At 60.7% G+C, this 54,944-nt stretch carries 60 protein-coding genes (2 of these 60 running past the window's edge); 25 read left to right on the forward strand and 35 right to left on the reverse strand.

All coding sequences use genetic code 11. From position 1 onward, the window contains the following. Together FW789_RS05080 and FW789_RS05085 are read left to right on the forward strand one after the other, a co-directional pair. Window positions 1-107: the 3' end of a short-chain fatty acid transporter gene (locus FW789_RS05080; protein WP_103437103.1), read on the forward strand. It extends 1,312 nt beyond the left edge of the window; 107 of the gene's 1,419 nt are visible here — the last part of the coding sequence; the start codon falls outside the window, past its left edge; it ends in the stop codon at window positions 105-107. 66 nt (window positions 108-173) lie between these two features. Then, the gene (locus FW789_RS05085) at window positions 174-524 is read left to right on the forward strand and encodes a hypothetical protein (protein WP_101318843.1); all 351 of its coding nucleotides are present in this window, start codon (window positions 174-176) and stop codon (window positions 522-524) included. A 101-nt stretch (window positions 525-625) separates the two neighbouring features. On the opposite strand, the gene FW789_RS05090 is transcribed toward FW789_RS05085, so the two are convergent. Continuing rightward, window positions 626-1,510, reverse strand: coding sequence for a dihydrodipicolinate synthase family protein (locus tag FW789_RS05090; protein ID WP_411561788.1), 885 nt, complete (start codon window positions 1,508-1,510; stop codon window positions 626-628). 32 nt (window positions 1,511-1,542) lie between these two features. Continuing rightward, on the reverse strand, window positions 1,543-2,325 hold the full coding sequence (locus FW789_RS05095) for an aldolase (RefSeq protein WP_411563347.1): 783 nt from the start codon (window positions 2,323-2,325) through the stop codon (window positions 1,543-1,545). A 154-nt stretch (window positions 2,326-2,479) separates the two neighbouring features. Here FW789_RS05095 and FW789_RS05100 point away from each other — a divergent pair, with 154 nt between their 5' ends. Together FW789_RS05100 and FW789_RS05105 are read left to right on the forward strand one after the other, a co-directional pair. Further along, window positions 2,480-3,019 carry a helix-turn-helix domain-containing protein gene (locus tag FW789_RS05100; protein ID WP_186698444.1) on the forward strand — a complete coding sequence of 180 codons (540 nt, stop codon included), beginning with the start codon at window positions 2,480-2,482 and terminating at the stop codon, window positions 3,017-3,019. Between the two features lie 11 nt (window positions 3,020-3,030). Next, the gene (locus FW789_RS05105; RefSeq protein WP_446431079.1) at window positions 3,031-3,843 is read left to right on the forward strand and encodes an AraC family transcriptional regulator; all 813 of its coding nucleotides are present in this window, start codon (window positions 3,031-3,033) and stop codon (window positions 3,841-3,843) included. Here the strand turns inward: FW789_RS05105 and FW789_RS05110 are convergent. Further along, entirely contained in the window at window positions 3,805-4,389 is a 585-nt protein-coding gene (locus tag FW789_RS05110; RefSeq protein WP_446431080.1) for a LysE family translocator, read from the reverse strand. The two genes, FW789_RS05105 and FW789_RS05110, sit on opposite strands and share 39 nt — an antisense overlap. Window positions 4,390-4,659: 270 nt before the next feature. On the opposite strand from FW789_RS05110, the gene FW789_RS05115 reads away from it, so the two are divergent. Then, window positions 4,660-6,231 carry a TerC family protein gene (locus FW789_RS05115; protein ID WP_103437109.1) on the forward strand — a complete coding sequence of 524 codons (1,572 nt, stop codon included), beginning with the start codon at window positions 4,660-4,662 and terminating at the stop codon, window positions 6,229-6,231. On the opposite strand, the gene rarD is transcribed toward FW789_RS05115, so the two are convergent. After that, window positions 6,194-7,081: an EamA family transporter RarD gene (rarD, locus tag FW789_RS05120; protein ID WP_411561784.1), complete on the reverse strand. Its 888-nt coding sequence runs from the start codon at window positions 7,079-7,081 to the stop codon at window positions 6,194-6,196. The genes FW789_RS05115 and rarD overlap by 38 nt on opposite strands. Before the next feature lie 63 nt (window positions 7,082-7,144). Further along, entirely contained in the window at window positions 7,145-8,692 is a 1,548-nt protein-coding gene (locus FW789_RS05125; protein ID WP_446431081.1) for an EAL domain-containing protein, read from the reverse strand. Window positions 8,693-8,993: 301 nt separating this feature from the next. On the opposite strand from FW789_RS05125, the gene hppD reads away from it, so the two are divergent. After that, window positions 8,994-10,070, forward strand: coding sequence for a 4-hydroxyphenylpyruvate dioxygenase (gene hppD / locus FW789_RS05130; RefSeq protein ID WP_101318855.1), 1,077 nt, complete (start codon window positions 8,994-8,996; stop codon window positions 10,068-10,070). 24 nt (window positions 10,071-10,094) lie between these two features. Here hppD and FW789_RS05135 read toward each other — a convergent pair whose 3' ends face one another. Continuing rightward, window positions 10,095-10,889: a CSS-motif domain-containing protein gene (locus FW789_RS05135; RefSeq protein ID WP_411565068.1), complete on the reverse strand. Its 795-nt coding sequence runs from the start codon at window positions 10,887-10,889 to the stop codon at window positions 10,095-10,097. Between the two features lie 253 nt (window positions 10,890-11,142). Between FW789_RS05135 and FW789_RS05140 the strand changes: the two genes are divergently transcribed. Continuing rightward, window positions 11,143-13,218, forward strand: coding sequence for a hybrid sensor histidine kinase/response regulator (locus FW789_RS05140; RefSeq protein WP_367615278.1), 2,076 nt, complete (start codon window positions 11,143-11,145; stop codon window positions 13,216-13,218). An 88-nt stretch (window positions 13,219-13,306) separates the two neighbouring features. Here the strand turns inward: FW789_RS05140 and FW789_RS05145 are convergent, their stop codons facing one another. From FW789_RS05145 to FW789_RS05190, 10 genes are all read right to left on the reverse strand, one after another. Beyond that, window positions 13,307-14,362, reverse strand: a complete 1,056-nt coding sequence (locus FW789_RS05145) for a tetratricopeptide repeat protein (protein ID WP_446431082.1) — start codon at window positions 14,360-14,362, stop codon at window positions 13,307-13,309. A gap of 96 nt (window positions 14,363-14,458) precedes the next feature. Next, a complete protein-coding gene (locus FW789_RS05150; RefSeq protein ID WP_103437115.1) occupies window positions 14,459-15,022 on the reverse strand; it encodes an NUDIX hydrolase in 564 nt (187 codons plus the stop codon). 2 nt (window positions 15,023-15,024) lie between these two features. Further along, window positions 15,025-15,777 carry a GntR family transcriptional regulator gene (locus FW789_RS05155; protein WP_103437116.1) on the reverse strand — a complete coding sequence of 251 codons (753 nt, stop codon included), beginning with the start codon at window positions 15,775-15,777 and terminating at the stop codon, window positions 15,025-15,027. Between the two features lie 88 nt (window positions 15,778-15,865). Further along, entirely contained in the window at window positions 15,866-16,255 is a 390-nt protein-coding gene (locus tag FW789_RS05160) for a carboxymuconolactone decarboxylase family protein (protein WP_101318865.1), read from the reverse strand. Window positions 16,256-16,355: 100 nt separating this feature from the next. Beyond that, window positions 16,356-16,841 (reverse strand): flavin reductase family protein, encoded by a 486-nt coding sequence (locus FW789_RS05165; RefSeq protein ID WP_103437117.1) that lies wholly within the window; start codon window positions 16,839-16,841, stop codon window positions 16,356-16,358. Window positions 16,842-16,855: 14 nt separating this feature from the next. Beyond that, window positions 16,856-18,337 carry an aldehyde dehydrogenase gene (locus FW789_RS05170; protein ID WP_446431083.1) on the reverse strand — a complete coding sequence of 494 codons (1,482 nt, stop codon included), beginning with the start codon at window positions 18,335-18,337 and terminating at the stop codon, window positions 16,856-16,858. Beyond that, window positions 18,334-19,167, reverse strand: coding sequence for an alpha/beta fold hydrolase (locus tag FW789_RS05175; RefSeq protein WP_101318871.1), 834 nt, complete (start codon window positions 19,165-19,167; stop codon window positions 18,334-18,336). The genes FW789_RS05170 and FW789_RS05175 overlap by 4 nt, the downstream gene beginning before the upstream one ends. Window positions 19,168-19,231: 64 nt before the next feature. Beyond that, window positions 19,232-19,822 carry an amino acid synthesis family protein gene (locus tag FW789_RS05180; RefSeq protein WP_101318873.1) on the reverse strand — a complete coding sequence of 197 codons (591 nt, stop codon included), beginning with the start codon at window positions 19,820-19,822 and terminating at the stop codon, window positions 19,232-19,234. Between the two features lie 224 nt (window positions 19,823-20,046). Continuing rightward, window positions 20,047-21,090, reverse strand: a complete 1,044-nt coding sequence (locus tag FW789_RS05185; protein WP_103437119.1) for an LLM class flavin-dependent oxidoreductase — start codon at window positions 21,088-21,090, stop codon at window positions 20,047-20,049. 96 nt (window positions 21,091-21,186) lie between these two features. Then, complete coding sequence (locus FW789_RS05190) at window positions 21,187-21,672, reverse strand: flavin reductase family protein (protein ID WP_101318877.1); 486 nt, start codon at window positions 21,670-21,672, stop codon at window positions 21,187-21,189. A 317-nt stretch (window positions 21,673-21,989) separates the two neighbouring features. Here FW789_RS05190 and FW789_RS05195 point away from each other — a divergent pair, with 317 nt between their 5' ends. Then, on the forward strand, window positions 21,990-23,393 hold the full coding sequence (locus FW789_RS05195; protein WP_101318879.1) for a purine-cytosine permease family protein: 1,404 nt from the start codon (window positions 21,990-21,992) through the stop codon (window positions 23,391-23,393). 37 nt (window positions 23,394-23,430) lie between these two features. Here FW789_RS05195 and FW789_RS05200 read toward each other — a convergent pair whose 3' ends face one another. Both FW789_RS05200 and FW789_RS05205 read right to left on the reverse strand, forming a co-directional pair. Next, window positions 23,431-25,056: a methyl-accepting chemotaxis protein gene (locus FW789_RS05200; protein ID WP_103437121.1), complete on the reverse strand. Its 1,626-nt coding sequence runs from the start codon at window positions 25,054-25,056 to the stop codon at window positions 23,431-23,433. A gap of 233 nt (window positions 25,057-25,289) precedes the next feature. Then, the gene (locus tag FW789_RS05205) at window positions 25,290-26,492 is read right to left on the reverse strand and encodes an NAD(P)/FAD-dependent oxidoreductase (RefSeq protein WP_446431084.1); all 1,203 of its coding nucleotides are present in this window, start codon (window positions 26,490-26,492) and stop codon (window positions 25,290-25,292) included. Window positions 26,493-26,689: 197 nt separating this feature from the next. On the opposite strand from FW789_RS05205, the gene FW789_RS05210 reads away from it, so the two are divergent. Then, the gene (locus tag FW789_RS05210; protein ID WP_446431085.1) at window positions 26,690-27,232 is read left to right on the forward strand and encodes an RrF2 family transcriptional regulator; all 543 of its coding nucleotides are present in this window, start codon (window positions 26,690-26,692) and stop codon (window positions 27,230-27,232) included. Window positions 27,233-27,241: 9 nt separating this feature from the next. Here FW789_RS05210 and FW789_RS05215 read toward each other — a convergent pair whose 3' ends face one another. After that, window positions 27,242-27,928 carry a GNAT family N-acetyltransferase gene (locus FW789_RS05215; protein WP_446431086.1) on the reverse strand — a complete coding sequence of 229 codons (687 nt, stop codon included), beginning with the start codon at window positions 27,926-27,928 and terminating at the stop codon, window positions 27,242-27,244. 78 nt (window positions 27,929-28,006) lie between these two features. Continuing rightward, window positions 28,007-28,948 (reverse strand): N-acetyl-gamma-glutamyl-phosphate reductase, encoded by a 942-nt coding sequence (gene argC, locus FW789_RS05220; RefSeq protein WP_446431087.1) that lies wholly within the window; start codon window positions 28,946-28,948, stop codon window positions 28,007-28,009. A gap of 139 nt (window positions 28,949-29,087) precedes the next feature. Between argC and FW789_RS05225 the strand changes: the two genes are divergently transcribed. Continuing rightward, window positions 29,088-29,969: a LysR family transcriptional regulator gene (locus FW789_RS05225; protein ID WP_103437126.1), complete on the forward strand. Its 882-nt coding sequence runs from the start codon at window positions 29,088-29,090 to the stop codon at window positions 29,967-29,969. Between the two features lie 410 nt (window positions 29,970-30,379). Here FW789_RS05225 and FW789_RS05230 read toward each other — a convergent pair whose 3' ends face one another. From FW789_RS05230 to pmrG, 3 genes are read right to left on the reverse strand one after another with little or no spacing between them, the layout of a single operon-like run. Beyond that, window positions 30,380-31,054, reverse strand: coding sequence for a response regulator transcription factor (locus tag FW789_RS05230; protein ID WP_101318893.1), 675 nt, complete (start codon window positions 31,052-31,054; stop codon window positions 30,380-30,382). After that, window positions 31,051-31,932 carry a phosphatase PAP2 family protein gene (locus tag FW789_RS05235; RefSeq protein ID WP_411561777.1) on the reverse strand — a complete coding sequence of 294 codons (882 nt, stop codon included), beginning with the start codon at window positions 31,930-31,932 and terminating at the stop codon, window positions 31,051-31,053. Before FW789_RS05235 ends, FW789_RS05230 begins: the two co-directional genes overlap by 4 nt. Window positions 31,933-31,935: 3 nt before the next feature. Next, a complete protein-coding gene (gene pmrG / locus FW789_RS05240; RefSeq protein WP_446431088.1) occupies window positions 31,936-32,559 on the reverse strand; it encodes a lipopolysaccharide core heptose(II)-phosphate phosphatase PmrG in 624 nt (207 codons plus the stop codon). Between the two features lie 43 nt (window positions 32,560-32,602). Between pmrG and FW789_RS05245 the strand changes: the two genes are divergently transcribed. Beyond that, window positions 32,603-32,809: a hypothetical protein gene (locus FW789_RS05245; RefSeq protein WP_446431089.1), complete on the forward strand. Its 207-nt coding sequence runs from the start codon at window positions 32,603-32,605 to the stop codon at window positions 32,807-32,809. Beyond that, a complete protein-coding gene (locus FW789_RS05250; protein ID WP_186698414.1) occupies window positions 32,799-33,734 on the forward strand; it encodes a 5'-nucleotidase in 936 nt (311 codons plus the stop codon). The genes FW789_RS05245 and FW789_RS05250 overlap by 11 nt, the downstream gene beginning before the upstream one ends. Window positions 33,735-33,737: 3 nt before the next feature. Here the strand turns inward: FW789_RS05250 and FW789_RS05255 are convergent, their stop codons facing one another. From FW789_RS05255 to FW789_RS05265, 3 genes are all read right to left on the reverse strand, one after another. Then, window positions 33,738-34,388: a TIGR04211 family SH3 domain-containing protein gene (locus FW789_RS05255; protein WP_340610858.1), complete on the reverse strand. Its 651-nt coding sequence runs from the start codon at window positions 34,386-34,388 to the stop codon at window positions 33,738-33,740. 223 nt (window positions 34,389-34,611) lie between these two features. After that, entirely contained in the window at window positions 34,612-35,985 is a 1,374-nt protein-coding gene (gene ppnN, locus FW789_RS05260; protein ID WP_446431090.1) for a nucleotide 5'-monophosphate nucleosidase PpnN, read from the reverse strand. A gap of 100 nt (window positions 35,986-36,085) precedes the next feature. Next, window positions 36,086-37,147 (reverse strand): YeiH family protein, encoded by a 1,062-nt coding sequence (locus FW789_RS05265; protein WP_446431091.1) that lies wholly within the window; start codon window positions 37,145-37,147, stop codon window positions 36,086-36,088. 115 nt (window positions 37,148-37,262) lie between these two features. On the opposite strand from FW789_RS05265, the gene FW789_RS05270 reads away from it, so the two are divergent. After that, the gene (locus FW789_RS05270; protein ID WP_207074172.1) at window positions 37,263-38,180 is read left to right on the forward strand and encodes a LysR substrate-binding domain-containing protein; all 918 of its coding nucleotides are present in this window, start codon (window positions 37,263-37,265) and stop codon (window positions 38,178-38,180) included. On the opposite strand, the gene FW789_RS05275 is transcribed toward FW789_RS05270, so the two are convergent. From FW789_RS05275 to FW789_RS05285, 3 genes are all read right to left on the reverse strand, one after another. Beyond that, window positions 38,174-42,010, reverse strand: coding sequence for a molybdopterin-dependent oxidoreductase (locus tag FW789_RS05275; protein WP_446431092.1), 3,837 nt, complete (start codon window positions 42,008-42,010; stop codon window positions 38,174-38,176). The two genes, FW789_RS05270 and FW789_RS05275, sit on opposite strands and share 7 nt — an antisense overlap. 283 nt (window positions 42,011-42,293) lie before the next feature. After that, window positions 42,294-42,614 (reverse strand): response regulator, encoded by a 321-nt coding sequence (locus tag FW789_RS05280; protein ID WP_446431093.1) that lies wholly within the window; start codon window positions 42,612-42,614, stop codon window positions 42,294-42,296. A 61-nt stretch (window positions 42,615-42,675) separates the two neighbouring features. Beyond that, window positions 42,676-44,298: a PAS domain-containing sensor histidine kinase gene (locus FW789_RS05285; protein ID WP_446431094.1), complete on the reverse strand. Its 1,623-nt coding sequence runs from the start codon at window positions 44,296-44,298 to the stop codon at window positions 42,676-42,678. Window positions 44,299-44,580: 282 nt separating this feature from the next. Here FW789_RS05285 and FW789_RS05290 point away from each other — a divergent pair, with 282 nt between their 5' ends. The 8 genes from FW789_RS05290 (at window position 44,581) to FW789_RS05325 (ending at window position 48,683) form a co-directional block, all read left to right on the forward strand. Next, window positions 44,581-44,805, forward strand: a complete 225-nt coding sequence (locus FW789_RS05290) for a DUF2188 domain-containing protein (protein WP_103437135.1) — start codon at window positions 44,581-44,583, stop codon at window positions 44,803-44,805. Next, window positions 44,805-45,221, forward strand: coding sequence for a DNA methylase (locus tag FW789_RS05295; RefSeq protein WP_207074169.1), 417 nt, complete (start codon window positions 44,805-44,807; stop codon window positions 45,219-45,221). Before FW789_RS05290 ends, FW789_RS05295 begins: the two co-directional genes overlap by 1 nt. Next, the gene (locus FW789_RS05300) at window positions 45,143-45,382 is read left to right on the forward strand and encodes a hypothetical protein (RefSeq protein WP_411561772.1); all 240 of its coding nucleotides are present in this window, start codon (window positions 45,143-45,145) and stop codon (window positions 45,380-45,382) included. The genes FW789_RS05295 and FW789_RS05300 overlap by 79 nt, the downstream gene beginning before the upstream one ends. A gap of 65 nt (window positions 45,383-45,447) precedes the next feature. Then, window positions 45,448-46,029: a TetR/AcrR family transcriptional regulator gene (locus FW789_RS05305; RefSeq protein ID WP_411561771.1), complete on the forward strand. Its 582-nt coding sequence runs from the start codon at window positions 45,448-45,450 to the stop codon at window positions 46,027-46,029. Window positions 46,030-46,252: 223 nt separating this feature from the next. After that, window positions 46,253-47,356, forward strand: a complete 1,104-nt coding sequence (locus FW789_RS05310; protein WP_207074167.1) for an alkene reductase — start codon at window positions 46,253-46,255, stop codon at window positions 47,354-47,356. A 139-nt stretch (window positions 47,357-47,495) separates the two neighbouring features. Then, window positions 47,496-47,882, forward strand: coding sequence for a nuclear transport factor 2 family protein (locus tag FW789_RS05315; RefSeq protein WP_181087767.1), 387 nt, complete (start codon window positions 47,496-47,498; stop codon window positions 47,880-47,882). A gap of 28 nt (window positions 47,883-47,910) precedes the next feature. Continuing rightward, window positions 47,911-48,033 carry a hypothetical protein gene (locus FW789_RS05320; protein ID WP_411561769.1) on the forward strand — a complete coding sequence of 41 codons (123 nt, stop codon included), beginning with the start codon at window positions 47,911-47,913 and terminating at the stop codon, window positions 48,031-48,033. Window positions 48,034-48,098: 65 nt separating this feature from the next. Further along, window positions 48,099-48,683 (forward strand): flavin reductase family protein, encoded by a 585-nt coding sequence (locus FW789_RS05325; protein WP_446431095.1) that lies wholly within the window; start codon window positions 48,099-48,101, stop codon window positions 48,681-48,683. Between the two features lie 80 nt (window positions 48,684-48,763). On the opposite strand, the gene FW789_RS05330 is transcribed toward FW789_RS05325, so the two are convergent. Together FW789_RS05330 and FW789_RS05335 are read right to left on the reverse strand one after the other, a co-directional pair. Further along, entirely contained in the window at window positions 48,764-50,011 is a 1,248-nt protein-coding gene (locus tag FW789_RS05330; RefSeq protein WP_207074165.1) for a cation:dicarboxylate symporter family transporter, read from the reverse strand. Between the two features lie 111 nt (window positions 50,012-50,122). Then, window positions 50,123-50,548 carry a VOC family protein gene (locus FW789_RS05335; protein ID WP_207074164.1) on the reverse strand — a complete coding sequence of 142 codons (426 nt, stop codon included), beginning with the start codon at window positions 50,546-50,548 and terminating at the stop codon, window positions 50,123-50,125. A gap of 184 nt (window positions 50,549-50,732) precedes the next feature. Between FW789_RS05335 and FW789_RS05340 the strand changes: the two genes are divergently transcribed. Both FW789_RS05340 and FW789_RS05345 read left to right on the forward strand, forming a co-directional pair. Continuing rightward, window positions 50,733-51,605, forward strand: a complete 873-nt coding sequence (locus FW789_RS05340) for a LysR substrate-binding domain-containing protein (protein WP_181087771.1) — start codon at window positions 50,733-50,735, stop codon at window positions 51,603-51,605. 60 nt (window positions 51,606-51,665) lie between these two features. Continuing rightward, window positions 51,666-51,983 carry an ATP-binding protein gene (locus tag FW789_RS05345; RefSeq protein ID WP_446431096.1) on the forward strand — a complete coding sequence of 106 codons (318 nt, stop codon included), beginning with the start codon at window positions 51,666-51,668 and terminating at the stop codon, window positions 51,981-51,983. Here the strand turns inward: FW789_RS05345 and FW789_RS05350 are convergent. Then, on the reverse strand, window positions 51,951-52,643 hold the full coding sequence (locus FW789_RS05350) for a DUF421 domain-containing protein (RefSeq protein WP_446431097.1): 693 nt from the start codon (window positions 52,641-52,643) through the stop codon (window positions 51,951-51,953). The two genes, FW789_RS05345 and FW789_RS05350, sit on opposite strands and share 33 nt — an antisense overlap. Window positions 52,644-52,872: 229 nt before the next feature. Here FW789_RS05350 and FW789_RS05355 point away from each other — a divergent pair, with 229 nt between their 5' ends. Together FW789_RS05355 and FW789_RS05360 are read left to right on the forward strand one after the other, a co-directional pair. Continuing rightward, on the forward strand, window positions 52,873-53,160 hold the full coding sequence (locus tag FW789_RS05355; protein WP_207074160.1) for a DUF6555 family protein: 288 nt from the start codon (window positions 52,873-52,875) through the stop codon (window positions 53,158-53,160). Next, window positions 53,157-53,549 (forward strand): response regulator, encoded by a 393-nt coding sequence (locus FW789_RS05360; protein WP_103437140.1) that lies wholly within the window; start codon window positions 53,157-53,159, stop codon window positions 53,547-53,549. Before FW789_RS05355 ends, FW789_RS05360 begins: the two co-directional genes overlap by 4 nt. A 51-nt stretch (window positions 53,550-53,600) precedes the next feature. On the opposite strand, the gene FW789_RS05365 is transcribed toward FW789_RS05360, so the two are convergent. The 3 genes from FW789_RS05365 to FW789_RS05375 form a co-directional block, all read right to left on the reverse strand. Further along, window positions 53,601-54,395, reverse strand: a complete 795-nt coding sequence (locus FW789_RS05365) for an OBAP family protein (RefSeq protein ID WP_446431098.1) — start codon at window positions 54,393-54,395, stop codon at window positions 53,601-53,603. A 75-nt stretch (window positions 54,396-54,470) separates the two neighbouring features. Further along, the gene (locus FW789_RS05370) at window positions 54,471-54,650 is read right to left on the reverse strand and encodes a hypothetical protein (protein ID WP_411561763.1); all 180 of its coding nucleotides are present in this window, start codon (window positions 54,648-54,650) and stop codon (window positions 54,471-54,473) included. 68 nt (window positions 54,651-54,718) lie between these two features. Continuing rightward, window positions 54,719-54,944: the 3' portion of an LLM class flavin-dependent oxidoreductase gene (locus FW789_RS05375; RefSeq protein WP_411563327.1), read on the reverse strand. Its footprint extends 1,169 nt past the window's final position; the window shows 226 of its 1,395 coding nt (coding positions 1,170-1,395); its start codon lies off the right edge, out of view; the stop codon is at window positions 54,719-54,721.

A 54,944-nucleotide genomic window follows, 5' to 3' on the forward strand; every position in this document is an offset into this window, starting at 1 on the left:
TGATCGGCTTCTCGTTCGTGCAGCTGCTGGTGCATGCGCCGTTGGTGCTGGTGCTGCTGTGGGCACTCGGCTCGACCTTGCAGTACACGCCACCGGTGATGCCGTGAGCGGGTGCGGGCACTTAAACGGTTAAACGCGGTCACAGCCGGGCACACATTTACTCAGGAGCTGTAATGAAGAAGATTTCTCTGTGTCTCGGCGCCGCACTGTTGGCCGGGCTGGCGGGCTGCGCCGGCAATGACCACCTCGACACCAGCCGACTGACCAAAGTCGATGAAAACCACGCCAACCTCGAAGCGAACGGCGCGCGTTATATCCTCGACAGCTACATCATCCCGTTCAACCAGCCATACTTCATCAGCGTCCAGCGCGATGACGGCAAACCGCTGACCATCGCCGAGGCGGCAGCTGTCGCACAGCCGTACATCGAAACACGTGGCTGCACCCAGCCCGTGGCGCGTCGCCCGGATCTGGACAAGAGCAACGCTGCGAAAACCCAGTGGATCGTCGGCATCGAGTGCTGATGACTGGCTGTTTGCTGTTGCGTTGAATCGACAACGTCTGCCTGACCTTGGTTGAGGTTCAGGCAGGCGCTTGTACAGGGTGTGGCTACCCGCTCAACCGCTCAGCGCAGTTGCGCCAACAGTTCCTGCAGTTTCTCGATGTTCTGTTGATCCAGAGCGAATACCGGCCGGCGTGGTTCACCCGCATCCAGCCCGGTCAGGGTCAGGCCGGCCTTGACGGTAGCCGGTAAGCCGCCCTTGAGGATGAACTCAAGCAATGGCAACTGCCGGTAGAACAGCGTTTTGGCCTGTTCCAGGTCGCCCGCCAGTACCGCGTGGTACAGCTCCAGGTTGAGTTCCGGGATCAGGTTGCAGGCCGCCGTGCACCAGCCCTTGGCACCCGCTGCGAAGGCTTCCAGCGCCAACGGGTTGCAGCCGTTGTAGAACGGCACCTGACCCTCACCGAGTACATGCAGCTTGTGCATCCGCTGAATATCACCGGTACTTTCCTTGACCATGGTGACGTTGTCGATCTCGCGCACGATGCGCAGGATCAGTTCGACCGGCATGTCGGTGCCGCTGGTGGCCGGGTTGTTGTAGAGCATGATCGGCAGGTCTACCGAGGCTGCGATGGCGCGGTAGTGCTGGACAATCTCGCGCTCGCTGAGCTTCCAGTACGCAGTTGGTAACACCATCAGCGCATCGGCGCCATGTGCCTGGGCAAAACGGGCACGGCGGATCGCCCCGGTAGTGGTCAGGTCAGAGACGCTGACGATGCTCGGCACGCGCTTGGCAATGCTGCCCAGGCTGTACTCGGCGACCTGTTGCCATTCACTGTCGCTCAGGTAGGCGCCTTCACCGGTGCTGCCCAGCGGCGCGATCACGTGGACGCCACTGTCGATCAGGCGCTCGATGCACTGGCCGAGTGCAGGCAGGTCAAGCTGTTCGCCGGCATGGCTGAACGGGGTAACGGTGTAGCCGATGATGCCGTGGAATTGTGTAGTCATGGTGCAAGGCTCCGCAAACAAGGCAGGGTTGATCAGTTCAGGCAGTCTTCATGCTTACGCAGGCACTGGCGGGCGTAATAGTTGAAGGCAGCAGTGTGGCGTTTGGGCCGGTCGATCCAGTCGTGTGCCTCGCGGCCCAACGCGGGAGTGATCGGTTTGATGGTGCCGGCAGCCATCGCCAGCAATTGCAGGCGGGCGGCGCGTTCGATCAATTGGGCGTAGACGCAGGCTTGCTCGACGCTGGCACCGGTCGACAGCTGGCCGTGATGCGAGAGCAGAATGGCGCGCTTGTCGCCCAGCGCGTTGCTGATCAGTTCGCCTTCTTCGTTGCCCACCGGGACACCAGGCCAGCTTTCGAGAAACGCGCAGTCCTCAAAAAGCGGGCACAGGTCCATGTGCGAGACCTGCAGCGGCACTTCAAGCATCGACAGCGCTGCGACATGGGTCGGATGCGTGTGAATGATGCAGTTGACGTCTGGACGGGCGCGATAGACCCAGCTGTGAAAACGGTTGGCCGGGTTTGGCATGCCTTGTCCTTCGAGCACTTCCAGGTCCTCGTTGACCAGCAGCAGGTTGCTGGCGCTGATCTCGTCGAAACCCAGGCCCAATTGTTGGGTGTAGAAGGTACCGGGTTGTGGCCCGCGGGCGCTGATTTGCCCAGCCAGGCCGGAGTCATGGCCGTGGTCGTACAGAATTCGGCAGGTCAGTGCCAGCTTTTCGCGCACGGTCCACGTATTATCGGCGAGCGAACTTTGCATCTGGGTCAGCGCCTGGCGCACCAGTTGCTCTTTGCTGTGTGACAGGGTTGTGGCCATGGGCGACTATCCTCTGTGGCGAATGATGAAGGTCAGCGGTCTGTGTTCGGCTGTGTGGTGTGGTCCGAGCTCGATGATGCAATTAATGACACTAGATATCCTATATGACACAAAGTGTCATAAGCAACAGTGTTTCTTGGGAATACCGAAATTCATGTCTATCCGATTGAAATTGCTGAGAAAAAAACTCGGTATCACGCTTGAGGTACTGGCTGACAAGGCCGGGATGACTAAAAGCTACCTGTCCAAAGTCGAGCGCGGGCTGAACACACCGTCGATTGCCAGCGCGCTGAAATTGGCGCGGGCGTTGAACGTCAACGTTGAGGAGCTGTTCTCTGAAGACGCCAGCGACCAGGCGCGCTACAGCCTGGTCCGCCAGGGCGAACGGCAGGCCTTGGTCGGCAGCGGCGAGGGTCCCGGCTATGCCGTGCTGACCTCGCAGGTCGGCCAGCGCAGCCTGCTGCCGTTTCTGATCCAGCCGCCCACCGAGTTCAGCGATCCGACCTTCAAGGAGCACCAGGGCGAGGAGTTTCTGTTCGTCCATAGTGGCCAGGTTGAGGTCGATTTCATGACTGAGCGGGTGCTCCTGGGGAAGGGCGATGCCTTGCATTTCAACGCCCAGACTCCCCACCGGCTGCGCTCGATTGGCCCGCAGCAGGCGCAGTTGCTGGTGGTCGTGCAGGGCAGCGAGTAAGGGGCAGGGCGATGATCGAGACCTCACGGTTCTGGCGCGATCCGGCATTGCCTTTCGTTGAAGCGCGCCGCGTGGGTGACGGTCGCCAGGTGTGTTACGCGGCGCACTCCCATGAGAGCTTCTCGCTTGGAGTGATTACGGGTGGGCGCAGCAGCTACATGACCGGTGCGGTCAGTCATGAGGTGACTGCGGGCAGCACGGTGTTGATCAAACCGAGCGTGGTGCACAGTTGCAACCCAGTTGCTGGCGAGGCGTGGTCTTACCTGATGCTGTTTGTCGATATGCCGTGGCTGAGTGCGCAAGGCGTGCAGTTGCCAGAGGCAACCCTGAGCCATTCCTCAGCGCTGTACAGCCGGGTACTGCAGTTGTTCGCGAACTTGTTCGATGAAGCGACGGCCGAGCGCGAAGCCTTGCTGGCAGCTTTTTTTCGGGACTTGCCCGGCTATCTGCAACCTGCGGCAGCGACGCCCAGTGATGAGCATGCGCAATTGGAAGCTGGCGCAGCGTTCATCCGCACGCACCGGCAGGACCCGTTGACCCTCGCCGATATCTGCGCCGCTGCCGGATTGTCGCGGGCCTACCTGATTCGCGCCTTTCGCCAGCGCTTTGGGTTGACCCCGCATGGTTATCTGCTGGACCAGCGCGTGCAATATGCGCGCAGCCAACTGCGCCTGGGCCGGCCCATCGCCGAGGTGGCGGTGGACGCAGGCTTCGCTGATCAGGCGCATTTGCAGCGCGCGTTCAAGCGGCACCTGGCGGCAACCCCCGGGCACTACCGTAACGCCTCAGGCGCGCAGCAGCACCACAGCGCTGGCCACGATTAATGCCGCCAGCAGGCGATTGAACAGGCGCAAGCGCTTCGGGTTGTCCAGATAGTGGCTGATCACACTGCCGGCCCACGCCCAGCTGGCGATCGAGACAAAGCAGATCGGCGCGTAGATTGCGCTGAACAGCCACAGCAGTGGCTGATCCCCGCCGGTATAGACGCCCACGCCGGCAACGGCCGCCAGCCACGCCTTCGGGCTCACCCACTGCATGGCCGCGCCTTGCCAGGCTGAGGGTGCCTGCTGCTGTTGTTCAGCCGCTAGTTCGCCGTCGTCGCGGGCCAGTTGCCAAGCCATATACAGCAGGAACAACACACCGCCCCCCAGCAGCAACTGGCCCAGCGCTGGCCAGCGCAGCAACAGCTGGTGCACACCCAAACCGCACAACAGCAGTAGCAAACAGAAACCCAGCGTCGCGCCCGCGACATGGCCAAGGCTCGCCCGCAGGCCGTGGCGGGCGCCGCTGGCCAGGGCTACGATATTGACGGGGCCGGGTGAAATCGAGGCTGCCAGGGCAAAGGCAGCCATGGACAAGGACAGGCTCATGAGCAGGATTCCAGAGTTGAGGTGCGCTGATGGTGCGCGCCCACCCGGCCTGTGTATTGAACCAAAGTCCCCTGCGGTTTGCCTCAGAAACACCTGTTACAGGTTTTGTAATAGTTTCCCGCTGTCAGAAAATACGACTGTAATTGTAGGATCTGCATCCCAATTTCCCATTCAGGTATCTATGAACACCTTCTCGGAGCCCCCCAGTTCCTGGTCGTCCCGGCCATCTTGCACCCCCTCCCGTAACACATCCCTTGTGAGTACCCGCTAATGGAATGGCTTGCCGACCCCACGGCCTGGCTAGGCCTGTTGACGCTTATCGTCCTCGAGCTGGTGCTGGGTATCGATAACCTGGTGTTCATCGCCATCCTGGCTGACAAGCTGCCCCCGCATCAGCGCGACCGCGCGCGGGTGATCGGCTTGAGCCTGGCGCTGATCATGCGCCTGGGCCTGCTGGCGAGTATCTCGTGGATGGTCACCCTGACCGAGCCGCTGGTCGAACTCTTCGGCAAGACGTTCTCGGGCCGTGACCTGATCATGCTGTTTGGTGGTGTGTTCCTGCTGTTCAAGGCCACCATGGAGCTGCACGAACGACTGGAAGGGCACGTTGCGCAGTCCAGCGGCAGCGTCCGCCATTCGGCGTTCTGGCCGATCGTTGCGCAGATCGTGGTGCTTGATGCGGTGTTCTCGCTGGACGCGGTGATTACTGCAGTGGGGATGGTCGAACACCTGTCGATCATGATGATCGCGGTGATCTTCTCGATCGGTATCATGATTGTTGCCAGCAAGCCGCTGACCCGCTTCGTCAACGCCCACCCGACCGTGATCATGCTGTGTCTGGGCTTCTTGATGATGATCGGCTTCAGCCTGACCGCAGAGGGTCTGGGCTTCCATATCCCGAAAGGCTACCTGTACGCGGCGATTGGTTTCTCGATCCTGATCGAGCTGTTCAACCAGCTCGCCCGGGCTCGTCGCAAGCGCAGCCTGCAAGAACATCGCCCACTGCGTGAGCGCACTGCGCATGCGGTATTGCGCCTGATGGGCGGTCGCCGGGTAGAAGCGGACGAAGTTGGTGAAGAGATTGCCGATCTGGTTGAGGGTGGTCAGGAGCAGGTGCTGTTCGATCGCCGCGAGCGGGTCATGATCAGCGGTGTGCTGAACCTTGCCGAACGGCCTATCCGCACGGTGATGACGGTGCGTACCGAAGTCGATGCGCTGGACCTGGCACTGCCTGCCGAGAGCATTACCTTGGCCTTGGCCAACTCGCCATACTCGCGCCTACCGCTGATTCGTAACGGGCGTATCGAGGAGCCGCTTGGTTTCGTGCACAAGAAGGAGTTGCTCAAGGAGTACCTCGAGGGCAACAGACCTGACCTTGAGGCGATGGTGCGGGCGCCCCTGAATCTGCTGGAGAGCTTCAGCATCCTCAATGCGCTGGAGCAGATGCGCGGCCAGTCGACTCATATCGCCTTTGTGGTCAACGAATTCGGTGACTTCACCGGTTTGCTGACCATGACCGATATTCTTGAGTCGATTGCCGGTGAGTTGCCAGACGCCAGTGAGGTCGAAGGCCCGGCCATTGTCGAGGAGGCTGACGGCTTTGTGGTCAGCGGTGCCTTGAACCTTAGCCAGGTGCAGGCGCGGACCGGCTTCAGTGCCCGCGCTACCGAGGACTACCAGACCCTCGCGGGTCTGGTGATGAGCTTGCTGGACCGCTTGCCGCGGGTCGGTGACTGTCTGGCCTGGAACGGCTGGACCATGACCGTGATTGCGGTGGAGGAGCGGCGCGTGCGCCAGGTGCGCCTTACACAGAGCGGCGGCGTTGACGGAGCAGGTGCTTGATGCCCTCGAGCACCAGCACCAGTACCGCCGCCCAGATAGGCAGGTAGGTCAACCACTGGTCACGACCAATGGTTTCGCCCAGCAGCAGGGCGACGCCGACCAGTAGCACCGGCTCGACATAGCTGAGCAGGCCAAACAGGCCGAACGGCAACAGCCGACTGGCGAGTACATAGGCAATCAGTGCACCGGCGCTGATTGCCCCGAGCAGCGGAATCAAGCCGTAGAGTCCGGGGTGTGCACGCAGGTCGGCGGCCGACAGTGGGCCGTGGAACACGAAGTACAGCGCCCACGGCAACAGCAGGAACATGTCGCACCACAGACCGCCCAGGTGATCGGTGCGGCAGCGCCTGCGCAGCACGAAGTAGATCGGGTAGCCGATCATCACCACCAGGGTCTCCCAGGCGAAGCTGCCATGCTGGTATAGCTCGTGGCCTACCCCCAGCGCTGCGCACGCCACTGCCACTTTTTGCAGGCGTGAAAGCCGTTCGCCGTAGACCAGCCGTCCGGTCATGACCATCGCCAGCGGCAACAGGAAATAGCCCATCGACACCTCTAGGCTACGCCCGTGCAACGGTGCCCAGAGGAACAGCCACAGCTGCACGCCCATCAACCAGGAAGTGCCGAGCATGCCCAGTAGCAGCGCCGGGCTCCGGCGCACCCGGGCAAACAGCTCGGCGACACGCTGCCAGTCCTTGCTCAGCAGCATGAACAAGGTCAGACAGGGTAGGGTCAGCAGGGTCCGCCAGCCAAAAATCTCTTCGCCGTCGAGCGGCGCCAGCAGCGAGCTGTAGAAGTACATCACGGCGAACAGGCAGGACGCCGTGACCGATGTAACAATTCCTTTTGACACGAATGCCTCAATTACAGTGAATGGACGGTTTGGTCAGCTGCGCATGATCTCAGGGCGAACCTCCTAGAGCAACCGCGGACGAGCCGCCAACGCCTGCAGAAAGTCCTCCAGCGGCATCGGTCGGGCAAACAGGTAACCTTGCTGAAAGTCCACGCCGTGACCTTGCAGATAATCGCGCTGCGTGGCTGTTTCGACACCTTCGGCGACAATGCCCAGACCCAGCTTGGCCGACAGTTCGATGATGCTCTCGAGGATGTGCTGCGACAGCGCGTCACCGCCGATCATGGCGACAAAGCTCTGATCGATCTTGAGGTAATCGACCTTGAACTGGCGCAGGTAATTAAGGCTTGACTGGCCGGTGCCAAAGTCGTCGAGGGCGATCATCACGCCCATGTCATGCAGTTTGGCAAACAGCTCGAGCGCAACCGGGGTGGCCTCAAGCAACTTGCGTTCGGTGAGCTCCAGGGTCAAGGCAACTCGCCCAGGAGGAAAATGCTGCAGGAAACTCCGGCAATCTTCCAGCAAGCTAAGATCCTGACAGTGGTCGGCAGTGATGTTGATGCCGATATGAAAGCCGTCTTCCAACAGGGCGGCGTAGGGCGCGAGGCTTTGAGCGGTGTGCAGCATGAGGGCGCGGGTCATCGCGACGATCTGCCCGCTGTGTTCTGCATAGGGGATGAACAGGTCAGGGCGCACCAGACCTTCGCGCGGATGGTTCCAGCGCATCAACACCTCGGCCCCGGCCCAGTGGTAATCACCCTTGCGTACTACAGGTTGGAAGTATGGTACGAATTCGTTGGCCTGTAGCGCCCGATCCAGCTCCGCGCGTGGGGACGATGCACGGCGCAGTTGCCAGTGGCAGACACCTGCGGCCGCGACGCCCAGCAGGAGTAACAGGGCCATCACCGCAGGGTACTGATGACTGATCAGTTCGGCCTGCTTGCCTGTGGCGAAACCGCCATGGACACTGAACGGATAACGCGCCGAGGCCTGCTCTACTGCGGCGCTGGGCGATGCAGGTGGAGTGCCTTGATGAACTATGCCATCTTGGCCCATCCAATTGCCGCCGACGCGCAGGTACAGTTGCTGACCGCTGCCAATGAGCCGCAAGGCAGTGAGCAGATGATCACTGTCGACAGTGGTGAGCGCCGCGCGTTGTGCGTTGCCTGCACGATAGACCAGCAAGGCATGCCCTGGTGTGACAGAGTTGCCATCCATCAGCCACAGACGGTCGTCAGTGTAATGAATGGGGCTGACAGCCTCCTGGTGCTCGCCAAACAATGACGTACAGTAGAGGATGTTGTCGCTGACCAGATTGGCTGAGCGCACAAAAGCATTGCGTGTGACCTCACTGCGCAGCGCGACCTCAAGCTGCGCGCACGGCTGCCCCGCCAGTGGCAGCAGGGCCTGGGCCGCCGTTGCCAGGCTGTCAAGAATGTGCTCGACATGGGCAACGACCAGACGGCTGGTTTTCTCGCTGGCCTGATACATGTCACGCTGGCTTTGCCAAGCCATCACACCAACCCCGCATAACACAGGCAGAAGGCCCATCAGCCACGGGAGCAGGGCATGCCAACGGCGGCGGCCGGGATGTTTGTTTGAAAGGGGCATGTGGACCTGAAAGTGACGATGACCTGCCAAGGATAGCCGTTGGTCGGGTTGAGCGGACAACTAAAAGCGCGACAAACTCATTTACGCCCTATAGAATCCAATTACGAATAAAACAATAAAGTCCTCTCATGCTGAGGGCCAAGCCGCCGAGAATGTGCCCCTATGCCACACCATGGGTTCAAATTGATCATTGGTACTTTCCTCGCCCGCAGCGTGCGTGGCATCCCCTGCTCGCCACCCGGCTGTCCGCCATCGAACGCAACTGAATAATCGTTATTACGCAGTAGATGAGGACACGAACATGGCTGATATCTTCGAAAACCCGATGGGCCTGATGGGCTTTGAGTTCATTGAACTGGCATCGCCGACGCCGGGCGTGCTGGAACCTGTATTTCAGATACTGGGCTTCACCAAGGTCGCTTCGCACCGCTCCAAAGATGTGCACCTGTACCGCCAGGGCGACATCAACCTGATCCTCAACAACGAGCCCAAAAGCATTGCCTCGTACTTTGCTGCCGAGCATGGTCCGTCGGTGTGTGGCATGGCCTTCAAGGTGCGCAACGCCCATGAAGCCTATGCGCGTGCACTCGAGCTTGGCGCTCAGCCGGTGGAGATCGAAACCGGCCCGATGGAGCTGCGACTGCCCGCCATCAAGGGCATTGGTGGTGCGCCGCTGTACCTGATCGACCGTCACGAAGAAGGCAGTTCGATCTACGACATCGACTTCAAGTTCATCGAAGGCGTCGAGCGCAATCCGGTCGGTGCGGGGCTGAAGATCATCGACCACTTGACCCACAACGTCTACCGTGGACGCATGTCGTATTGGGCCAACTTCTACGAGAAGCTGTTCAACTTCCGCGAAATTCGCTATTTCGACATCAAGGGTGAGTATACCGGCCTCACCTCCAAGGCCATGACTGCGCCGGATGGCATGATCCGCATTCCGCTGAATGAAGAATCGTCCAAGGGCGCCGGCCAGATCGAAGAGTTCCTGATGCAGTTCAATGGCGAGGGCATCCAGCACGTCGCCTTCCTTACCGATGATCTGCTCAAGACCTGGGACGCGCTCAAAGCTCTGGGGATGCGCTTCATGACTCCGCCACCGCAGACCTACTACGAGATGCTTGAAGAGCGGCTGCCAGGCCACGGCGAGCCGGTGGACCAGCTGCAGCCGCGCGGTATCCTCCTCGACGGCGCGGCTGAATCAGGTGACAAGCGCCTGCTTCTGCAGATCTTCTCGGAGACCTTATTGGGTCCAGTGTTCTTTGAATTCATCCAGCGCAAGGGTGATGACGGTTTCGGTGAAGGCAACTTCAAGGCCTTGTTCGAATCGATCGAGCGGGATCAGGTGCGTCGCGGCGTTCTCGACGTGCAATGACGGCTGGCGCACCCTGCTTGTGGTTCAGGCAGTGGTGCGCTCTCGCTTGCGCCGAGCGCGGAGTATGCCCCAGTAGGTAATGGCGGCAGTCAGAAGACCTACCAGCGTCAGCGAGGGCAAGACCTGAACCATCAGCGTACGCGCCTCTGCCAGCGTGTACCCCGCTGGATAACCCACGTTCACCCGATAGTCATGCCGAGTCGACGGCGCACTGCGGAAGAATTCGCTCTGTGAAGGTTGTTGCTGATCGCGGCTATCGCCTTGACTCCAGAGATAAGCGTCCTCGAACTCCAGTACCAACACAAGCCCATCCTGAAAACCCTGCAGTTCTCTGCGCAGCTCAATACCATAGCTCGTCGCAATGATGCCTGGACCATCGTCGCTCAGCCGATATTCGACCATTACACCATTGGGCGTTGTCGGCGAGTCGAAATTCAGCCTGACCGTGCGTCCGGCGGTGATGTCGATGTGATGCGGAATGATCGTTGGCAAGGTGCTGCAGTACGCCAGATCATCTTTGGTCAGCTCCAGTGAGTGGATTCGCGGGTCGCTGGCGGTCATCGCTCGCAGTTGTTCGATCACATTGTCACACGCCTGGCCGCTGAACTGGCTGGCGGTACTGGCCGTGAGCAACAGACTGTCCAAGCGTCGATCAATCGCGAACAAAGCCTCTTGGGCCGATATGCGCGCGTTTTCGTCTAGCTTGCGCTCTAGCTGATAGAACATCACGGTCAGCCCGGAAACAATCGGTATCAGCCCGACCGCCGAGACTAACAGCAGCTCCAGCAAACTACGCCCTGTGTGCATGAGTTTTGACATCGGCAACATCCTTCCCTCTGGTGCTGTCCGCGTTTGGACAACTGGCAGATCAGATTACGTAGGGCGCGACACCGCAGATGTAGGCTTATGTCGATTCAGCTTTGGGGAAACTCCAGCTGCGCTGTGGGAGCTCGGAGCAAAGCGGGGTCAGAGGTCTCCTGCTCGCCTCGCAAATCCGGCGTTGCAGTGGATCAAGTTCCAGCAGATCATGCGCACTAAATAGTCAGCCAGTCGACGTCAAGGAATCCAGACAGTGGTCGCCAAGGGCAAGTCGTCCGATACCGATTTTCAAGTGATCCATCTTGAACCCAGTTGGAAGCAGGTCGACCCGATTGCGCAGGCCATTCGCATGTTCGATTGGGGCGCCACCCCCCTGGGTGTACTGGCGCAATGGCCGCCCTCGCTGCGGCACGCCGTGGATATCATGCTCGCGTCGCCGTTCCCGGCAGCGCTGATATGGGGCGACAGACTTACGGTAATCCATAACACCGCGTACTCGGACGTGATCGGCAAGGGCGCCCCTGGTTTGGGCGGCAGTTTCGAGCAGTTATGGCTCAAGCATTGGGAGCACGTTGGGCCGTCTGTATTCAAAGCGCTCGAGGGGCAAGCAAGCTTCGTTGGCGATGCCCCCATTCTGGTCGCAGATGGCACCGAGGCCGGCAATGTCTGGTGCGCCCTGGGTTATACGCCGATCAGAGACGAGCAGGCACGCGTCGCGGGTTTTCTGCATACCGCCATCAACGCCACAGCCAGCGTCGAAACGCTGGGCGAGTGGCGTGAGCTGACTGAGCGATTCGAGCAGCAGATCGCGCAGTACCAGGCCGATCGCGAAGGGATCTGGGCGTTATCTGGACAAGCCATGATCATGGTCACGCTTGATCTGCGCCTGCATGCTGTAAACCCCGCGTTTGAACGCATGATGGGATGGACGTTGTCGCAAATGGCCGAGATGCCTATCATCGACCTGATACACCCATCCGATCGACGTGACGTGTCGGAAGTTGCGCTGGACGTGCTGCACGGCAATGGCGTGAGCGAGCTTGAGAGCCGAGTGCGTCACCGTGCCGGACATTATCGCTGGATCCGATGGAGTGCTCGGCGCGACGGTGAGTTTCTGACCGTGGTGGGCAGTGACATCAACCAGGAGCGTGAAAACGCTATGCGACGCTCTGAGGCGCTGCTGCGCAATAATCAGCGCGTCACTGTGGTGAGTCAGTTGGCAGGTGGCATGGCCCATGAAATGAACAATTTGCTGTCTGGCATTGGCGGCAGCCTGGAATTGTTGCAACGGCGTATCGACCAGGGTCAACCCGACCGAATTGCCAGTTACGTAGAGCTGGCACGCGACTCGGTTGAGCGCGCAATGATCCTTACGCATCAGCTGCTGGCTTTTTCCAGAACTCAACGTCTGTCGCCGCGACCGCTGAACAGCACGCAGGTGATGACAGCCTCGCAGCCTTTGTTTTTGCAGGCCCTGGGCCCAGAGATTCTCCTTGAGTGTCATCTGGATAGTGATGCCTGGCCGATCCTGGTCGACTCGGGGCAGCTGGAAATCGCTCTGGTCAACCTGTGCACCAATGCCCGTGAGGCCTGCAACCTTGCGGGCACAGTGACCATTCGCAGTTTCAACCAGCGGCTAGAGGATGATGAACGAGCCCATGGAGGGCTACCGGGAGGTGATTATCTTGCCATTCAGGTGGAAGACAATGGCCATGGCATGGCCAGCGAAGACATTCCTCGCGCGTTTGAGCCGTTTTTCACCAGCAAGCCTGCAGGGCGCGGCGCGGGGCTGGGTCTGTCCATGGTCTACGGCTTTGTTCACCAGTCAGGGGGCTATGTCTGGCTCGAGTCCACGTTGGAGCAAGGCACCCGGGTGACCATGATCTTCCCGCGCTGTCTGCAAGCTGTCGAACCGGAGGCTACGCCTCAGTTACCGGTGCTGATGGAGCCTGTCCATGATCGGCGCCTGTTGCTTATCGATGACGAAAGCGGCCTGCGCGCGCTGATGAAGGAAGCGTTGGTAGAACAGGGCTTTGAGGTAATCGATGTCGCAGATGCTGCAGGTGCGATGAGCAAGTTTCGCCACGAGGGAAGTTTCGATCTTGTCATAACCGACATTGGCCTGCCTGGCGGCTCCAGTGGTCGCCAGGTAGCGCAGGCGATGCGGCTGCTGCAACCGCAGCAGAAGATCTTGTTCATAACCGGCTACAGCGAGCACCCGATCGAGCAGGCCTTGCTCGACCAACCCGGTACGGGCTTGATGCTCAAGCCATTCTCGCTGGCACTGCTGGTTGCTCGGGTACAGAGTATGTTGACCGAGGCAAAGTGATAGAGCGCTGGCTAGCAATTTGTACAGCCCGCGTCGCGTCTAACCCCAGTCCTGAAGCCTCGAACAGAGTGCAATTGGTTGCCAAGTGCTACAAGCCTTGTTGCAGAATCGGATCGTCCGGGTTCTGGCGCTCTAGCTCGGCCAGCAGCACTTGCACATTCTGCAGTTGCCCGGTCTCCTTCCAGTACTGGATTAACAAAAGCCGCGCGTTGCGACTGGCAGGTTGCCGGTCGAGGATGGTTTGTAGCTGCTTCTGCGCGGCTTCAACCTGCTCGAGCTGATGCAAGGTGACCGCCAGCATGTAGCGGTAATCAGTGTTTTCCGGCTCCAGTTCAACCGCGCGGGCAAACGCCAGCAAGGCATATTCGGTTTGCTGATGGCGATTGAGCCACAGACCGAGATCGTGCTGCAGAAAGGCCGAGTCTGGCTGCAGTGCCAGCGCCTTGGCCAAAACCTGGCGAGATTCGTCGTGCAAGCCTTGGCGTTCGAGCAGGCGTACCTGGACGGCGAGGGCATCCAGGTTCTGCGGGGTCAGCTGCAAACTGCGCTGCAGGGCCAAAGCGGCATGTGCGTAATCATCCTCATGCAGGTATAACCGGGCCAGATGCACTTGCGCGGCGCTGTCTTCCGGTTGCTCCAGGAGGGCTTGTTGGTAGGCTTCGAGGGCTTGTTGCAGCGGCCCGAAATACAAGCCAATGGCGTCCGCGTCGAGACCGAGCAGGGCATCTACTGCCGCGAAGCGCACACTTTGCTCGTCATCATCAAGCATAGGCCCAAGCACCAGGCTGCGTTGGCCGGCAGGCAACAGGCGGCGAATACTCTCGATGGCTGCGCGACGTACCATCGGGTCATCGTGTTGCAGGTCAAGCCTGGCCAGCTCCAGCGCTTTTGGCGAGGGATAGTTGGGCAACTCGGCATACAGTGCTGCGCGCCGGATGGGCGTCAGGTCGCCACGCTGCAACTGTTGATAGAGCACCCGCGCAGCTCCTGGCAGGCCGTCGTGGGCCTGGCGCAGCGCTTTGCCATAACTGTGCGGCGCGACTGCCGGGACGCTAATTTCGACATCTCGCGAGCAGTAGCCGAGGGTGGCCGATACCAGGATCAGAGCGAGCACGGCGATCAGGTACAGGCGGTGTCTGGGCATTGGCAGGTCCGGTGGTCAGGAACCACTGAGCTTGGGCCAGGCGCCGCCTAAATGCAATGCGGGAGGGCGCGTTGGCGTCGCTAGACAACACCGCAGTCAGCGAATGAAATGCACCTTGCCGGTGTCATCATTGCCCATGTAGATCCCGTACACACCCGCCTGACGCTCCAGGATATAGCGCTCGAGAATCTGTCGGATGGCCGGGTAGTAGATCTCGTCCCAGGGGATCTGGTCAGGCTCGAAAAACTTGTAGGCGAGGGTCTCTGCACCGAACACGCCGGTTTCAGCGGTGGCGATGGCGCGGAAGACGATATACACCTCGCTGATTTTGGCCACGCTGAAGATCGAGTACGGCGAGACGATTTCGGCCCGTACTCCGGTTTCTTCCCAGACTTCACGCAGCGCCGCCTGCTCGGTGGTTTCGCCGGCTTCCATGAAGCCTGCCGGCAGCGTCCAGGTGCCAGGGCGCGGGGGGATCGCGCGCTGGCACAACAGGTACTTGCCATCGCGCTCGATGATGCAGCCGGCGATGATTTTCGGGTTGATATAATGGATGTAGCCACAAGCGGCGCAGTACAGGCGCTCATGGGTATCACCGGAAGGAACGCCCCGGGCAAGCTCGGTAGTGCAGTACGGGCAATAGCGCGGGGAGTTGGGCATGGTCAGCGGCCTATGCGAGGGTCCTTCAGGGCCACGGGCGCGACGATCTCGCGCACCTTGGTATTGTCATCCTGCTTCTGGCGCAGGTAGTCCAGCGCCACTGCAGCGGCAGCGCGTACATGGTCGACCGAGGCCTGATGTGCGGCCAGCGGGTCGCCACTCTTGATCGCCGCAACGATCTTTTCCATTTCCTTGTTGCTGGCGCCACGGCGGTTCTGTTGCGACACCGAGGTCGCTCGCAGGTAGCTGATACGTGCCTGCAACTGGCGCAACTGGGTGGCCGCGACGTGGTTGCCGGACCCTTCCAGGAGTACGTCGTAGAAGCCTTGCACCGAGTCGATCACCTGCTGCAACTCGCCATCTTCGAGCGCTTCGCGGTTGACTTCGAGCGCACGCTCGAGCGCGCGGATGTCCTTGGCCTTGGCGTTGAGGGTGAACAGCTGGACGATCAGGCCCTCGAGTACGCAGCGCAGCTCGTAGATGTCACGGGCATCTTCCAGGGTGATGATCGCGACCCGCGGGCCCTTGGCGTCGGCAAATTCGACCAGGCCTTCGGATTCGAGGTGGCGTAGCGCTTCGCGGACCGAGGTACGGCTGACGCCGAGGCGGTCGCACAAGTCGCGCTCGACCAGGCGGTCACCCGGTAACAGGTGAAAGTTCATGATCGCGTTGCGCAGTTTGTCGAGCACGATCTCGCGCAGGGTGACGGGGTTGCGGTTGACCTTGAAGCTGTCGTCGAGTGGCTGGCGTTTCATCAGGTGCGCTCTTTATGAGGCTGTTGCGCCAACCTCGCGAAGCACCACGAACCGGGGCGCTCCTTGCAGTGGTTCGAACAGCCCGCTGTTAACGGGTTGACTCCGCGTCGGCTTCGGCAAAGGCCTCGCGGGCCAGCCGGAAGCTGTCTACCGCCGCCGGCACGCCGCAATAAATGCCGACCTGGAGCAGGATCTCGCGAATCTGTTCACGGCTCAGGCCATTACGCAAGGCGCCGCGGATGTGCAGCTTAAGCTCATGGGGCCGATTGAGCGCGGAAATCATTGCCAAGTTTATCATGCTGCGCTCTTTGAGCGACAAACCATCACGGCCCCAGACATGGCCCCAGCAGTACTCGGTGACCAGGTCCTGCAGCGGCTTGGTGAACTCATCGGCGTTCTGCAGAGAGCGGTTGACGTACTCTTCGCCCAAAACTTGCGTGCGGATCTCCAGGCCCTTTTGATACTTGTCGTTGCTCATGGCAGTGCTCCGCAATAAAACAGGGCCGCGAACAAGGGTGAGGTTCGCCGCGGCCCCCAAAAAAGTCAGCGCTGCGCCAGGCAGCGCGGTGGCACTCAGGTCAGCCCAGCGATGGCAGGGCGCCGAGCTTGCCACGATGGTAGACCATCGGCGTCACCGGCTCGGCCGGCAGCACCAGGTTTTTCACCGCACCGACGATGATCGCGTGATCGCCGCCGTCGTATTCGCGCCACAACTCGCATTCAATTATCGCGGTGGCCTTGGTCAACAGCGGGTTGCCCAGCTCGCTGAGCTGCCACTCGATGCCCTTGGCCTTGTCTTTGCCCTTGCCGGCAAAGGCATAGGCTTCGGCGGTCTGCCCGGCCGACAGCAGGTGAATGGCAAACTGCTTGCTGTCTCGCAGGATCGGGTAAGTGTCCGAGGCGTAGTTGGGGCAGAACAGCACCAGCGCCGGCTCGATCGACAGCGCACTGAAGGCGCTGGCAGTGATGCCGACGATGCCGCCGTCGGCGTCCAGCGTGGTAACGACCGTGACGCCCGAGGGGAACGAGCCCATCACGTCTTTGTAGATGCCAGGTTCGATCATCTTGGCAGTGCTCCTTAGCGCATCACGAAGGGGTCGGGCATGGGCGCGGTGGACAGGTTGATCCACACGGTCTTCAGCTCGGTATAGGCCAGCACCGAATCGATGCCACTTTCACGGCCGTAGCCGCTGTTCTTGAAGCCGCCGATCGGCGCCATGGCCGAGACTGCACGGTAGGTGTTGACCCAGATGATCCCCGAGCGCACGTCACGGGCCAGCCGGTGCGCGCGGCCCAGGTCGCGGGTCCAGATACCTGCCGCCAGGCCGAACTGCGAGTCGTTGGCGATCGCCAGGGCCTCTTCTTCGGTCTTGAAACGAATGACCGCCGCGACCGGGCCGAATACTTCTTCCTGCATGATCTTCAGCGAATTGCTGTCGCACTCGAACAGGGTCGGCTCGTAGAACCAGCCATCGCCCTCGACCTCGGCACGCTTGCCACCCATGCGCAGTGTGGCCCCCTCGGCGCAGGCTGCGGCGACCAGGCCTTCGACCACTGCCAGCTGCTGTGCGGTGGCCATCGGGCCCATTTCGCTCTGCTCGTCCTGCGGATTACCGATGCGGATGCGTTTGGCCCGCTCGACCAGCCGTGCAACGAACTCGTCGTAGATTTCGTCTTGCACCAGCAGCCGCGAGCCGGCGACGCAGCTCTGCCCAGAGGCAGCATAGATGCCCGCCACTGCACCATTGATGGCGCTTTCCAGGTCGGCGTCGGCAAAGATGATGTTGGGCGATTTGCCACCCAGCTCCAGCGACAGTTTGGCGAAATTCTCGGCGCTACTGCGCACTACATGGCGGGCAGTCGCAGCTCCGCCGGTGAAGGCGATCTTGCGGATCAGCGGATGACGGGTGAGGGCAGCGCCAGTGCTTGGGCCGTAACCGGTGACTACGTTGACCACGCCAGGTGGGAAACCGGCCTCAAGGGCCAGGCGGGCCAGCTCGAGAATGGTTGCCGAAGCGTGCTCGGACGGCTTGAGGACGATAGTGTTACCCGCGGCCAGCGCCGGTGCCAGCTTGATTGCGGTCAGGTACAGCGGGCTGTTCCAGGGGATGATCCCGGCCACCACGCCCATCGGCTCATGCACGGTGTAGGCGAACAGATCAGGCTTGTCCAGCGGCAGGGTGCCGCCTTCGAGCTTGTCGGCCAGGCCCGCGGTGTAATGGAAAAACTCTGGCAGGTAACCGACCTGGCCGCGGGTTTCGCGGATCAGCTTGCCGTTGTCGCGGCTTTCCAGCTGGGCCAGGTGTTCTTTATTCTCGGCAATCAGGTCGCCAAGCCGGCGCAGCAGTTTACCCCGCGCAGTCGCGGTTAGGCCGCGCCAGGCCTTGCTGTCGAAGGCGCGCTGGGCCGACTGCACGGCCAGTTCAACATCAGCTTCGTCGGCGTCGGGCAGTTGCGCCCAGACCTGCGCGGTGGCCGGGTCGAGGCTGTCGAAAGTCTTGCCGTTCTGGGCATCGCGCCATTGGCCATCGATGCACATCTGGAAACGAACGAGGGTCATGCAACTATCCCCTTGGCGGATTCGGTGAGGGTGCGCGCTTGACTGAGGAAGTCCAGCAGCATCTTGTTGACTTCACGCGGCGCTTCTACTGCCATCATATGCCGTTGTTCGGCGAGGACCACGCAATGTGCTCCGGGGATGCGTGCGGCGAGCTGGCGGGTCATGGCCGGAGTGGAGCCGGAGTCGAGTTCGCCGGTGGCGATCAGGGTTGGTGCCTGAATGCTGCCCAGATCGCTTTCGCGGTACATGTCCTGGGTGGCGAACAGCGAATAGGTAGTGTGGTAGCCCTGCGGGTCATTGCTGGCAAGGATCTGCTTGATCGCGGCGACCTGAGCCGGGTTGGCGGCCTTGTACTCGCGGCTGAACCAGCGCTCCAGGGCGGCGTCGACGTTGGCGTCCGGGCCCAGTTCGGCCGCTTGTGCCGCGCGGGCGATGACCCCGGCGCTCTGCTCGGGCGAACGGTTGAACACGCTGTTGAGCACCACCAAGGCCGTCAACCGCTGCGGATAATTCAGGGCAAAGGCCCGTGCCACCAAACCGCCCATCGAGAAGCCGATAACCGTGGCCTGGGCGATCTGCAGATGGTCGAGCAGCTCGGCCAGTTGCGCGGCGTAGCCCTCAAGTGGGGTATCGGCGGCAGGCAACTGGCTCTGGCCGTGGCCGAGCATGTCGTAGGCTATGACCTTGTAGTCAGTGGCGAGGCCGACGATCTGGCCGCCCCACATTTCCTTGTTCAGGCCGACGCCGTGGATCAGTACCACAGGCTGGCCTTGGCCAGTCACCAGGTAGCTGGTGCCGGCGGGTGTGCGTTCAGCAACAGGCTGAATCATCGAGGGCGCTCCTTGAGCGTGAGGCGTGGCGCTGTACGCACGCCCCGGCCCGTTGATCTAATTGTTATTGAGCTTTTTCGGCTGCCAGTTCTTCGAGGTCGATGTAGCGGTTGCCGATGCGCGGGTGCAGGCGGCCGCCGTCAGCGGCGCCCAGTACCACCACGATCTCGTCGGCACGTGGTGCATCTTCGATCTGCATTTCCAGGGTGATGTAGTGCGAACGCAGGCCTTCGTCATCCTTCTGCATCATCGGGATCTGGATCGAGGTGCCTGGGCCGCCACGCTTGTTGGTGAAGCTCAGGTAGCTCTTGGCTTGCACCGCTTCGCGGTAATGGTTGCCAAAGCGCAGGGTGTGAATCACCGCCGAGGCGTGTTCGATCTCGCCATCAGCACCGACGACCGCCGCTTTGCCGTAGGCCTCGATCTTGTCCGCGCCGCCGATCGCAGCAATCAGACGCTCGACCATCAACGCGCCGAGGTCAGAGCAATTGGCACGGATTTCCGGTTTCAGATCATCAACGAAACCGCGACCCGCCCATGGGTTCTTGATCACCACGGCAAGGCCGACCATGGTCACCGGTTTGTCGGTGGCCTTGCCGCCTTCGATGCGGGTTTCTTCGGAGTAGGTGACGATCTTGCGGATTTCGAAACTCATGGATGGCTCCTGTCAAAGGTATCTGGTCTTGTTGTCTGATGGTATACCATAATATTTGTTCTGCAATAGCTTGATTGAAATTTCTCCGGCGAGAAGACGAAAGGCCGCTCAATCCAGCTATACAGGGGCCGCCGGCAGATCATCGACAAAAAAATGCCCGCTCACGCAGGCGATCAAGCCCGCAGGAGCGGGCTGTTCCCGCAATGAATTCAGGTAAAGGGAATTCAGTTGAAAGCCGGCACGACTTCCTTGATGAACAGCTCCAGCGACTTCTTCTTTTCGGCATGCGGCAAGCTGTTGTCACACCAGAAACTGAACTCGTCGACGCCGAGCTCCTGGTAGTACTTGATTCGCGCAATGATTTCTTCGGGCGTGCCGATCATGGTGTTCTTGCGAATGTTGTCCAGCTCGAAGGCGGGCACTTCGGCAAACTTCGACTCCGGGCTCGGCTCGAGGAAGCCATTGACCGGAACGGTCTTGTTGCCGAACCAGGCATCGAAGGTGCGGTAGAAGCGCGCAATCGCCTTGGCGCCGATCTTCCAGCCATCTGGCTCGGCAGCGCTGTGCACGTGGGTGTGGCGCAGCACCATCAGTTGCGGGCGCGGTACCTCTGGGTTGTTGTCGAGTGCGGCCTGGAATTTGTTTTTCAGGTCGAGCACTTCTTCGTCACCCTTCATCAACGGGGTGACCATCACGTTGCAGCCGTTCTTCACGGCAAAGTTGTGCGAGTCTGGGTCACGTGCGGCAATCCACATCGGCGGCATGCCGCTTTGGACTGGCTTGGGTACGCTGGTCGAAGTAGGAAATTTGTACACCTCGCCTTCGAAGGCGTAATCGCCTTTCCACAATTCGCGGACCGCCGGGACCATCTCACGCAGGGCCTTGCCACCTTCGGTAGCGGGCATGCCATTGGCCATGCGGTCGAATTCGAATTGGTAGGCGCCGCGGGCCAGGCCGACTTCCATTCGCCCGTTGCTGATCACGTCGAGCAGGGCGCATTCGCCGGCTACCCGGATCGGGTTCCAAAACGGCGCGATGATGGTGCCGGCGCCCAGGCGAATCTTCTCGGTGCGTGCGGCCAGGTAGGCCAGCAGCGGCATCGGGCTGGGCGAAATGGTGTATTCCATGGCGTGGTGTTCGCCGATCCACACGGTGCTGAAACCGCCGTCCTCGGCCATCAGGGTCAGTTCGGTGAGGTCTTCGAACAACTGGCGGTGGCTGACCTGTTCATCCCAACGTTCCATGTGCACGAACAACGAAAATTTCATGGGGCATTCCTCAACGCTTGAATGTCGCGCCTGGCAGGGCAGGCGTCAGTGATCACAACGGACGCGCCTGGCATCCGTAGACAGAATAGGCAGTGCTCAGGCGAAGGCAGGCAGGCTGGCCATCTTGCCGCGGCAGTAGATCATCGGCTGTGGCGCTTGCTCAGGGACGATCAGGTTCTGCACCTTGCCGACCATGATGGCGTGGTCGCCACCTTCATATTCACGCCACAGTTCGCACTCGATGATTGCGGTGGCGTTGGCCAGCAGGGGATTGCCCAGCTCGCTCAAAGTCCACTCGATGCCAGCGGCCTTGTCCTTGCCCTTTTTCGCGAAGGCGTAAGCCTCGGCTTGCTGCTCGCCGGAGAGCAGGTGAATGGCAAAGCGCTTTTTGGCGATCAGGACAGGGTAGGAGTCAGAGCTGTAATTAGGGCAGAACAGCACCAGCGGCGGGTCCATCGACAGCGAGGAAAAGGCGCTGGCGGTAAGGCCGACGATCTGGCCGTCGTCATCCAGAGTGGTGATGACGGTAACGCCGGACGGGAAGGAGCCCAGGACGTTCTTGTAGACGGTTGCGTCGATCATGAAGTGATCCTCTTCGCAGGGGAGCGGTGGTCCGCTTTTTATCGTTGATGTGTCTGATGGTATACCGTAATACTCGTTTTGCAAGCGCTAATTACGCATCTGAAAAAAACACGATGAAAGGCGCCAACCCTTTGAATACGCGGTCTTGCCGTCAATTTAGATTGGCCTGGAAGGTTGCTGAACCGGATCAGTTACTGCTTTTTAGGGCGGCGCAGTGTTGTCAAAAGCTTGGAATACCATAATATGGTCCGCAGCTGAGAGGCCGCCATGAGCGGTTTCCTACAACGATAAAAACGACCCTTTCGAGCTGAATTCCTATGTCCCAATCGTCGTCGCAGCACCAGTTTGTCGAGAATCACACGGTCGATTACGTTCCACCAGCAGAGCGCCACGGGAAGGCGCGCGACCTGTTCACCCTCTGGTTCAGCACCAACATCGCGCCACTGCCCATCGTCACCGGCGCCATGGTGGTCCAGGTTTTTCATCTGAATCTGCTGTGGGGGTTGATTGCCATCGCTCTAGGGCACTTGCTCGGCGGGGTGGTTATTGCCCTGGCCTCGGCGCAGGGGCCGCAACTGGGCATTCCGCAAATGGTCCAGAGCCGTGGCCAGTTCGGCCGCTATGGCGCTCTGCTGATCGTGTTCTTCACTGCGCTTATCTATGTTGGCTTCTTCATCTCCAACATCGTGCTGGCCGGGAAATCGATCCATGGCATTGCCCCCAGCGTACCGATGCCGACGGCAATCGTGATCGGCGCCCTCAGCGCGACGGCGATCGGCGTGATCGGCTACCGCTTCATTCATAGCCTCAACCGCATCGGCACCTGGGTGATGGGTTCGGCGCTGCTGGCCGGTTTCATCATGATGTTCGTCCAGGACCTGCCCGCCGACTTCTTCAGCCGCGGCAGCTTCAACTTGTCCGGCTTCATCGCCACTGTTTCGCTGGGCACCATCTGGCAGATCAGTTTCTCGCCCTACACCTCTGATTACTCGCGCTATCTGCCGCGCGAAATCGGCATCGCCAAGCCGTTCTGGGCGACCTATTTCGGTGCCACCCTGGGGACCATCCTGTGTTTCAGTTTCGGCGCGATTGCGGTGCTGTGCGTGCCGGAAGGCACTGATGCCATGGCAGCGGTGGAACAAGCCACTGGCTGGTTGGGGCCGATCCTGATGGTGTTGTTCCTGCTCAACATCATCAGCCACAACGCCCTCAATCTGTACGGCGCGGTGCTGTCGATCGTGACCGCGATCCAGACCTTCGCGGCGCAGTGGACTCCCAGCATCAAGGTGCGGGTGATCCTCGCTGCAGTGATTCTGCTCGGTTGTGGGATGGTTGCGCTGAACGCGTCGGCTGACTTCATCGGCCAGTTCATCGGGTTGATCCTGGCACTGCTGCTGGTGCTGGTGCCGTGGGCGTCGATCAACCTCATCGATTTCTACCTGATCAAAAAAGGCGTGTACGACATCGCCTCGATCTTCAGTGCGGATGGCGGCATCTACGGGCGCTTCAATCACCACGCGATCATTGCCTACGCCTGCGGCATTCTGGTGCAGTTGCCGTTTGCCAATACTGCGCTGTATGTCGGGCCGTACTCGAATCTGGTCGAGGGCGCAGATTTGTCGTGGTTGTTTGGCTTGTTGGTGACCTGCCCGCTGTATTACTGCCTGGCCACACGTGGCCAGACCCAGCGGGCTGGCAAGCCGCTACGCATCAATCCCTGATAGACAACGGGGGCTGCCCGGCAGCCCCCTTGTGCTGTCAAAGCTTGAACTGCGCCACCATCCCGTTCAGGTCCACTGCCAGGCGCGACAGATCCTGCGCCGCAGCGCTGGTCTGGTTGGCGCCCGCCGAGGTCTGCATCGACAGATCGCGGATGTTGACCAAGTTGCGGTCCACCTCTCGCGCCACCTGCGCCTGTTCTTCGGAAGCGCTGGCGATGACCAGGTTGCGCTGGTTGATCGAGGCAATCGCTTCAGCAATTACCTCCAACGCTTCGCCGGCTGACTGGGCCACTTCCAAGGTGCCGTTGGCGCGGCTGCGGCTGCTGTGCATGGCTGTCACGGCGCGTTCGGTGCCGTTCTGGATACCGGCAATCATCTGTTCGATTTCAGCGGTGGACTCCTGAGTGCGGTGGGCGAGGGCGCGCACCTCGTCGGCGACCACGGCAAAACCGCGGCCAGCTTCGCCAGCGCGGGCGGCTTCGATTGCCGCATTGAGGGCCAGCAGGTTGGTCTGCCCGGCGATGGCGCCGATCACGTCCAGCACGCGGCTGATTTCGTTGGCACTGGTGGCCAGTTGTTCGATTTCAGTTGAAGTGCCGCTGACGTCGTCGACCAGATGCTGGATCGAGCTGAGTGCCTGATTGACCTGATCGCGACCGTCACGGGTGCTCTGGTCTGCGCCTTTGGAGGCATCGGCAGTGGTCACGGCGTTGTTGGCGACTTCTTCGACGGCGGCAGTCATCTGGTTGACCGCAGTGGCTGCCTGGTCAATTTCGGCACTTTGCTGATGCAGGCCGCGGCTGGTGTCTTCGGTCACGCTGTGCAGCTCTTCGGAGGCCGAGGCCAACTGGTCGGATGAGGCAGAAATCTTGCGCAGGGTATCGCGCAGGCTGCTTTGCATCCGCGCCAGGGCAGCGAGCAGCAGGGCTGGCTCGTCCTGGCCTTGTACACGGATGTCCTGGGTAAGATCGTTGGTGGCGACGCGTTCTGCCACTGCGACGGCATCAGCCAAGGGCACGACGATGCTGCGGGTGAGCAGGATCGCGATGGCCACCAGTGCACCGAGGATGATCAACAGCGACACGACGATCACCGAAAACGCCTCGTCGGCCACATCGCTGCTGCGCTGGGAGGCCGCTTCGGCGCCATTGCTGTTGTAATCGAGCAGAGCGCCCAAGGCTTTCATCATCACATCGGCGGACTGCGCCATGGCGCCAGTCAATAAAGCATTGGCCTCGTCAGCCTTGCCAGCCACTATCAAGCCCAGTACCTGCTTCTGCTGATCCAGATACTGGCGTTCGGCGGCGGTGAAGGTATTGAACAGGGCGCGATCATCAGCAGCGACGATGGTTGCTTCATAGGCCTTGATACCGCTGGCCAGCTGCTGGTTGATGCTGTCGATCAGGGCCATGCTGCTTTGGCGGGCACTTGCCTGTGTTTCCAGTGCGGTGCGCAAGGTAATGGCGCGGGCGCGGCCCAGATTGGTGCCGACGTCGCTCAAGGCAACCATGGCCGGGATCCAGGTATTGCGGATCTCATCGGTAGACCTGTCCATCTGGCGGGTTTCGTACAGTGAGAGTAAGCCCATGACCAATACCAGCACGCCCAGCAGGGTAAACACACTGGCGGCGCGAGTGCCGATCTTCATATTCCGTAATTGCATGGGAAGCTCCTTGACGATGGCTGGCAGGCGTCAAGAGCTGGTTCGGCGAAGCCGCGTCACCTGATAGGCGCCGGGCTCTCGATGCGCTGCGAAAGGGTGAGGTTGTTCCTCGATCGTGCTGATTGTTTTTTTCGATGATGCCACAGTGCCACTATTATTGACCAGTCATTCAATGTAACTACAACTTACGACAGTTCCGTCATTTTCTGACGGAACTGTCAGTTTTAATGCGCTCAGACGATAGCAATCGCGGGGTCGGCGGCAGCCAGCGCCGTGGCCCTGTCTGCGGCTGGCGGGTAGATCCATTGTGTGTTGATTTGCCGTTTGACTGCCTTACCTTCCTCACCTTGCAGTTTCAGCTCACGCTCCCAACCTTCGCTGAAGGTCGCGCCCCACGCGCCGAGGTCGAGGCAGGTGACGTATTTGGGCTGGCGATAGACCACGGGCGTCAGCGCGAGCAGATCAGCTGCGGCGTTGTTACCGGCATGGCGGCCCATCGGAATGGCGTGCTGGCAGGTCATCAGCGCATGGTTGCCGAGGTCGTCGACGGCCGCCCAGGCGACGTCGCCGGTGGCATAGATGTGTGCCTGACCTTTGACCTTGAGATGCTCGTCTACTCGCAGCCGGCCCTGGCCGTCGCGCTCGCCTGGGATTTGTGCGGTCAACGGGCTGGCCTGCACGCCGACGGTCCAGATCACCGTCTTGCTGGCGATGTAGTCGCCGTTGTCCAGCGTGACGCCGCCACTGTCGACTGCCACCACCGAGGTGCCGGGCAACCATTCCACGCCGGCTTGCTTGCAGGCGGCGACGATTGAGGGAGTGATCCCGGCGCCTAGTGCCGCGCCGATCTGTGCGCCGCGGTCGACCACCACTACGCGCAAGCGGGTATCGGCGCCGAGAATGGCCCGCAAACGCTCGGGCATTTCGGTGGCCGTTTCGATGCCGGTGAAACCGCCGCCGCACACCACCACAGTGTTGCGCGCAGGGGATCCCGGCAGCGCGGCGAGCGCGTGCAGATGCTGTTCAAGGCGCACGGCCGATTCCAGTTGGTCGACATCAAAGGTGTGCTCGGCCAGGCCGGCAATGTTCGGGCGCGCCACCTGGCTGCCGGCGGCGAGGATCAGGCGACGATAGCTGATCCGTTGGTTGTTGCCAGCGCCGTCTTCATAGCTGACCTGGCGTCCATCCGGGTCGATCGCCAGGGCGTGACCCTCGATGAACTTCACCCCAACCGCATCGAACAAGGCGGTCAGAGGCGCCTGCAGGGTATGTGCCTGGGCCTCGTAAAGGCGTGGGCGGATGCGCATCTGCGGCTGAGGAGCGAGGACGCTGATGCTCAACTCGCCGTGTTGCGCCTGGTCGAGCAAGCGCGCAGCGCTGAGTGCGCTCCACACGCCGGCGAAGCCTGCGCCGATGATCAGGATGTCGGTTTCCATGGGATTGCTCCGGGTGATTGAGAGGGACGAAACACCATCGAGCACAATCCTGTTGTCGCTCGAATAACTACGACTCTATTGGTCGTAGTTATAAAACTCAAGCGTTTTGTTGATTGCGATCAGCGTCGAACCAGCCGGTCTTTGCCTGCAGGCGGCCACAGGCGTACCATTTGCGACTAATCCAGTCGGAGATCGATATGTCGCTTTACAGCGCCGGGGTTGAATACGGCATCCATTGCCTGCTGCTGTTGCTCGATGAGCAGGGCGAGAGCCGCGAAGCCAGCGTGCGTGATCTGGCCGAGCTGCAGGGGGTGCCTCAGGAATACCTGGCCAAGGTCTTCACCAAGCTGGCTCGCGCCGGCCTGGTGGCGGCCACCGAAGGCGTGCGCGGCGGGTTTCGCCTGGCGCGACCGGCGGCCGAGATCAGCGTGTTGGACATCGCCACTGCGATTGACGGGGCGAGGAAGATTTTCGATTGCCGCGAAATCCGCGAGCGTTGCGTGCTGTTCGAGGGCTCGCCACCGGCCTGGGCGACCGAAGGTACCTGCGCAATCCACGCGGTGATGATCAGCGCGCAGAAACGCATGGAAGAGACCCTGGCCCAGCAGAGCATCCTTGATCTGGGGCAGCGCTTCGGGCGCAAGGCGCCGGCGCAGTTTGGCGAACAGCTCAACGACTGGATGAGCGATCGTCGCGAGGGCAAGGGCAGCGCCGGCGATATCCCTGTGACCGAGGTTTGAGCGGGTCGGTCAATGCACCGCTTGGCGCTGCCTGACGCAGGCCTGGGCCTGTAGCGCCAGTTCGTCAAGGCGCTCATCGCGGCGCTGTTCGGCTTCGATCATGGCGTCTTTGCCTTGCTGCTTGAGTAGGTAGGCATGGATCTGGCGCACTTCCAGCGTTTCATAGATCGGGGCGATATCCAGAGTGCCGATCAGCGCGCCGCTGGCGTGGCCGGTGCTGCTCATCAGCACTTGCGGGCCACGTGCCGCGACCACCTGCATGCCCATTTCTTCAAACCAGGGCACCAGCCCTGCAAAGGCATTCAGTTCGACACAGCTGTAGCGTGACTGCAGGTCAGCCAGCAGGGCGCGAGCGATACCCTGGCGACGGTGGCTGGGCAGCACCACCATGAACGCCAGCGAGCAGGCCTGCGGGTTGTCCTGAGCGGGCAGAGCGAGCGCGAAACCCAGTAGTTGATCAGGCGCGTCGGCATCCAGCGCGAGCAACAACTGCACGGCCAGCCCACGAGTGCCGTCCATGGCTTGCAGATACTGGTGCACCTCAAGGCCGACACCGTATTGATAGAGCGGGTAGAGCGGGTTGTCACTGCTGATGGCGACACTACTCAGCTCGCCGACATGGTCGATCACCAGCTGGCGGATCTGGTTCTGGAAGGATTCGGGCGGCACGCTGTTGAGGCGGCTGAGAATGAACATTGCAGGCAAAGCTCCGGCTGGCAAAAACACCCCGAGTCAACGGCAACGCGGGGTGACAGTCTACCCGGTTTTGCCGGTTCAGCTGTGCTCGGCGAAGGCCGCCAGCATCAGGTCAAGGTTTTGTACCGCCGCGCCCGAGGCGCCTTTGCCCAGGTTGTCGAATACCGCAGTGAGCACAACCTGGCCGTGCTCCGGGTTGGCGAACAGCGCCAGGCGCAGGTCATTGCTGTCATTGAGCGCTTCTGGGTCCAGTGCTGCGGCCGGCCCGTGCTGGTGCAATGGCATCAACTGGACGTGACGGGCGCCTTGATAGTGCTCCTGCAGGCAATCTTGCAGATGCTCGGCATTCACCCCGGCAGGCAACAGCCGCAATTGCAGCGGGATACTTAGCACGATGCCCTGGCGATAATCACCATAGCCTGGGAGGAATACTGGCCGCGCGCTGAGCCCAGCATGCTGCTGGATTTCCGGCACATGCTTGTGGGCCAGATCAAGGCCGTACAGCTGCAGCGTAGGCATGCGCTCTGCGCGTGGCTGTTCATGCCGCTCGACCGTGGCCCGGCCGCCGCCGGAGTAGCCTGAGATGGCATGTACCGTCAGTGGATAGTCGGTGGGCAGCAGTCCGGCCTCGATCAGTGGCCGCAACAGGGCAATGGCCCCGGTTGGATAGCAGCCAGGGTTGCTCACGCGCTTGGCCTGGGCGATGCGCTCAGGCTGCTGCGCATCCAGTTCCGGCAGGCCATAGACCCAGCCTGCAGCTGTGCGGTGGGCGGAGCTGGCGTCGATGACCCGCACCGCAGGGTTGCTGATCGCCGCTACCGCTTCGATGGCAGCGGCATCTGGCAGGCACAGCAGGGCAATATCGGCGCTGTTGATCGCCTCAGCGCGGCGCTGCGGATCCTTGCGCTCGGCTTCGGCCAGGGTCAGTAGGCGCAAATCATTTCGCCCGTGCAGGCGGGCGTGGATCTGCAGGCCGGTGGTACCTTGGTCGCCGTCGATAAAGACCAGGGGAGTGCGCATGGGGCGATGTCCGTGTAATAAGGAAGATGGCCTATGCTCGCTCACGACTGGACGAATGGAAATTTGCATTTCATGATGGTCATGTTCAGAAATCCTGAATCAGGGAGCGCTTACGTGTCAGTCCATTTGCATCCAGCCCATGCGTGAAATCAGCCTCGACCGTTTGCGCACTCTGGTGGTTATTGCCGACCTTGGCTCGTTCGCTGAAGCTGCTCGCCAGCTCAACCTGGCGCCGCCGACCATCAGCCTGCACGTCGCCGAGTTGGAGGCGCGGGTAGGGGCGCCGCTGCTCAGCCGGACCCGTGGTCAGGTGCGCCCGACGGCCATCGGCGAGACGCTGCTGGTGCGGTCGCGAAAGCTGCTGGCAGACGCCGAACTGGCACTGGAGGAGGTGCGTCGACAGGTGCAGGGCTTGACTGGACGGGTGCGGCTGGGCGCGTCGACTGGCGCCATCGCCCATCTGTTGCCGCAGGCGCTGGAGATGCTGCGGGTCGAGCATCCGGGGATTGATGTGCAGGTGCAGGTGTTGACTTCGCAGGCTTCGTTGGCGGGGCTGCGCGAGGGGCGGTTGGATATTGCTTTGGTGGCACTGCCGCAGGTGGCTGGCAAAGGCGTGCAGATTACGCCTTGGCGGCGGGATCCGATCATGGCCTATGTGCCCAGTGAATGGCGCCCGCCTGCGCGGGTGACGCCGGCGTGGCTGGCTCAGCGGGCGTTGATTCTCAACGACAGCAGTACTCAGTTGTCGCGGGTGATTGCGCAGTGGTTTGGGGCGGCGGGGTTGTTTCCTGAGCCGCGCATCGAGCTGAATTTCAATGACGCGATCAAGAGCTTGGTCGGCGCTGGGTATGGTGCGACGCTGTTGCCGCAGGAGGGCGAGGTGGCGGCGCTGGATCCGCGGGTGAGTCGGCGGCCGTTGCGGCCGGGGTTGTGGCGGCAGTTGGGGATTGCTTGCAGGGTTGGTGAGATGGAGCTTGCTACTGGGTATGTGCTGGCGGCGTTGGAGGGGTTGCGGCAGTGATTTTAGTCGAGAATTTGGCGGTGATTGACGGAATTGGGGTCTTATCCGGTTGATATGTTGGACGTTCTGGCCCCTTTCGCCTTCACGGCGAGTCCCTTTTGGTCTTGGCCAAAAGGAACCAAAAGCTGCTCGCTCCCACATACGGCCCCTGCGCTGCGCTCCGGGGTTCCCTCACTCCGGCATTGCTCCCGGGAGGACCGCGCTGTACGGGCCATCCTGGCCCGCAGCGCTTGACGGCCATCCATGGCCGTCACCTCCCTCCGCAATGCCTGCGTTCGGCCTTCTGAGGTCGCTGGTAGATCAAAATCAAGATCAAGATCAACAGCAGATCAAGATCAACGGCATGCTTTGCTGCGCTGGCGCAGAGCAGAGTAGGGTCGTGGTGGCTTCTGGGGCTGCTTTGCAGCCCCTCAATACTTCTCGCAGAGTTGGTAACCCAGCCCATGCACCGTGTGCAGTAACGGGCTGTCGAATTGTTTGTCGATGATGCTGCGCAGGATATGGATGTTGCTGCGCAGGTTGTCGCCCTGCGGGGCGTCACGGCCCCAGATGGTTTCTTCGAGCTCGCTGCGCCGGACCAGGTTGGGGCTCTTTTGCATGAGCACCTCAAGCAGTTTGCGGCTGGTTGGCTTGAGCTTGAGCACCGTGCCGGCTCGGGTTACCTCGAGGGTGTCCAGGTCGAACTGCAGGTCGGCTACTACCAGCTTGCGACTGGCGCGCTGCTGGCGTCGAGCGACCACTGACTGCACCCGGGCCAGCACTTCGGACATGGCGAACGGCTTGACGATGTAGTCGTCGGCACCGACCTTGAACCCGGTCAGGCGATCGCTCAGCTCATCGCGTGCGCTGAGCATGACAATCGCCACCTGCGAGCGCGAATGCTCACGCAGGCTGTGGCAGATCTGATTGCCGTCGATGCCTGGCAACATGATGTCGAGGATGATGGCGTCAAAGTTGTTCGACGCCGCCAGATGCAGGCCGGTCAGGCCGTCCAGCGCGCCGGTGACCTCGTGACCCCTGAGCTGGAGAAACTCGACCAGATTGTCGTGAATATCGCGGTGGTCCTCGATAACCAGAATTCTCATTGCTGTCCCTTGTGTTTGAAGCGCATCAACCGCGTGTCGATAACTCTTGAAGCCTTATGCCAACCGTTCAAAGCTGGCAAACGTGCAAGCCTCGGCGTCGTAGTCAGTGCGGGCAAGCCCTGCAAGGCTGGCCGGCCATAGCAGAACAGGGCCGTCAGCCAGGTCGTCAACCAGACAAAGATCCCGGCCCAGAGCGTATGTGACATGAAGTGCCACCCTTGCAGTACCCGTGTGGTGCCATAGACCAAACCTAGCAAGACAATCGCCACCAACAGCAGCCGTGCGTGGCGCCATTGATGGCGCAGCGCGACAAAGTACAGCGCCAGCAGGGTGAAGCCGCTTGAGGCATGGCCCCCGGGCCAGCAGCGGCCGCCGGCAGTCTTCTCGGTCCAGTTGAAGTTGCTGAACCACTCCTGGCGCAGGTGCGTACCACCGTAAAGCGTAGTCTCTACCGGGCAATACACCCCGGTGTGACTCTTGAGGTAGTGGATGACGGTCGTGCTTAGTGCGAATGCGACGACCACGAATAGCAAGTCCTGCCGGTGGTCGCGGGTAAAGCGCAGCAGCGGTGCCGCGCCGGTGGCTTCCAGCAGCCGCTTGGGGCTGGCCGTGAGGCGTGGCCAGATGAACGACAGCAGCAAACCGACAATCGCCGCCTCGCCGGTCCAGTCCGGAAGAATGCGCGGCCACTTGTGGCTGACCTTCTCGAACCACTGATCGTGCAGCAACGGGAACTGCCCGCTGACCGGATCAAGCAACAGGTTGCTGATCGACTGATCGAGGCTGGTCAGGTCGAACAGCACAAAGACCAGCGCCGCCAGCAACAGTGGCAGGCCCAGATTGATCAGATAGAAACGGGTGCGCGGTGACGGCTGCATGGCTCAACTACCTCTCTTGGCAATCAGCCTGGGCCATTGATCTGCGTTGGTCTGGCCGAGAATGTGGGGTTTGCCGTGGCCGTCGACAGCCACGAACAGCGCGCTGGCATAGGCGCTGGAACGCTGCCCGCCAGGCACATGCAGTTGCCGCTCGAGCTGATCGATGCAGCCACTGTGGGTAACGAGGGCCAGATTCTGGCCCGGCTGCTTGTGGCTCAGCGCGACATCGGCGAAGTGGCCATCACAGTCATTGAGCCACTGCTGCGTGGCGAGCGGTTTGTTGAAGATGAACTGCGCCGTTTGCCGCGTGCGCAGCTCCGTGCTGCTGAGCAATGCGGTGTTGGCCAGGCCCAGCCTCTGCAGGCCTTCACCGACGCCGCCAGCTGCCTGGCTGCCGGCCACCGTGATACCTGTTGGGTCGTTCAAGCAGACATTGCTGGAGCGGTCACAGCGCTCGGCATGGCGGATAAGGACCAGCACCGAGCCCTCGGCCCATGCCGGAGTCAACCCGCTGCTGCGCATCTGTTGCTCGCTGCTGATAGTCGGCACGTGGTTGCTCAGCGCAAACCAACCGAGCGCACCGAAGGCCAAGGCAGTGGCTGCGCCAACCCCGACGAGTGAGGCCATGCGCGGTAGGCGCCGGGCGCAACCGGCTGAACCGGAGTGCTGCTTGAAGACCGCTTGTTGCACGTTCGATGCTCCCGACATTCTCAATGGTGGCAATTTAGGTGTCCGGCTGTTGGGGTCGGGTGAAGCAAATGTGAAAAATACCTTCAACTGGCGGCGCTGCCGAAATCTCTTGCAAAGCAGCGTGGGCAACGCCACCGTCAGGCTTTCACTGGGCGTAAAAGGGGCAAGGATCGGCAATGGCTTATGAAGTGGACGATCGCCTGGTCATCGGCGTGGCATCGAGCGCGGTGTTTGACTTGAGTGAATCAGACGCGGTATTTCGCCGCGAAGGCGAGGCGCAGTACCGCGACTATCAGCAGCAGCACCTGCACGCGCCGCTGGCGCGGGGGATTGCGTACCCGTTCATCAAGCGCTTGCTGGCGCTCAATGACCTGTGTGATGACCCGCAGGATCCGCTGGTCGAGGTGGTCTTGCTGTCACAGAACGATCCGGATACCGGCCTGCGCGTGATGAAGACCATCGAGCACTACGGTCTGAACATGACCCGGGCGATCTTCATGCAGGGGCGCTCGCCTTATGAGTACATCCCTGCGCTGAACATCGCCCTGTTCTTATCGGCCGACAAGGCTCACGTTGATGCGGCGATCAAGGCGGGTTATCCGGCCGGGCAGGTGCTCGATTCACAGTTCGACGATGACGAGGACGATGATGGCCTGCGCATAGCGTTCGACTTCGATGGGGTGCTGGCAGGAGACGAATCGGAGACGGTGATGCAGCGCGATGGCCTGACCGGCTTTCATGCCCATGAGGTCAGCAACGTGACCCAGCCGCACAACCCCGGGCCGTTGAAGGAGTTCTTTGTACGCATTTCCAGCATCCAGGCCGCCGAAGAGCGTTACAAGCTGGCGCATCCCGGTTACGAGAACCGCCTGCGCGTATCGATTGTCACCGCGCGCAATGCGCCTTCCCATGAACGCGCGCTCAATACCCTGAAGAGCTGGGGGGTGATGGCCAACGACGCGTTCTTTCTTGGCGGTATCGAGAAGCGCCGGGTGCTGCAGGTGCTCAAGCCGCATATCTTCTTCGATGACCAGTCTGGCCACCTCAACAGTACGCGCACTGTTGCGCCGTCAGTGCACGTACCGTTCGGCATTACCAACCAGCCGCTGTGAACCTCAGAACCAGCGGTCGTTGCGTTTGCGACCGCGGGTCAGTGCCGGCAGGATCAGCCCCAACAGCAGGCCGGCACCGGCAATGCTGCCGCCGTAAACCATATAGCGCATCATCACCTGCTTGTTCTCGTCCCCCAGTTGCGCCTGGGCATCGCGCAGGGCGGACTGGGCTTGGTCGAGTTGCTGGGTCAGGTCTTTGTTGCGTACTTCCAGTTCGTCAGCCAGCGTCTTGCGCGAGTCGAGGGTCTCCTGCATGCCCTGCACGCGGGCCTTCCAGCTGTCGTCGATGGTTTTCAGCTGCTCGGACAGTTGCGTGACCTTACCGTCCAGCTCTGGCAGGCGTTCGGCCTGACCCGGTACTGCCTGCAGGTCGGTGTTGAGGATCCACACCAGGTCGCCGTTCTGGCCGCGGATCTGGCTGTAGTTGCCCTGGGTGTCGACCAGGCTGACCTTCTCGCCAGCCTTGAGGCTGCCAACGATGCGGTGGCCATTGGTCGGGCCGCTGCGCACATAGGTGCTCAGGCTGTCACTGACCCAGCGCGCATCGCTACTCGGCTGTTCGGCCTGAACCGGCGCGGCGAGGGCGATCAGGCAAGCGAGCAGGCTGCCACGCAGGGCAGGACGGACGGGCAGGGCGGGGCGGGAATCGGGCATGATGATCTTCGCTGCTACTGGACAAAAGTAGGCCCGATGACTGGGCCGATGAACGGGTCGGTGACTTGACCGTCAGCCAAAGACCGTTTTTTTGTCAGCAGGTTCACCACCTCGCGTGGGAAATGTCAGCTAAGTGTTGCGGAATTGTTCAGGGCTGATGATGGCAGGTGTACTGGCCCGATTGCATGAAAATGCCATCGAGCCAGCTCGTTCAATCACGCTTTCAGGTCACGACCTGGTAACACGGCACATAGGCTGCGCCGCCAGGTAGCTTCATCCGGTGCTGGTCAACGAAAGCTTGCAGCAAGCGCCCCAGTGGGTCCAGCACAGCACTGTCACCGCGGATCTGATACGGGCCGTGTTGCTCGATCAGGCGGATGCCATTGTCCTTGACGTTGCCCGCGACAATCCCGGAAAACGCTCGGCGCAGGTTGGCCGCCAGTTCGTGCGGCGGCAGATCGCGGCGCAGTTCAAGGTTGGCCATATTGACGTGGGTCGGGTCGAACGGGCGCTGGAAGCCCTCTTCAATCTTCAGCAGCCAGTTGAAGTGGAAGGCATCGTTGCGCTCGCGGCGGAACTGCTTGACCGCCTTGAGCCCCTCGACCATCTGCCGCGCGACCTCGGCCGGATCATCGATGATGATCTGGTAATGCGCTTGCGCCGCTTCACCCAGGGTGGCGCCGACAAATGCATGCAACTGCTGCAGATAAGCTTCGGCGCTGCGCGGCCCGGTCAGTACCACCGGGAATGGCAGGCCTTCGTTGTCCGGGTGCATCAGGATGCCGAGGAGGTACAGGAACTCTTCGGCCGTGCCGGCGCCACCCGGGAAGATGATGATGCCGTGACCAATCCGGACGAAGGCTTCCAGGCGCTTCTCGATGTCGGGCAGGATCACCAGCTCGTTGACGATCGGGTTCGGCGCCTCGGCGGCGATGATGCCCGGCTCGGTCAGGCCCAGATAGCGGCTGCCGTGCATACGCTGTTTGGCGTGGGCGATGGTGGCGCCCTTCATCGGCCCCTTCATCACGCCCGGGCCGCAGCCGGTGCAGATATCCAGCTTGCGCAGGCCCAGCTCGTGGCCGACCTTCTTGGTGTACTGGTATTCCTCGCTGCTGATCGAGTGGCCGCCCCAGCACACGACCATCTTCGGCTCGACGCCCGGGCGCAAGGTGCGCGCGTTGCGCAGCAAGTGGAAGACGTAATCGGTGATGCCCTGGGAGCTTTCCAGGTCGATGCGCTGGCTGGCCAGTTCGCTCTCGGTGTAGACGATGTCGCGCAGGGCGCTGAACAGCATTTCGCGTGTGCTGGCGATCATCTCGCCATCGACGAAGGCATCGGCCGGGGCGTTCAGCAGTTCGAGGCGCACGCCGCGGTCCTGCTGATGGATGCGTACTTCGAAGTCCTTGTAGGCTTCGAGAATGGTCTTGGCGTTGTCGACATGGGCGCCGGTGTTGAGGATCGCCAGGGCGCATTGACGGAACAGGGTGTAAAGGCTGCCGCTACCGGCTTCGCTCAGTTGCTGAACTTCACGTTGCGACAGCGTTTCGAGGCTGCCTTTGGGGCTGACGGATGCATTGATTACATTGCGTTCGGGCATCTAAGTCTTTCCTGTGCATGTAAAACTCCTACTTGGACACCACCATACCGACAAATGTGCGCCGCAACGAGAGGGCTGTTGAAAATCCCTCGTTAGCTGCTCAGCCGAACAGCCGTTGCACGGCCAAGGTGATGCCCAGGCCGCCGAATACCAGCCACAGATTGAGAATCGCCCCGGTCGCCAGTGCCCGTGGACCGGCCTGACGAATCTGGCTGAATTTGCTCTCCATGCCCAAGGCGGTCATGGCCATGGTCAAGGCGAAGGTATCGAACTGATTGACCGCGCTCACGACGCTGGTGGGCAGCACCTGCAGCGAGTTGACCAGCACCAGTGCGAGGAAGCCAAAGGCGAACCACGGCACGTTGATCCTGCCGTTGCCCTGCGCCTGGCCAGCCTGGCGCGAGCGGCTGATCCACAGGCCCACCACCAGCAACACCGGTACCAGCAGCATGACCCGGGTCATCTTGACGATGGTGGCGATATGCGTGGCTTCCGGGCTGACGTTGCTCGCCGCGCCGACCACCTGGGCTACCTCATGCAGGGTGCCGCCAAAAAACAGACCAACGCCGAGCGTGTCCAGGCCCAGCCAGCCGCTGTTGACCAGCACTGGGTAGAGCAGCATCGACAGCGTGCCGAACAGCACCACGCTGCCAACCGCCATGGCGCTCTTGTGCGGCTGCGAGCGCAAGGCCGATTCAAACGCCAGCACTGCGGCTGCACCGCAGATGGCGCTGCCGGCGGCGGTCAGCAGAGCGGTGTCGCGGTCCAGCTTGAATAGCTTGATGCCGACCCACAGGCCGAGCAGCAAGGTGCTCACCACGATTGCCAGCGACACGGTCAGGCCTGACCAGCCGACCTGGGCGATCTCCTGCAGACTGACCCGTAGGCCGAACAAGGCCACGGCGATGCGTAGCAGATTGCGTACACTGAAGTTGATACCGCTGGCCCAGCCGGCGGGTATGCCCTGGCGCAGTAAGTTGCCGTACAACGCGCCGGCAAGGATGCCGACAATCAGCGGGCTGATGCCCAGGCTGGCAAAGGCGGGCAGTGCTGCCAATTGCGTCACTGCCAGGGCGAACAGGGCGACAAACAAGATGCCGTTGAGCCGCCCACGGGTGTCGTGAGTAGGCGTATGCGAGTGTGTAACGGGAGCCGTAGCCATCATGCATCCTCCGGTCGAGGTAGCGTTTCGATAGGTCCACGTTAATTCAGTTATAAGCTTATAAAAAATCGTGATTCAGGATGGAAAATATCCGCCTAGCTGATACTTTGTGCAGATGACCCCTGAACAGCTTATAACCTTCGCTACCGTTGCTGAACACGGCAACATCAGCCACGCGGCGCTGGCCCTGCACCTGTCGCAGCCTGCCGTATCCGGGCAGTTAAAGCTGCTGCAAGAAGAATTCGGCGAGCCGCTTTACCAGCGTGCCGGCCGTGGCGTGCGCCTGACTGCAGCGGGCGAGCAATTGCTCGGCCACGCGAAACGGCTGCGCGATACCTTCGTCCAGGCCAAAGCGCTGAAGGACGCGCTGCGCGGGCTGGAACGCGGCACCTTGCGCATCGGCGCCAGCACGACCCCAGCGAGTTACCTGCTGCCGTACCTGATTGCCGATTTTCGCCAGCGCTATCCCCAGGTGCTGGTGACGACGATCAATGGCAATACCGCCGACATCGTCGCCTCGTTGGGATCGCTGGATATCGCCCTGATTGAAGGCCCGCCCGGTCCTGACTTGCCCGTGGGCACAGGGGTTACACCGTGGCACGATGACGAGATCGTCGCCATCGTGCCCAGCCAGCACCCGCTCGCCGCAGTTGAACACGGGCAGACCCTGCAAGCGTTGGGCGCCTATCCACTGGTGCTGCGCGAAAGCGGTTCGGGCGTACGCCAGTTGGTCGAGCGAGCATTTGCTCGCAGCGGGGTGGCGATGCGGGTGGGCCTGGAGATAGCCGGTGTGGAAGGTGTCAAGGAAGCGGTTCGGGCAGGGATGGGCATTGGTTTTGTCTCGTCGATGTCGATGCGCCACGAGGACGCAGCGCTGCGGCGCCTGCGGGTTGCCCCGGAGGCGTTGACGCGGCGCTTCTCGATCCTGATGCCGCATGCCGACACGCCGTCGCGGGTGGCGGCGCGGTTTCTTGAGCTCTGTACTGCGCCCGCTTGCGAGCCGGGGCAGGGCGTTGGCCCGTCGAATCAGTAGACATCGCGCAGGTAGCGTCTCTGCTCGCTCAACTGGCGCCAGTAATCAGCGGCAGCGTCGGATTCCAGGCCACCATGACATTGCGCAACCTGGCGCAGGGCATAATCGACGTCCTTGGCCATGCGGCTGGCATCGCCACAGATATACAACTGCGCGCCTTCTTGCAGCCAGCGCCAGAGCTCGGCGCCTTGCTCCAGAATGCGGTCCTGAACATAGATTTTCTGCGCCTGGTCGCGGGAAAATGCCAGGCTCAAATGGGTGAGCAGGCCATCGCGCTGCATGGCTTGCAGCTCTTCGCGGTAATAAAAATCACTCGCCGCGTGCTGCTCGCCGAAGAACAACCAGTTGCGGCCTGGATCACCCCGCGCCTGGCGCTCCTGCAAAAAGCCCCGGAATGGCGCTACGCCAGTGCCCGGCCCGATCATGATCATCGGCACCGAGCCATCCACCGGTGGGCGAAAGTGCTTCGATTGCTGGAGGAAAACCGGCACCTCGGCGTATTCCGCGCGGTCGGCAAGAAAGGTCGAAGATACGCCCTTGCGCTTACCGTAGCGCACGGCTGCAACCGTGAGATCGACTGCACAGGGATTGACCTTGGGGCTGGAGGCGATCGAGTACAGGCGCGGTTGCAGGCGTTTGAATGTGCCAAGCAACTCGCTCGCGCCGCAGTCGATCGGGTAGGCATGGAGCACGTCTGCCAGCTGGCGGCCCCACAGCCACTCATTCAGCTGCGCTTTGCGCTCGCTGCTGAGCAACTGCTTGAGTTCCGGGTTACCGCTGCGTTCGGCGATCAATGCCAGCGCCTCGCGGCTGGGGCGGGCGATTTCGAAGTGTTCGCTCAGTGCCTGGCCTAAAGGAACGTCACCAAGCTTGTCGAGGGTGACCGGCGTGTCCGCAGCCAGGCCGGTCAGCTCGAGCACTTCGCCGACAAGTTCCGGGCAGTTGCGTGGCCACACGCCCAGTGCGTCTCCCGCCTCATAGACCAGGCCTGAATCTTCCAGGGCGAAGGAAAACAAGCGGGTGTCCTTGCTCGCACCCGGCTGATTCAAGCGAACATTGCTCAACAGGCGTGAGGCATAAGGCTTGGCTTTGCTAGGCGTCGCGCTGGCTGCTGGGTCCTCAATCAGCGCTGTCGGCGCAATATCGAGTGCCTGCTGCAACTGCGACAACCAGTTCTCGGCCTGTGCTTCGTAATCGCTATCGCAGTCGACTCGCTCAATCAGGCAGGTCGCGCCCAAGGCTTGCAGGCGATGATCGAGCTGCTTGCCGTGGTGGCAGAATTGGTCGTAACTGCTGTCACCAAGTGCCAACACGGCATACCGCAGTGACTCCAGCGGTACCTGCTGAGCATTCAATGCACTCCAGAAGCGCTCGCCGTTGTCGGGTGGGTCGCCGTCACCAAAGGTGCTGCTGATCAAGGCAAGGGTCTGCGTGCTGGCCAGCTTGCTCGCGGGAAAGTCCGCCATCGCACACAGCTGCACGTTGACCCCTGCGTCGCGCAAGCGCTTGGCGTAGCGCTCAGCCAGGGCTTCGGCATTGCCTGTCTGCGAAGCCCACAGCAGCGTCACGCGGCCTGGCAAGGCGGCGTCTTCCTCGGCCCCCATGGTGAGGTCTTCGTGAGCAGGGCTGGCGGTGAGTGCGGGAGCGCTCGCCGTATCCAGCCACTGGTGGTCGATCAGCTCGACCCGTTGCAGCGCAACCGCACAGCACTTGAATTCGGGTTGCAGCGAAATCGGGTCGACAGCGTCGTTGGTCACGGCATTGATCGCCAGGTTGTCGCCAAACACATCGTTCCAGTGAAAAGGTGCAAAGCAATTACCCGGCAGGACCCGTTCGGTGATCACCGCTGGCAATACGGCGCGACCGCGTCGCGAGCGTATTTCCACGGCGTCTTTGGCCTTGATGCCAAGCATGGCGGCATCCTGCGGGTGGATCTCGATAAACGGCCCAGGATTGAGCTTGTTCAGCGTGGCCAACTTGCCGGTCTTGGTCAGGGTGTGCCATTGGTGCTGCACGCGTCCGGTGTTGAGCAGCAATGGGAAGGGTTGGTCGGGCATTTCAGCGGGTGGCAGATGCGGGCGCGGCAGAAACACGGCCTTGCCATGCTCGGTCGGGAAGACGATGGCAGGTCTGCTGCCGTCTTCTGCCAGTGCAAGCGACTGGCTGACGCCGTCGTTGAGGTAGCGGACCGGATTGCGCGTCTGGCCAGCGTTCGCAGCGCACGGCCACTGCAGCGGTTGTTCGCGTAGGCGGGCGTAGGTCGCCCCACGAATGTCATAGCCGCTCTTGGGGTTCCAGGCGCGTTTGATCTCTTCAAATATCTCGGCTGCGCTGCTGTAGCTGAAGGCATCGGCAAAGCCCATCTCGCAAGCCACCCTGGCAATGATCTGCCAGTCGGGCAAGGTTTCACCGGGTGCCTGCACGGCTTGCTGCATCAGGGTCAGGTTGCGTTCGGAGTTGATCATTACCCCTTCAGCCTCAGCCCACAGCGCGCCGGGAAGAAGGATATCCGCGTAGCGATTGGTCTCGGTGTCGAGGAAGGCGTCCTGAGTGATTACCAGCTCAGCCTGTTGCAAGCCGTCGATGACCTGCTGGCGGTTAGGCACTGATGCCACCGGGTTGGTGCAGATGATCCAGCAGGCCTTGATCTGGCCACTGCGCATCTGCTCGAACATCGCCACAGTGCCGCCGCCCACGTCCTGCCGCAGGCTGCCGCGCGGGATCGCCCATAGGTCTTCGATGAACTGCCGGTCGGCCTCGACCAGCACCGAGCGTTGGCCGGGCAGGCCGGGGCCCATGTAACCCATCTCGCGCCCCCCCATGGCATTCGGTTGCCCGGTCAGGGAGAACGGCCCGCTGCCCGGGCGGCAGATGGCGCCGGTGGCCAGATGCAGGTTGCACAGCGCGTTGGTGTTCCAGGTGCCGTGGGTGCTTTGGTTGAGACCCATGGTCCAGCAGCTCATCCATTCGCCGGCTTCACCGATCCAGGCTGCAGCCTGACGAAGGTCGGCCTCAGGGATACCCGTGATGCGCGCGACCTGGTCCGGCGGGTAGTCTTCGAGAAACGCCGGCATGGCCTCCCAGCCCGCGGTGAACGCGGCGATGAACGCCGGATCGGTGTGGCCGTTTTTCACCATCAGGTGCAGCAGGCCGTTGAGCAGGGCTAGGTCGGTGCCGGGCTTGATTTGTAAAAACAACCCGGCTTTGTCTGCCGTGCCCGTGCGGCGAGGGTCGACGACGATCAGCCTGGCTCCGGCCTTGACCCGATCCATCATGCGCAGGAACAGAATCGGATGGCAGTCAGCCATGTTGGCGCCGATCACGAAAAACAGCTCGGCCTTGTCGAAGTCCTGATACGAGCCCGGCGGCCCGTCCGCGCCCAGCGATAACTTGTAGCCACTGCCGGCGCTGGCCATGCACAGGCGCGAGTTGGACTCCAGGTTGCTGGTGCGGACAAAACCCTTGGCCAGCTTGTTGACCAGATACTGCGCCTCCAGCGACATCTGCCCGGAAACGTAGAACGCCAGTGCATCGGGGCCGTGCTGTTCGAGGATGGCGCGCAGGCGCCGGGCGGTCTCGCTGATGGCGGTGTCCATGGCGATCCGCACCGGGTCCTGATTGCGCTGCTGGCGCAGGTAGGCGTTTTCCATCCGGCCAGAATCAGCGATGGCCTGGCCACAGGTGGTGCCCTTGGTGCAGAGCCTGCCGAAGTTGCTCGGGTGCGCCTTGTCGCCGCTGACCTTGACCACGCGGTTGTGCTCGACCTGCATGACGATGCCGCAGCCTACGCCACAGTAGGGACACACGCTGCGTACAGTTTTGCTTGCCATCTTCGCCCCTTGAATCTCTGCCCGCCGCAGCGGTTCAGAAACAAAAAAAGCGCCATGAGACACTCCGTCGAAACGGGGTCTACACGGCGCCTTTGTCGTATTAGGTGCAGTCTTCGTTGACTGCGCAGGTGAACTAGCAAACAGCGGGCCATAAACCGCCCAACACCGACCCGACTCGCGCTGGCGGGTAACTCTATTGGACGCTGTTCACTTACGTTGCACTCAGAATTTGCACGGGAGGGTAGGGCGCACCAGTTCAGCGCACAGCGCTGGCATGGCTCGTTCACCGATGCAACGCGCGGTTCAGGGCCTTGATCAGGTCGTCGATCGCGTAAGATTTTTTCAGTAGCTGCGGGTGGCGGGGGGAACCCAGGGAAAGGGCCCTGCTGTACCCACTGGCAAGCACCACCGGCAGCCCAGGCCAGCGCTCGCTGATCACATCAGCTAGTTCCAGCCCGGTCATGCCGGGCATCACTACGTCAGAGAGCACCACATCAACTGAGGAATGCCGTTCTTGCAACAGCTCGATAGCAACTGCTGCGCTGGTTACCGACTGGGTCTGGTAGCCAAGTTCCTGCAGCAGGCTGACGGTAAATTTCGCCAAGCTGCGCGTTGTCTTCTACCAGCAGCACCTGGGCGTCGTTTACTGCCAATGGCACTGCCATCTATTGTTGCGAAGGGGGCGGCGGGGTTACTACGGGCAGCGCGATCCTGATCGTCGTGCCCTTCCCCAGCTCGCTCTCGACGCTGACCTGGCCACCGGACTGATTGACGAAACCATACACTTGGGACAGCCCCAGGCCAGTGCCTTTGCCGACGGCTTTGGTGGTGAAGAAAGGTTCGAACAACCTTTCAAGGTTGGCCGCATCGATGCCCTGCCCTTGGTCAGTAACGCTGATGATCACAGTCGGCGCACTGGCTGGCGAAGAAAGCGCAGGTGCGGCACTCACCGCCAGCGTTATGTCGCCCGCGCCCTGCATTGCATCGCTGGCATTGATTACCAGGTTGACCAGCGCCGTCTCGAATTGATTTGGATCGGTGTTGACGTAGTGGTCTTGCTCTGGAAGTGTCAGCTCGATACGGATGTTTGTCCCGACCATGCTGCGCAGCATCTCGGCAATTTGCTGCACGCGCTGCGCCGCCAGAAAGGTTTCCGGCTTCAATGTCTGGCGGCGGGCGAAGGCCAGCAATTGCCCGGTGAGTTTGGTCGCTCGGTCTGTAGTTTCCAGGATCAGATCAATGAAACGGTGTTGCTTGTCGCCCGCTCCGGGATTGCGCCGCAGCAGCTCTGCCGCGTTGCGGATGATGGTGAGAATGTTGTTGAAGTCATGGGCCACGCCACCGGTTAGCTGGCCGATGGCTTCAAGCTTCTGCATCTGCCACAGTTGCGCCTCGGCGGCGAGCAGGTCGCGTGAGCGCGCTTGCACTTCAACTTCCAGATGTTCGTTGAAGTTACGCAGTTGGTCTTCTGCGTCATGCCGGTCATGCACGTCGATGGAAGTGCCGTACCAGCGCAGGATCTGCCCTGAATGCGGCTCTCGATAGGGCGTAGCGCGGACCATGAACCAGCGGTAGGTGCCGTTTTGCCGGCAGAGGCGATGTTCGGTCCTGAAGTCCTGCCCGCTCGCCCGGGCCAGTGCGAAATCTTGCACTGTTTTGCCAACGTCCTCAGGGTGAAGACCAGCATGCGTCATCAGCCCGTTACCCGCCCCATCGACGGCCGCGCCGAAATATTCCTGCCAGCGGTTGTTGACGAACACCAGACTGCCTTGTGCATCACATACCCACGCCAGCTGCGGCATGGTGTTGGCCAGAATCTCGAAGGCCGCTTCGCTCTCATCGAGCCGTGCCTGGGTGCGGTGGCGCTCGGTCAGGTCGCTGGCTGCACCAAACCACTCGATGAGCTCGCCGGACTGGTCAAAAATAGGCACCGCTCTGGAATGGGTCCATCCAAAACTGCCGTCGGCGAGCAACACTCGATGCTCCAGTTCGAACACGGATTGAGTGCGGATCGCTTGCTCGACCGCCGCCAACACCTGGATGCGGTCTTCGTCTGGAATGTATTTCTCGATCCAGCTCCGGCATGGCTCAGCGGTCTCTTCGAAAAAGCCCTGACCGGTCAACTCATGCATCTGAGTCCAGTCGGGACTCATGCGGTAGATGGTGGTACCGGTGGCCCTGACCAGTGCGCGGAAGCGCAACTCGCTGTCATGCACGGTGCTGCTGCTTCCTGTTGCGGACAGCGGCGGCCTGGCGCGTTCAGTTCGAAGTGTTGGTCGATGTTCCATGAGCTGTCCCTGAGCTGGAAGTTGCCATGCAGACCCGGTCGGATCGCGCGTGATTACGCAGGAGAGGGCATGCTTGCTCGTGGAGTTCAGTGTAAATGGCCATGGTGCGATATGCGGCGCGCATCTGGGCAGGGGTATTCGCGATCCGTACCGCGATTGTTGTGTCGCTGAACCAGGCAGGCAATGGAACTGAACGATGGCAAATTCGGCCGGTTCAAAGTGCTGTCAGCGGATTGCCGGCACTCAGGTGGCAGCCCGCATCATCCAGCAGGAGTATCAACCATGGACACCTATCACCTGACACCCACTGCCGATGGCTGGGAATTGAAAAAGACCGGCGCCGAACGCGCCACCAAACGCAGTGCAACCAAAGCCGCCTTGGTCGCCCAACTGGGTGAACTGTTTGCCAGCAAGACTGCGTCCGTCAAGATTCACAAGGCTGACGGCACCCTTGAAGAAGAGCGCACCTACCCGCGTTCAGCCGATCCGCGGCGCAGCGAGGGGTGATGGAAGTCAGCGCCTCAAGCCTGGGCATCGATCTGAGCCACGACTCTGCCGGCTGGTACAAGTGGCTGCTGGCGTGCTTTCTCGTTGGTAAACGGATTCGTTCGTCGGTGGCACTTGCGGCGTATCACGCGCTTGTGGTGGGCATTGGTCTGGACACTCCGGCAAAACTGGCGAGTTGCCCTCACCGTACTTTGGTGAGGCAGCTCGGCAGTGCTGGTTACGCTCGCTACGATGAATCCACCGCCAGGCGCCTGCATGCACTTGGCGGTCGCCTGCAAAGTGAGATGGCTAACTATTTGGACCTTAACGTCAAAGTGGATGCAGCTCGCCTGAGTCAATGGTTGCTCAGCTTCGACGGTATCGGTCCCAAGACGCTGGAAATATTCATGCGGGAGTTGCACAGCGCGCAACGGTGAATCAATTACATATTCCGGGGTATGCCGCGAGCGGAATGGCGCTGCACGAGGAGGCCTACGATTCTCGTCCTGGGGAATCAATGACGCGCGCTTTGGCCTCGGGGGTAGGGCGCGCACGGCATTTGATCAATGAGCAGCGGCTCAGCAAACGTGTCGCCTAGCTGTGTAGGGCGGCGCGGCAGTGGGCCCTGACGAAGACTGCCATTTTTGGTAGCATCTGCGCCCTATGAAGAAATCCCAATCAGACATGCGTCAGCACATCATCGATGTCGCCAGGTCGCTGATGACCCAAAAAGGTTACACCGCGGTCGGCCTCACCGAACTTCTGGCCACGGCTGGAGTGCCGAAGGGCTCGTTCTATCACTACTTTCGCTCCAAGGAAGAGTTCGGTCAGGCGCTGCTCGAGGAATACTTCAGCGAATACCTGGGGCGCGTCGATTCACTGACGCATGCCCAAGGCACAGCCGCCGAGCGGCTGCTTGGTTATTTGCGTTACTGGGCGCAGACTCAGGCCTTCGAGCATGCCGATCAGAAGTGCCTGGTGGTCAAGCTCGGTGCCGAGGTGTGCGACCTTTCAGAAGACATGCGCAGCGTGCTGGTCACCGGCACGGCGCAGATCATCCAGAGAATCACCAGCATGGTCGAGCAAGGCCAGGCGGATGGCTCGATCAGCGCGGCTTCGCCGCCAACGGTCCTGGCTGAAGGTATTTATCAGCTTTGGCTAGGTGCGTCGTTGCTGGTCAAGGTTACCCATTCGGCACAGCCCTTTGATGTGGCGATGACAAACAGCCAACGTCTCTTGAACTGACTTTTCAGCGCCTTCAACCCGTCTCATAGTGCTTTGAAGATCTCGCTTGGTGGTGAGGTGCAGCCTCTGGATCACTAGATAGACGACCGGTCTAATCAAGTGTAGGATGCCCGCATTATGAAATATCAATCGTCCGCGCTGCTGACGAGATGAGGATGACCAAAGGCTTCAGCCTGATTAATTTGCCTAAATAATAGACGACCAGTCTAATCATGGATTTGTAATGACCGATAACAGCATTCGTACAGACCTTTTCAACCCCCTGACACTGGGCGCCATTGAGCTGCGCAACCGCATCGTAATGGCGCCTGTTACCCGAAGCCGTTATGGCGAAGACGGTGTTCCAGGCGAGCTGCACGCCCTTTATTACGCTCAACGCGCAAGCGCAGGGCTGATCATCGCCGAGGCGACCAACATTTCCCCGCAAGGTCGCGGCTATGCAGCGACACCGGGTATCTGGAATGAAGAACAGGTTGCCGGCTGGAAGAAAGTTACCGATGCAGTGCATGCCGCTGGTGGCAAGATCGTAAGCCAGCTCTGGCATGTAGGCCGTTTCTCCAGCGTCGATCTGCAGCCTGAGGGCACCGCTCCGGTAGCGCCGTCGGCAATCAAAGCCGAAGGGGATACCTACACGGTCGATGGCTTTGTCCCGGTGTCGATGCCGCGTGCGCTTGAGACCGAAGAAATCCCGGCGATCATCGAGCAGTACAAGCGTGCTGCTGAAAATGCCATGCGCGCAGGTTTTGATGGTGTCGAAGTGCACTCGGCCAACAGCTATCTGCTCGATCAGTTCTTGCGCGACTCCACCAACCACCGCAGCGATCGCTACGGCGGCTCTATCGAGAACCGCGCGCGTCTGACCCTCGAAGTCACCGAGGCCATCGTTCAGATCTGGGGCAACGAGCGCGTAGGTATCCGCCTTTCGCCAGTCACTCCCGATGCTGGCAACACGCCGCCTGACAGCAACGTGATGGCGATGTATGGCTATGTGATCCAGCAGCTCAATCGGTTCGAGCTGGCCTATCTGCACTTTGTCGAAGGTGCAACTGCGACGTCCCGGGAAGTGCCTGCTGATGTCGACATGGACGCCCTGAGTGCTCAGTTCAATGGCCCGTTCATCGGCAACAACAACTACGACCTGGAGCTGGCCATCGAGCGCCGTGCGCAGGGCAGGATCAATGCCGTCGCCTTCGGTCGCCTGTTCATCGCCAATCCTGATCTGGTCGAGCGTTTGCGTCGCGGTGCCGCCCTGACCATCGCGCCTCGTGAGTCGTATTACGGCGGTGGTGCCAAGGGTTACACCGATTGGCCTGTCGGCAACTACTGAATCCGCAGTAGCGCCATGAAAGCGAGTGCGCGCCGCGGGCGGGCAACTACCTGAGTATTTCCCTCAACTTGCCAGGACTGGGCAGCACTGAGGTGATTCGATTTTATCCCCGCTGCATATTACCATCAGGAGAATAACCATGAGCAAACCTAACTTCGTCGCTGAATATAGCGCCATCGTTGCAGTGCTGAACAAATACAACGAAGGCGGCAAGCAAGCGGACAGCCGTATCATGCAGCCGGCCTTCAGCGATCAGGCCACTATTTTTGGGGTTGATGGCAACAACAAGTTGGTGGGGGGCGCCATTCAGGGGTTGTTCGACACCATCGACAAACCACCTTTCCGGCCTTCGCCAGAAGCCCAAGGTGTGATTGTCAATATTGATATTGTGGGGACTGCCGCCAGCGCGCGGATCGATACCAATGATATTTCCGGTTTCTGCTTCACCGATTTTTTCAATCTGCTGAAAGTCGAAGGTGAATGGAAAGTGATCAGCAAGATTTACCACACCCACGTAGCGCCCTGAATCTGCGCGCTGCGCCAAGAGCAGGACTGTGATCCAATGGTCTGCCAGCTTCGATAATCGCGGGCTGGACCCGCAATGCCTGCAGGTCGAGGCTACCCGCGAATTGATCGTAGCTGGCCATGACAGCCTGCTGGCACATTTCGAGAGCTAGCCTTCGGCTTGAATCAATGCTCCGGGCGCGCAGTCGATGCGCTCGGACAGCTGGAGCATCTATCCATGAATGAACACATTGCAGCAGTCGCGCTGGAAAAAGCCTACAGGCTGCTCAACCACGGCCCGACGGTCCTGGTCTCTGCTCGCCATGCTGGCGTGGACAACGTGATGGCTGCGGCCTGGGCGTGTGCGCTGGACTTCTCGCCGCCCAAGTTGACGGTGGTGCTGGATAAGATCGCCAAGACTCGTGAGCTGGTCGAGCAGAGTGGCCAGTTCGTGATCCAGATTCCGACCGTAGCGCAGGCTGAGCTTACCTTCCAGGTCGGCCACCGTAGCTTGCTCGAGCAGCCGGACAAACTTGCGCGCAGCGCGGTCGAGCTGTTTGCTGTGCCCGGCCACGATCTGCCATTGGTTGCGGGGTGTTCGGCCTGGCTTGCCTGCCGGCTGATCCCCGAGCCGCACAACCAGGATCGCTACGATCTGTTCATTGCCGAGGTCGTAGGGGCCTGGGCCGATACGCGGGTATTTCGTGACGGTCACTGGCACTTTGAAACTGCTGATCCCACCATGCGCAGCCTGCACTATGTCGCTGGCGGCCACTTCTATGCGATCGGTGAGGCCGTCGACATCGAATCCAAGGCTGAATAAGGCCAGCCGATAAACGATTGTCGCGATGCACAAAAGCGCAAAGCAGGCACTGAGCCTGCTTTGCGCTTTTGTGCTGTGACCTATACGCGTTCGGTGGCGGTTGCCTTGAGCGTCTCGCCCTCCCAGCGAGCAATCACCAGAGGAGCAATCGCATTGCCAAGCACGTTGAGCGTGGTGGTACCGCTTTCGATGATGCGGAAAATCCCTGCGACCAGCGCCACCGCTTCAAGTGGCAACCCTGCCGAAGCCAAGGTTGCCGACAGAATGATGATGGCAAAGCCTGGCACACCCGCGGCGCCCTTCGAGGTCAGCACCATGGTCACCACCAGCAGCACCTGCTGGGTAAGTGACAGGTCGATGCCGTAGAGCTGGGCGATGAAGATGGTGGCAACGCCGAGAAAGATCGACGCGCCATCCAGATTGAATGCATAGCCCACCGGCACCACAAAGCTGACGATGCGCCGTGGCACCCCATACTTTTCCAGCTTTTCCATAAGTTGCGGCATGACCGCTGCCGAGGCTGCACTGGAGCAGGCAAGGATCAGCTCGTCCTTGAAATAGCGAATCAGCTTGAGCAGGCTTTCGCCGATCAGATAACAGATCCCGCCCAGCACCACCAACGCGAACAGGGCCAGGGCCAGATACACAACCCCGATCAGCTTGAGCAGCGGCAACAATGAAGCGAAGCCAAAGGTCGCAACGGTTGAGCCAATCATGCCGAACACGCCGATAGGTGCGTAGGCCATGACGTAGTTGACCAGCTTGAACATCGCATCGGAAGTGCCCTGCAGGGTGGCAATCACCGGCGCGCTCTTTTCCCGCGGCAACGAGTTGAGCGCCATGCCGAACAGCACGGCGAAGAACAGAATCGACAGCAGCTTGCCTTCCGAAAGCGACTGGAACAGGTTATCCGGGACGATATTTTGCAGGATGATCAAGGCACCTTTGGAGGGCTCGGCCTTCATCACCGTGTCGGCATGGGCCATACCGGCGATCTGCGTACCGGCACCTGGCTCCAGCAGGTTGCCGAGGACCAGGCCGACAATGATGGCCAGGGTGGTGATCGCAAAGAAGTAACCCAGTGCCCGCGCGCCCATACGGCCAAATGACTTGTTGTCGCCACCGCCGGCGATGCCAAGAACCATGCAGCAGAAGACAATGGGCACCACGATCATCTTCATCATCTTGATGAAAATATCGCCCAGCGGCTTGAGCACTTCAGCGCTGACCCACTGTTGATGTTCAGGGTGAGTATTGAAATACCAGCCTACCAGGATGCCGAAAAACAGCCCGGCAACGATCTGCCAGACAAGTGGGATTTTCTTCATGGCTCTAGCCTTTTTTATAAGAAGGTGTGCTGCTTGATCAGCAGTAGCTAGATGCGTGAACGGCCCGCTCACGCGAAATAAGGCATGCACGGTTGCGCATGCCTGGCACGCTTACTTGGCGAAGATCTGGCTCATGTCCTTGAACGCTTTGAACTCCAGCGCGTTACCGCAGGGGTCGAACAGAAACATGGTGGCCTGTTCACCCACCTGACCCTTGAAGCGCACATAAGGTTCGATGACGAACTCGGTGCCCAGGTCGGTGAGGCGCTTGGCCAGGGTTTCCCACTCGTCCCACTGCAGGATCACGCCAAAGTGCGGCGCCGGGACGTTGTGGCCATCGACCGGGTTGCTCAACGCGTTTTCCTGGTAGGCCATTTTCGGGTGCTCATGAATCACCAGTTGGTGGCCATAGAAGTTGAAGTCAACCCACTGCGGCGCAGAGCGGCCTTCTTCCAGATTGAACACTTCGCCGTAGAATTTGCGCGCGGCAGGGATATCGTAAACCGGGATTGCAAGGTGGAAAGGGGACAGGCTCATCGGTAACTCCGGATTATCTATTATTGATTTTTTTGCTGGCTTCTCACCCACAGCGGCGAGCAGCGCCCTCGGCTGGCAACCGCAAACTCTTAAGGCTTTAGCGGTTGGTCAAAGCGATTCTAGGGCGATACAATCCCGAAAAAAATCAATGTATTTTTGTTAGATACACAAAGGAAATCTATCAGTGATCCGAGAGCTGAAGACGCTTGTGGCGGTAGCGAGGGAGGGGACGTTTGCCGCAGCAGGCGACAAGGTCAACCTGACGCAGGCGGCGGTCAGTGCGCAGATGCAGCGGCTTGAGGCAGAGTTGGGCTTTGAGCTGTTCGAGCGCAAGGGGCGCAGTGCTCATCTGAATCGACGCGGTCAGCAGATCCTGCTGCAGGCGCAGGAGGTGATTCGGATGTACAACAATCTCGGCTCGAGCGAGCCTGGTGCGCCACCCTCGGTTCAGGTCAACGTCGGCGCTATCGCTTCGATCCAGCGTTCTCTATTGCCTGGTGTGCTGGCGCAGTTTCATCGGGCAAGGCCCGAGTGCCGGACGCGGATCATCCCAGGCCTGTCGCTGGAGTTGTTGAGCGCCGTTGACTCCGGCGAGATCGATATGGCGGTGATCATCAGGCCGCCATTCGCCCTGCAAAGCGACCTGTGCTGGAGCAATCTTGTCAGTGAACCGTATCGGTTGATTGTTCCGGCCAGGCTGGCGGAGGCGGAGTGGGCCGAACTGCTGAGCAATCAGCCATTCATTCGCTACGATCGCAGCTCATTCGGCGGCCGCCAGGTTGATCGGTTTCTGCGGCAGATGCACTTTGCGCCCCGAGAAGTCTGTGAGCTGGACGAACTGGATGCCATCACTGAACTGGTAGGCAAGGGCGTTGGCGTCGCCCTGGTGCCGCAAACGCTTATGCGCAAACGCTGGCCGTCGACGGTCAGGGCAGTCGACCTGGGCGCTCACACCTTTCACCGAGACATTGGCCTGGTTCACCACGCCAACGTCATCATGAGCGAGCAGGTAACGCTGTTGGCCACGCTCATTGCTGATATGGCCAAAGGCGTCTGAGCGGGTTATGCCTGAAAAGCCGTCTTCAACGTCAACGACAGGCTGCGCGGGTCACCATAGATGGCACAGGTCGAGGTGCGACTGGAGCGGACCGTGCAGGGCGTGCTGATCCAGGTCTACGGCCGTGGCTCGGGCATTGCCGACAGCCAGCAGCAGGTCTTCACTCAGCCCTTCGGGCGCGGCGATCACTCGCGTAATTCCCAGTCCGGCGGTTACGGGCTGGGGCTGAGCATCGCCAAGCGCATCGCAGAAAATCAACAGGGCAGCCTGCTCTTGAGCAACCGCCAGGGCGGCGGGCTTTGCGTGCGTATTTTCATTGCCCAGCGCAAGGCCGACACGCGCCCATCAACGGTTGCGCACGGTAGTCAGGGCGGGTGACCACACGCCATGCCCGCAGCGCCCGCATGAGCGCTGTTCGGCGCTGTCGTGGAACATGCTCAGGCCGCAGCTTACACAGCAGTACAGCCCAGGGCCGGGGGGTACCTTGTACTCCGGGCGATGCTCATCAGGCAGGACCGACAGGCCGGGCCGGGTTTCTTCGGCGGTGTAGAAATACAGACTGACATCGCCGTCCGTTTCCAGAAGTCCAAGCCTGACCTGGCCCAGATGTTCGACGCCTTGCTGGCGCAACTCCATGAACAATTCTTTGGACGAGATATTCAAGTTGCGCAGTGAGTGGATTTCATAGATGCCGTCTTTCACTACGGTAATGGGTACGCCATCGATCCAGGCTTCACAGGTTTTACTACGCGTCATGATGTAGATGGTTGCGCGATAGAGCAGTAGCAGTGTCACAAATACCAGCGCAACGGGCAGTAGTGGCACATCTTCATAAAAAGTGACATCACCCGCAGCGGAACCCAAGGTCAGAATCACCACCAACTCAAAACGCGAGAGTTGCTTGATACCCCGTCGGCCACTGAACTTGAGGAAGAAGAACACCGCTAGAAACGCGGCCAGTACGCGGCAGGCGACCTCCAGCAGAAACGTCCAGGGCAGGTCGCCCAGCAGCATGCGTTGCAACTCGAACGACTCCATCCATGACCTCGATTTCGATTGGCTTCGCTAGGATTGACCGCGGCTGGCATGGCGCAGTTCACCAAACGCCAGGGCTGCCCCTATGAAACGAATTGGGCCTATTATTTGTACAATATATTTATGATGTACAAGAAAACTCCGCGCGCGCTGGAGAGTGTAAACGAAACTGTAAATTAGTGAATTTTCAGAATTGCCAGGCAGTCCTAAATACTTAGGGGAGGACTGCACAATGTTGGGTCAAAAGTTATACATCGTTGAATACACACTTCGCGGCGCCGAGCGTAACTTCGTTATCCGACTGGAGCGGATGGACAATGCCTTGGCGTGGCACTGGGCGGGCTGTGATGCCGGGATTGCGGTCATCCCGCGCTTCGGTCAGCACAATATAAAACATGTCAGCCGGCCCATGGCTGAACGCTACGGATTGGAGAACGTGCGCTGGCGGCTCGCAGGGGCAGGCCCGGCAGTTGCTCTCGAACAGCCGTCGGCGAGCCGCGAGGTCGAGGAACCCCATTGAAATTCACGTCCGAAGGTGCGGTGCTGGCCGGCAAGTCGATACTGGTGATCGAGGATGAGCCCCTGCTGCAAGAGTTGATGTGCGCAATCCTCAGCGAACTGGGTGCGCAATGTTCGGCGTTTGCCAACGCCGAGGATGGCCTGATGGTATTGCTCAAGCGTCAGGATCAATACTCGCTGGTGATTGTCGACCACTCCTTGCCGGGTGATATCAAAGGGCTGGAATTGGCAGCGATGGTGCGCCAGCGCTGGCCCGCCACGCCTGTTCTGGTTACCTCCGGGCATGCCCTTCGGAGTAGCGATCTGGGCGCTGACCAGCGTTTTTTGATGAAACCTTGGTCAGTCCAAGAGTTGAGCGCAGCGGTGTTCGCCGCGCTTGACGGCGATTAGCCACTCCTAAGTCAGGCGGGCCTCGGCCCGCCCAAGCAAGTGCTAGAGGCGCTACTGTGACGAGCGGCTGTTGCTGGCGGGCGGCGTCGCTTTGGCGGGGTGATGCAGATGCGCCCCGGTCGGATCTTCGAGCTGAATTACATTGCCATGCTGCCAGCCATCCGCTGCCGCATCAGCCGGCGGTATCTTGATGTCGGCGCGTTGCGCACGCGTCTTCGCGCTGTCGACTCCCAGGCGTTGATTGCGCTGTTCGACCATCTTCGGATCAGCCTGGCCGTCTGCAGTGAAGCCCATCATCAGTTGCGGCACGCCAACCGGCAAGGCCTTGTCCTGGTCGGTATGCCAGGTGTGCCAGGTCTTACCGTAGGTATGGGCAAGCCGCTGCATCAGCGCATGTTCTGCTACCTGCGGTATGCCCGGGGCAATCAACTGGCCGGATGAAACCTCAAAGCCGTGGCTGTGCCACATGGCTTTTTCCTTGCCTGGCAAACCGGCGAACAGCTTTTCATCGATGATGTACTCAACGCCCATGATCTTCGCCTGCTTGGTATTGCCGTCGAAGATCACGCACTGGATCACATCCTCGTTGAGGATAGAGCAGTAATGGTGGGCCTCCATTTGCACGTCGGGGTGGCCGTTGTAGAAGTGAAAGCCATCCAGGTAGGCGTTGATGGCTTCGATTGGCGGTTTAGCCTGCAGGGTCGCGGCACCTGCTTCGAGTAGCTGGGTCTTCGCTGACTCAGGCCGGCCTGGCGTCTCCACCGGCGAATGTGTATCGGCAGCCGAGCATGCCCAAAGGGCGCCGCAGGCGATGGAGAGTGATATCAGTTGGAGTGGCTGGCGCATATTCAAGCCCTGTGCAGAGTGTCCTCAAGGGACAACCCGCCGGCTTAAATACGACAGTGCCACTGACCAATGGCATTACGACCCGGCATTCTCGCGACGGGCGCGCTGGATGCGGCTGACCACGATCTGCACGACTACTGCAACCAGGCATAGCAGGCCGATGCGCCAGCTGCCCTCGACGGCGTAGTGCTCGGCTACCTTGCCAGCAAGGATGACGCTGAGAAAGATGGCGACAGGCAGGATCAATTTGTTCATTGCAAAAACCACAGATGATTCAACGAGCCGCCATCCTACAGCTATGTGCACCATGCTCCTACTGCTGATCAGGCAAAACGGAACGACGCGCCATGGGCAGAAGCCGGCAGGTAGCTGGAGCGGTCATTGCGCAGGCGTGAGCGCAAGGTGCCGCTTTGTGGCTGGGTGCGATACAGTCCACGTTTCTGCAAGGCCGGGATCACCAGTTCGACGAAGTCTTCCAGGCTGCCCGGGCTGATCAGCGGGTTGATCATGTAGCCGCTGGTGCTGGAGATTGCTGCGTGCTCTTCGATG

It is taken from the genome of Pseudomonas sp. 1121_17, from assembly GCF_052850745.1.

Coding starts and splice junctions, on each gene's coding strand:
- FW789_RS05085 (WP_101318843.1), top strand. CDS start 174: ATGAAGAAGATTTCTCTGTGTCTCGGCGCCGCACTGTTGGCCGGGCTG.
- FW789_RS05090 (WP_411561788.1), bottom strand. CDS start 1,510: ATGACTACACAATTCCACGGCATCATCGGCTACACCGTTACCCCGTTC.
- FW789_RS05095 (WP_411563347.1), bottom strand. CDS start 2,325: ATGGCCACAACCCTGTCACACAGCAAAGAGCAACTGGTGCGCCAGGCG.
- FW789_RS05100 (WP_186698444.1), top strand. CDS start 2,480: ATGTCTATCCGATTGAAATTGCTGAGAAAAAAACTCGGTATCACGCTT.
- FW789_RS05105 (WP_446431079.1), top strand. CDS start 3,031: ATGATCGAGACCTCACGGTTCTGGCGCGATCCGGCATTGCCTTTCGTT.
- FW789_RS05110 (WP_446431080.1), bottom strand. CDS start 4,389: ATGAGCCTGTCCTTGTCCATGGCTGCCTTTGCCCTGGCAGCCTCGATT.
- FW789_RS05115 (WP_103437109.1), top strand. CDS start 4,660: ATGGAATGGCTTGCCGACCCCACGGCCTGGCTAGGCCTGTTGACGCTT.
- FW789_RS05125 (WP_446431081.1), bottom strand. CDS start 8,692: ATGCCCCTTTCAAACAAACATCCCGGCCGCCGCCGTTGGCATGCCCTG.
- hppD (WP_101318855.1), top strand. CDS start 8,994: ATGGCTGATATCTTCGAAAACCCGATGGGCCTGATGGGCTTTGAGTTC.
- FW789_RS05135 (WP_411565068.1), bottom strand. CDS start 10,889: ATGTCAAAACTCATGCACACAGGGCGTAGTTTGCTGGAGCTGCTGTTA.
- FW789_RS05145 (WP_446431082.1), bottom strand. CDS start 14,362: ATGCCCAGACACCGCCTGTACCTGATCGCCGTGCTCGCTCTGATCCTG.
- FW789_RS05150 (WP_103437115.1), bottom strand. CDS start 15,022: ATGCCCAACTCCCCGCGCTATTGCCCGTACTGCACTACCGAGCTTGCC.
- FW789_RS05155 (WP_103437116.1), bottom strand. CDS start 15,777: ATGAAACGCCAGCCACTCGACGACAGCTTCAAGGTCAACCGCAACCCC.
- FW789_RS05160 (WP_101318865.1), bottom strand. CDS start 16,255: ATGAGCAACGACAAGTATCAAAAGGGCCTGGAGATCCGCACGCAAGTT.
- FW789_RS05165 (WP_103437117.1), bottom strand. CDS start 16,841: ATGATCGAACCTGGCATCTACAAAGACGTGATGGGCTCGTTCCCCTCG.
- FW789_RS05170 (WP_446431083.1), bottom strand. CDS start 18,337: ATGACCCTCGTTCGTTTCCAGATGTGCATCGATGGCCAATGGCGCGAT.
- FW789_RS05175 (WP_101318871.1), bottom strand. CDS start 19,167: ATGATTCAGCCTGTTGCTGAACGCACACCCGCCGGCACCAGCTACCTG.
- FW789_RS05180 (WP_101318873.1), bottom strand. CDS start 19,822: ATGAGTTTCGAAATCCGCAAGATCGTCACCTACTCCGAAGAAACCCGC.
- FW789_RS05185 (WP_103437119.1), bottom strand. CDS start 21,090: ATGAAATTTTCGTTGTTCGTGCACATGGAACGTTGGGATGAACAGGTC.
- FW789_RS05190 (WP_101318877.1), bottom strand. CDS start 21,672: ATGATCGACGCAACCGTCTACAAGAACGTCCTGGGCTCCTTCCCGTCC.
- FW789_RS05195 (WP_101318879.1), top strand. CDS start 21,990: ATGTCCCAATCGTCGTCGCAGCACCAGTTTGTCGAGAATCACACGGTC.
- FW789_RS05200 (WP_103437121.1), bottom strand. CDS start 25,056: ATGCAATTACGGAATATGAAGATCGGCACTCGCGCCGCCAGTGTGTTT.
- FW789_RS05205 (WP_446431084.1), bottom strand. CDS start 26,492: ATGGAAACCGACATCCTGATCATCGGCGCAGGCTTCGCCGGCGTGTGG.
- FW789_RS05210 (WP_446431085.1), top strand. CDS start 26,690: ATGTCGCTTTACAGCGCCGGGGTTGAATACGGCATCCATTGCCTGCTG.
- FW789_RS05215 (WP_446431086.1), bottom strand. CDS start 27,928: ATGTTCATTCTCAGCCGCCTCAACAGCGTGCCGCCCGAATCCTTCCAG.
- argC (WP_446431087.1), bottom strand. CDS start 28,948: ATGCGCACTCCCCTGGTCTTTATCGACGGCGACCAAGGTACCACCGGC.
- FW789_RS05225 (WP_103437126.1), top strand. CDS start 29,088: ATGCGTGAAATCAGCCTCGACCGTTTGCGCACTCTGGTGGTTATTGCC.
- FW789_RS05230 (WP_101318893.1), bottom strand. CDS start 31,054: ATGAGAATTCTGGTTATCGAGGACCACCGCGATATTCACGACAATCTG.
- FW789_RS05235 (WP_411561777.1), bottom strand. CDS start 31,932: ATGCAGCCGTCACCGCGCACCCGTTTCTATCTGATCAATCTGGGCCTG.
- pmrG (WP_446431088.1), bottom strand. CDS start 32,559: ATGGCCTCACTCGTCGGGGTTGGCGCAGCCACTGCCTTGGCCTTCGGT.
- FW789_RS05250 (WP_186698414.1), top strand. CDS start 32,799: ATGGCTTATGAAGTGGACGATCGCCTGGTCATCGGCGTGGCATCGAGC.
- FW789_RS05255 (WP_340610858.1), bottom strand. CDS start 34,388: ATGCCCGATTCCCGCCCCGCCCTGCCCGTCCGTCCTGCCCTGCGTGGC.
- ppnN (WP_446431090.1), bottom strand. CDS start 35,985: ATGCCCGAACGCAATGTAATCAATGCATCCGTCAGCCCCAAAGGCAGC.
- FW789_RS05265 (WP_446431091.1), bottom strand. CDS start 37,147: ATGGCTACGGCTCCCGTTACACACTCGCATACGCCTACTCACGACACC.
- FW789_RS05270 (WP_207074172.1), top strand. CDS start 37,263: ATGACCCCTGAACAGCTTATAACCTTCGCTACCGTTGCTGAACACGGC.
- FW789_RS05275 (WP_446431092.1), bottom strand. CDS start 42,010: ATGGCAAGCAAAACTGTACGCAGCGTGTGTCCCTACTGTGGCGTAGGC.
- FW789_RS05285 (WP_446431094.1), bottom strand. CDS start 44,298: ATGGAACATCGACCAACACTTCGAACTGAACGCGCCAGGCCGCCGCTG.
- FW789_RS05290 (WP_103437135.1), top strand. CDS start 44,581: ATGGACACCTATCACCTGACACCCACTGCCGATGGCTGGGAATTGAAA.
- FW789_RS05295 (WP_207074169.1), top strand. CDS start 44,805: ATGGAAGTCAGCGCCTCAAGCCTGGGCATCGATCTGAGCCACGACTCT.
- FW789_RS05300 (WP_411561772.1), top strand. CDS start 45,143: ATGGTTGCTCAGCTTCGACGGTATCGGTCCCAAGACGCTGGAAATATT.
- FW789_RS05305 (WP_411561771.1), top strand. CDS start 45,448: ATGAAGAAATCCCAATCAGACATGCGTCAGCACATCATCGATGTCGCC.
- FW789_RS05310 (WP_207074167.1), top strand. CDS start 46,253: ATGACCGATAACAGCATTCGTACAGACCTTTTCAACCCCCTGACACTG.
- FW789_RS05315 (WP_181087767.1), top strand. CDS start 47,496: ATGAGCAAACCTAACTTCGTCGCTGAATATAGCGCCATCGTTGCAGTG.
- FW789_RS05325 (WP_446431095.1), top strand. CDS start 48,099: ATGAATGAACACATTGCAGCAGTCGCGCTGGAAAAAGCCTACAGGCTG.
- FW789_RS05330 (WP_207074165.1), bottom strand. CDS start 50,011: ATGAAGAAAATCCCACTTGTCTGGCAGATCGTTGCCGGGCTGTTTTTC.
- FW789_RS05335 (WP_207074164.1), bottom strand. CDS start 50,548: ATGAGCCTGTCCCCTTTCCACCTTGCAATCCCGGTTTACGATATCCCT.
- FW789_RS05345 (WP_446431096.1), top strand. CDS start 51,666: ATGGCACAGGTCGAGGTGCGACTGGAGCGGACCGTGCAGGGCGTGCTG.
- FW789_RS05350 (WP_446431097.1), bottom strand. CDS start 52,643: ATGGAGTCGTTCGAGTTGCAACGCATGCTGCTGGGCGACCTGCCCTGG.
- FW789_RS05355 (WP_207074160.1), top strand. CDS start 52,873: ATGTTGGGTCAAAAGTTATACATCGTTGAATACACACTTCGCGGCGCC.
- FW789_RS05365 (WP_446431098.1), bottom strand. CDS start 54,395: ATGCGCCAGCCACTCCAACTGATATCACTCTCCATCGCCTGCGGCGCC.
- FW789_RS05370 (WP_411561763.1), bottom strand. CDS start 54,650: ATGAACAAATTGATCCTGCCTGTCGCCATCTTTCTCAGCGTCATCCTT.